At 38.5% G+C, this 43,114-nt stretch carries 41 protein-coding genes and 3 pseudogenes; 11 read left to right on the top strand and 33 right to left on the bottom strand.

From position 1 onward, the window contains the following. Positions 1-9: 9 nt before the first annotated feature. The 6 genes and pseudogenes from NE257_RS00900 to ahpC all read right to left on the bottom strand — a co-directional run bounded on the left by NE257_RS00900 (position 10) and on the right by ahpC (position 6,004). The gene (locus NE257_RS00900) at positions 10-969 is read right to left on the bottom strand and encodes an IS30 family transposase (RefSeq protein WP_251851986.1); all 960 of its coding nucleotides are present in this window, start codon (positions 967-969) and stop codon (positions 10-12) included. Between the two features lie 95 nt (positions 970-1,064). Continuing rightward, a pseudogene (locus NE257_RS00895) lies at positions 1,065-1,457 on the bottom strand (transposase); the annotation flags it as partial. A 198-nt stretch (positions 1,458-1,655) separates the two neighbouring features. After that, a complete protein-coding gene (locus tag NE257_RS00890) occupies positions 1,656-2,807 on the bottom strand; it encodes a glycerate kinase (RefSeq protein ID WP_251885577.1) in 1,152 nt (383 codons plus the stop codon). 55 nt (positions 2,808-2,862) lie between these two features. Next, on the bottom strand, positions 2,863-3,756 hold the full coding sequence (gene rarD / locus NE257_RS00885) for an EamA family transporter RarD (RefSeq protein ID WP_251851089.1): 894 nt from the start codon (positions 3,754-3,756) through the stop codon (positions 2,863-2,865). A gap of 136 nt (positions 3,757-3,892) precedes the next feature. After that, positions 3,893-5,428, bottom strand: a complete 1,536-nt coding sequence (gene ahpF, locus NE257_RS00880; RefSeq protein WP_251885576.1) for an alkyl hydroperoxide reductase subunit F — start codon at positions 5,426-5,428, stop codon at positions 3,893-3,895. A 12-nt stretch (positions 5,429-5,440) separates the two neighbouring features. After that, a complete protein-coding gene (gene ahpC / locus NE257_RS00875; protein WP_007209007.1) occupies positions 5,441-6,004 on the bottom strand; it encodes an alkyl hydroperoxide reductase subunit C in 564 nt (187 codons plus the stop codon). Positions 6,005-6,297: 293 nt separating this feature from the next. On the opposite strand from ahpC, the gene NE257_RS00870 reads away from it, so the two are divergent. Beyond that, a complete protein-coding gene (locus tag NE257_RS00870) occupies positions 6,298-7,452 on the top strand; it encodes a cobalamin-independent methionine synthase II family protein (protein ID WP_251851087.1) in 1,155 nt (384 codons plus the stop codon). Between the two features lie 122 nt (positions 7,453-7,574). Here NE257_RS00870 and NE257_RS00865 read toward each other — a convergent pair whose 3' ends face one another. Both NE257_RS00865 and truA read right to left on the bottom strand, forming a co-directional pair. Then, complete coding sequence (locus NE257_RS00865; protein WP_251885575.1) at positions 7,575-7,919, bottom strand: zinc ribbon domain-containing protein YjdM; 345 nt, start codon at positions 7,917-7,919, stop codon at positions 7,575-7,577. A 30-nt stretch (positions 7,920-7,949) separates the two neighbouring features. Then, positions 7,950-8,696 carry a tRNA pseudouridine(38-40) synthase TruA gene (truA, locus tag NE257_RS00860; protein ID WP_251885574.1) on the bottom strand — a complete coding sequence of 249 codons (747 nt, stop codon included), beginning with the start codon at positions 8,694-8,696 and terminating at the stop codon, positions 7,950-7,952. Between the two features lie 193 nt (positions 8,697-8,889). Between truA and NE257_RS00855 the strand changes: the two genes are divergently transcribed. Further along, entirely contained in the window at positions 8,890-9,210 is a 321-nt protein-coding gene (locus NE257_RS00855; RefSeq protein ID WP_251885573.1) for a hypothetical protein, read from the top strand. Positions 9,211-9,294: 84 nt separating this feature from the next. Continuing rightward, on the top strand, positions 9,295-9,882 hold the full coding sequence (locus NE257_RS00850) for an N-acetylmuramoyl-L-alanine amidase family protein (protein ID WP_251885572.1): 588 nt from the start codon (positions 9,295-9,297) through the stop codon (positions 9,880-9,882). Positions 9,883-9,961: 79 nt separating this feature from the next. Here the strand turns inward: NE257_RS00850 and NE257_RS00845 are convergent, their stop codons facing one another. Genes NE257_RS00845 through NE257_RS00835 form a run of 3 tightly spaced genes read right to left on the bottom strand, consistent with a single transcriptional unit; the run spans position 9,962 to position 12,311 of the window. Beyond that, the gene (locus NE257_RS00845; RefSeq protein ID WP_251854915.1) at positions 9,962-11,008 is read right to left on the bottom strand and encodes a P1 family peptidase; all 1,047 of its coding nucleotides are present in this window, start codon (positions 11,006-11,008) and stop codon (positions 9,962-9,964) included. Between the two features lie 22 nt (positions 11,009-11,030). Beyond that, positions 11,031-11,777, bottom strand: a complete 747-nt coding sequence (locus NE257_RS00840) for a tyrosine-protein phosphatase (protein WP_251885571.1) — start codon at positions 11,775-11,777, stop codon at positions 11,031-11,033. Between the two features lie 15 nt (positions 11,778-11,792). Further along, complete coding sequence (locus NE257_RS00835) at positions 11,793-12,311, bottom strand: pyrophosphohydrolase domain-containing protein (protein WP_007209014.1); 519 nt, start codon at positions 12,309-12,311, stop codon at positions 11,793-11,795. A 157-nt stretch (positions 12,312-12,468) separates the two neighbouring features. Between NE257_RS00835 and NE257_RS00830 the strand changes: the two genes are divergently transcribed. Then, positions 12,469-13,026: a DUF1836 domain-containing protein gene (locus NE257_RS00830; protein WP_251851083.1), complete on the top strand. Its 558-nt coding sequence runs from the start codon at positions 12,469-12,471 to the stop codon at positions 13,024-13,026. After that, positions 13,019-13,873 (top strand): DegV family protein, encoded by an 855-nt coding sequence (locus NE257_RS00825; RefSeq protein ID WP_007209016.1) that lies wholly within the window; start codon positions 13,019-13,021, stop codon positions 13,871-13,873. Before NE257_RS00830 ends, NE257_RS00825 begins: the two co-directional genes overlap by 8 nt. An 84-nt stretch (positions 13,874-13,957) precedes the next feature. Here the strand turns inward: NE257_RS00825 and NE257_RS00820 are convergent, their stop codons facing one another. The 20 genes from NE257_RS00820 to NE257_RS00725 form a co-directional block, all read right to left on the bottom strand. Further along, positions 13,958-14,344: a YbgA family protein gene (locus tag NE257_RS00820; protein ID WP_251854914.1), complete on the bottom strand. Its 387-nt coding sequence runs from the start codon at positions 14,342-14,344 to the stop codon at positions 13,958-13,960. Next, positions 14,337-15,593: a hypothetical protein gene (locus tag NE257_RS00815; RefSeq protein ID WP_251885570.1), complete on the bottom strand. Its 1,257-nt coding sequence runs from the start codon at positions 15,591-15,593 to the stop codon at positions 14,337-14,339. The genes NE257_RS00820 and NE257_RS00815 overlap by 8 nt, the downstream gene beginning before the upstream one ends. A gap of 341 nt (positions 15,594-15,934) precedes the next feature. Then, positions 15,935-16,300, bottom strand: a complete 366-nt coding sequence (locus NE257_RS00810) for a bacteriocin immunity protein (protein ID WP_007209021.1) — start codon at positions 16,298-16,300, stop codon at positions 15,935-15,937. Positions 16,301-16,689: 389 nt separating this feature from the next. Further along, the gene (locus NE257_RS00805; protein WP_251885569.1) at positions 16,690-18,537 is read right to left on the bottom strand and encodes an ABC transporter ATP-binding protein; all 1,848 of its coding nucleotides are present in this window, start codon (positions 18,535-18,537) and stop codon (positions 16,690-16,692) included. 12 nt (positions 18,538-18,549) lie between these two features. Next, positions 18,550-20,940 (bottom strand): ABC transporter ATP-binding protein, encoded by a 2,391-nt coding sequence (locus NE257_RS00800; RefSeq protein ID WP_251885568.1) that lies wholly within the window; start codon positions 20,938-20,940, stop codon positions 18,550-18,552. Between the two features lie 14 nt (positions 20,941-20,954). Further along, complete coding sequence (locus NE257_RS00795; protein ID WP_251854909.1) at positions 20,955-21,650, bottom strand: TetR/AcrR family transcriptional regulator; 696 nt, start codon at positions 21,648-21,650, stop codon at positions 20,955-20,957. A gap of 161 nt (positions 21,651-21,811) precedes the next feature. After that, the gene (locus tag NE257_RS00790; RefSeq protein WP_251885567.1) at positions 21,812-22,429 is read right to left on the bottom strand and encodes an NADPH-dependent F420 reductase; all 618 of its coding nucleotides are present in this window, start codon (positions 22,427-22,429) and stop codon (positions 21,812-21,814) included. Between the two features lie 293 nt (positions 22,430-22,722). Beyond that, positions 22,723-23,424, bottom strand: coding sequence for a TIGR00266 family protein (locus NE257_RS00785; protein WP_251885566.1), 702 nt, complete (start codon positions 23,422-23,424; stop codon positions 22,723-22,725). A 153-nt stretch (positions 23,425-23,577) separates the two neighbouring features. Beyond that, entirely contained in the window at positions 23,578-24,198 is a 621-nt protein-coding gene (locus NE257_RS00780; RefSeq protein ID WP_251885565.1) for a LysM peptidoglycan-binding domain-containing protein, read from the bottom strand. A 274-nt stretch (positions 24,199-24,472) separates the two neighbouring features. After that, complete coding sequence (locus tag NE257_RS00775; RefSeq protein WP_007209040.1) at positions 24,473-25,069, bottom strand: ribonuclease H1 domain-containing protein; 597 nt, start codon at positions 25,067-25,069, stop codon at positions 24,473-24,475. Positions 25,070-25,376: 307 nt separating this feature from the next. Further along, positions 25,377-26,993 (bottom strand): SulP family inorganic anion transporter, encoded by a 1,617-nt coding sequence (locus NE257_RS00770; RefSeq protein WP_251885564.1) that lies wholly within the window; start codon positions 26,991-26,993, stop codon positions 25,377-25,379. A 156-nt stretch (positions 26,994-27,149) separates the two neighbouring features. Beyond that, complete coding sequence (locus tag NE257_RS00765) at positions 27,150-27,617, bottom strand: NAD(+)--rifampin ADP-ribosyltransferase (RefSeq protein ID WP_251885563.1); 468 nt, start codon at positions 27,615-27,617, stop codon at positions 27,150-27,152. Beyond that, positions 27,614-27,889: a hypothetical protein gene (locus NE257_RS00760; RefSeq protein ID WP_251885562.1), complete on the bottom strand. Its 276-nt coding sequence runs from the start codon at positions 27,887-27,889 to the stop codon at positions 27,614-27,616. Before NE257_RS00760 ends, NE257_RS00765 begins: the two co-directional genes overlap by 4 nt. Positions 27,890-27,928: 39 nt before the next feature. Beyond that, the gene (locus tag NE257_RS00755; RefSeq protein ID WP_251885561.1) at positions 27,929-29,290 is read right to left on the bottom strand and encodes a PTS transporter subunit EIIC; all 1,362 of its coding nucleotides are present in this window, start codon (positions 29,288-29,290) and stop codon (positions 27,929-27,931) included. 1 nt (position 29,291) lies between these two features. Next, positions 29,292-30,692 (bottom strand): glycoside hydrolase family 1 protein, encoded by a 1,401-nt coding sequence (locus tag NE257_RS00750; RefSeq protein WP_251885560.1) that lies wholly within the window; start codon positions 30,690-30,692, stop codon positions 29,292-29,294. Positions 30,693-30,926: 234 nt separating this feature from the next. Beyond that, on the bottom strand, positions 30,927-31,724 hold the full coding sequence (locus NE257_RS00745) for a metallophosphoesterase family protein (protein WP_007209046.1): 798 nt from the start codon (positions 31,722-31,724) through the stop codon (positions 30,927-30,929). 1 nt (position 31,725) lies between these two features. Then, the gene (phnE, locus tag NE257_RS00740) at positions 31,726-32,508 is read right to left on the bottom strand and encodes a phosphonate ABC transporter, permease protein PhnE (RefSeq protein ID WP_007209047.1); all 783 of its coding nucleotides are present in this window, start codon (positions 32,506-32,508) and stop codon (positions 31,726-31,728) included. After that, on the bottom strand, positions 32,505-33,284 hold the full coding sequence (gene phnE, locus NE257_RS00735; RefSeq protein ID WP_007209048.1) for a phosphonate ABC transporter, permease protein PhnE: 780 nt from the start codon (positions 33,282-33,284) through the stop codon (positions 32,505-32,507). The genes phnE (NE257_RS00740) and phnE (NE257_RS00735) overlap by 4 nt, the downstream gene beginning before the upstream one ends. Further along, positions 33,281-34,036: a phosphonate ABC transporter ATP-binding protein gene (gene phnC, locus NE257_RS00730; RefSeq protein WP_007209049.1), complete on the bottom strand. Its 756-nt coding sequence runs from the start codon at positions 34,034-34,036 to the stop codon at positions 33,281-33,283. Before phnC ends, phnE (NE257_RS00735) begins: the two co-directional genes overlap by 4 nt. Before the next feature lie 32 nt (positions 34,037-34,068). Beyond that, positions 34,069-34,992 (bottom strand): phosphate/phosphite/phosphonate ABC transporter substrate-binding protein, encoded by a 924-nt coding sequence (locus NE257_RS00725; RefSeq protein ID WP_007209050.1) that lies wholly within the window; start codon positions 34,990-34,992, stop codon positions 34,069-34,071. Between the two features lie 194 nt (positions 34,993-35,186). Between NE257_RS00725 and NE257_RS00720 the strand changes: the two genes are divergently transcribed. Continuing rightward, a complete protein-coding gene (locus NE257_RS00720; RefSeq protein WP_040366970.1) occupies positions 35,187-35,852 on the top strand; it encodes a cyclic nucleotide-binding domain-containing protein in 666 nt (221 codons plus the stop codon). 320 nt (positions 35,853-36,172) lie between these two features. Continuing rightward, a pseudogene (locus NE257_RS00715) lies at positions 36,173-37,189 on the top strand (iron chelate uptake ABC transporter family permease subunit). A gap of 102 nt (positions 37,190-37,291) precedes the next feature. On the opposite strand, the gene NE257_RS00710 reads toward NE257_RS00715, so the two are convergent. Continuing rightward, complete coding sequence (locus NE257_RS00710) at positions 37,292-38,449, bottom strand: TraB/GumN family protein (RefSeq protein ID WP_251885559.1); 1,158 nt, start codon at positions 38,447-38,449, stop codon at positions 37,292-37,294. 248 nt (positions 38,450-38,697) lie between these two features. Here NE257_RS00710 and NE257_RS00705 point away from each other — a divergent pair. Both NE257_RS00705 and NE257_RS11585 read left to right on the top strand, forming a co-directional pair. Next, positions 38,698-39,210 (top strand): annotated as a pseudogene (locus NE257_RS00705) (RraA family protein). After that, on the top strand, positions 39,200-39,322 hold the full coding sequence (locus tag NE257_RS11585) for a hypothetical protein (RefSeq protein ID WP_276532290.1): 123 nt from the start codon (positions 39,200-39,202) through the stop codon (positions 39,320-39,322). The pseudogene NE257_RS00705 and the gene NE257_RS11585 overlap by 11 nt, the downstream one beginning before the upstream one ends. A gap of 504 nt (positions 39,323-39,826) precedes the next feature. Here the strand turns inward: NE257_RS11585 and NE257_RS00700 are convergent. Further along, a complete protein-coding gene (locus tag NE257_RS00700; RefSeq protein WP_251851069.1) occupies positions 39,827-40,294 on the bottom strand; it encodes a hypothetical protein in 468 nt (155 codons plus the stop codon). Positions 40,295-40,607: 313 nt separating this feature from the next. Here NE257_RS00700 and istA point away from each other — a divergent pair, with 313 nt between their 5' ends. After that, positions 40,608-42,158, top strand: coding sequence for an IS21 family transposase (istA, locus tag NE257_RS00695; protein ID WP_276532328.1), 1,551 nt, complete (start codon positions 40,608-40,610; stop codon positions 42,156-42,158). Continuing rightward, positions 42,155-42,922, top strand: coding sequence for an IS21-like element helper ATPase IstB (istB, locus tag NE257_RS00690; RefSeq protein ID WP_251885557.1), 768 nt, complete (start codon positions 42,155-42,157; stop codon positions 42,920-42,922). The genes istA and istB overlap by 4 nt, the downstream gene beginning before the upstream one ends. The last annotated feature ends 192 nt before the right edge of the window (positions 42,923-43,114 follow it).

Raw genomic sequence — 43,114 nt, 5'->3', positions numbered from 1 at the left:
TTTCATTTGTCAAATTAAGCTAGACAAATCATCTTTATCTACGTAACTCAAAAATAGTTCCAATGGTGTTCGATAGTCTAATGATTTTCTCGGAATATGATTTCGTTTTGATGCCACTGATTGGATAAAGGTTTCGGATACACCATTAAAATCCATAGCTTTATATAAGCCATCTTTACGTAATAATCCATTCGAATTTTCATTTAATCCTCGTTGAGAAGGTGTTCCTGGATCAGCGAAATAAATAGAAATATCATTGATGTTACTGATGTTTTTCCAATTAGAAAATTCTTTCCCACAATCAAACGTAATTGATTTAAATAAGTGCTTAGGAACAGAGTCGAACCACTGGTTCAATCTATTTTCAATATCTTTGGCTTGTCTACCAGTAGGTTTTAACGTAATGATCACTTTAGATAATCTTTCCACTAAAGTAATGACTGCACTTTTATGTTTTCCACCGACGATGGTGTCACCTTCCAGGTGACCAAATTCATGATTGAAGTGGGTATAATCATGAGTTCTATCATGAATTGAACGGCGAAACGCTTGTTTTCCTCGGGTTTCTTTGTGGCCGTTTGGTTTTCTTTTCCCCTTCATTGGTAAGTGTTTACTATCAAAGGTTTGGTCTTTAAACATCCGATACAGTGTACGTACCGAACAAGCAATAGGAAACTCTGCTCGACCAATAAGGACATCAGGAGCCCACCCTTGAACCACCTTTTTTTGAATGTATTCCTGTTGCTCATCTGGTAAAACAATCGGACGTCTTCCACAGTTACTTTTGTTTTTCTTATATTGTTTATAGTAACTCATTGCGTTTCCACCATTTTTAAGAAAACGATAGACATTATAAATGGTTTGTCGAGAACGTTGTAATCGTTTGGCTACTTTTGAAACAGAGTGCATTTGATTAAAATACGCTTCTATCATTACGAGTTCAGTTGGTGTAAGATGGGTATAGATCATTTGTGATCACTCCTTATAATTCTTTCGACGGAACTATATTGAGTGTAGCACAAATGACTTTTTTAATTGTCTAGCTTAATTTTACAATCAGCGTCGTTTGGTTTTCTTTTTCCCTTCATTGGTAAATCGTGAGTGTCAAAGGTTTTATCTTTAAACATTCGATACAGTGTACGTACCGAACAAGCAATAGGAAACTCTGCTCGACCAATAAGGACATCAGGAGCCCACCCTTGAACAACCTTTTTTTGAATGTATTCCTGTTGCTCATCAGGTAAAACAATCGGATGTCTTCCGCAGTTACGTTTGTTTTTCTTATATTGTTTATAGTAGCTCATTGCGCTTCCACTAGATTTAAGAAAACGATAGACCTTATAAATAGTTTGTCGAGAACGTTGTAACAGATTGGCTACTTTTGAAACAGGTTGTGATTGATCGAAATAAGCTTCTATCATTACGAGTTCAGTTGGTGTAAGATGGTTATAGGTCATTTGTACTCACTCCTTATAATTCTTTCGTCGGAACTATTTTGAGTGTAGCACAAATGACTTTTTTTAGTTGTCTAGCTTAATTTTACAATCGGCGTTTTAACTTTTAGTGGCGCTGTTTCGGCGCTTTTTTTTTTTGCACTTTGTTACAACCGCTTACAAAAATTATATCACCTCTTATTTTTTTAATATAGCTATTTTTCATCCCTTTTGCGAAATTTGTAACAAGCGTACGATGTTCTCAACTGTACGAGCCAAGTTCTCTGGTCCAGAGCTCAATGCTTGATCTAGCGAACCCGTTTGTCCGAGGATTCCGAAGATAGCATCAAACCCTTCAGCGTAAAGTGAATCGATGCCCAATCCAATTTTTCCACCAAATGCAATGGTTGGTTTATGATATTGACGAGCCACTTGAGCGACACCATACGGAGTTTTACCAAATTTGGTTTGGAAATCAATGCCCCCCTCACCAGTAAATACCCAATCAGCCTTTTGAATAGCCGCACTTAACTTTACTTTTTCTGCTACATACTGCACACCCGATACAAAGGTGGCGTTGCCTAGTGCCAGGAGTGGTAGTGCTAGTCCGCCAGCGGCCCCGGAGCCAGGAATGGTATGGAATTCTTTTTTCTCCTTCTTTTCCAATAATGCTACGAAACGTTTCATATTCTCTTCTAAGCGAGTGTAATCGGCTGCAACTGCACCCTTTTGTTTTGCAAATACCGCGGTTGCTCCTGTTTTACCTAAAAGAGGATTGTTGACATCGCTCACTAGCAAAATGGTTTTATTTGCCAGCAGCCATTTGACTTCAATCAAATCAAGGTGAACCAATTCTGAAAGTCCAGCATTTCCCCAAGAGATGGGTTGTCCATCTCGACGCATTAGTTTTCCTCCTAGTGCTTGCAACATTCCTGCACCCGCGTCGTTCGTGGCACTTCCACCTAATGTCAGTACGATTGTTTTTACTCCTTTGGCGAGAGCGTCCATGAATAACTCCCCTGTTCCATAAGACGACGTATCCAACGGCTGTCGCTTCTTTTTTGGAACGAGTCCCAGACCACTTGCTTGAGCCATTTCGATAATAGCCGTCTCGCCATTATTTATGATGCCATAAGAAGCCTGAACCATTTGATTTTCTAAAGGACCGTGAACCATCATTGACTGATAGCGTCCTTGTTGTGCCTCTACCAAAACAGCCATCGACCCTTCACCCCCATCTGCCATAGGAACCTGAAGAATCGTCGCATCTGGCTGCACACGCCGAATCCCGACTGCCATCGCCTGGCAAGCTTCTTGTGCCGTCATACTTTCTTTAAATGAATCTGGTGCCAAAACGTAGACTCGTTTTCCCATCAGCCTTCCCTCCTTTTTATTTCTACAATAGCATGCTCATAAAAAAAACGACAAACTATTTTTTATAAAAAATAGCTTGTCGGTAGCTGTGAATACTGCCAATGGTAAAAATTGCAATGCCTATCCAGATAAAAACAAAAACAATCAATTTATGAGGATCGAATGCTTCGCGGAAAAAAAACACTGCTATCAATAACTGAATTGTTGGATTAATGTATTGAATAAAACTCAAAGTCAAAAAATCCAATGATTTTGCGGCAACTGTAAATAACAGCAAAGGAACAGCTGTAATGACTCCACTCAATACGAGTAAGGAAATCGTTAACCCATCATAAGAGAAGAGAGAGGGTGTCTTTGAGAAAAAGAAATACCCCACCGCCAACGGAAAACAGACCATCGTTTCTAACGTTAGCGAAAAACTAGCTGGTAGTGCAATTTGTTTTTTTAGAACACCGTAAAAACAGAAGGCAAATGCCACAATCATCGTATTGAAAGGAATCGAACCTGTCTGAATCGTTAATAATAACACGCCAATTGTCGCAAACAAAACAGCCAGAACGCTTGTCTTTGTTAGTGGTTCCCGGAAAAAAAACACCGCCACGACCACGTTCAATAATGGCATAATATAATACCCTAAGCTTGCTTCAGTGGCTTGACCATGTCCAACCATATAAATATAGGTTCCCCAATTTAAGGCAATGAAAAGGGAACTTAAAATGACCCAAATAATTTTTCCTGATTGCCATAATGTTTTGACACTCACAAAAAAAGATGTCCACTGTTTCTGAAAAGACAAAATAACCGCCATAAAAACTAGAGAAAAAATAAAGCGATACCCCAAAATATCAAGAGCTGGTACTTCTTTTAGCAGTGACCAATATAACCCTAACACACCCCAGAGAATATAAGAGCTGACACCTGTTATGATTCCTTTTGTTCGATTTTGCATTGCATCTACTCCTTAGTAAATGAACTTTTTTCTATCATATCAGGTAATGAAAAAGACAACAATCATTTTCTGAAATATCTACTAACACCATCAAAAAAAGGAAGAGGCAAGTATGCACTCTTCCTTCCTACGTTCTTTAATGGCGAATCAAATAATCAAATGCACCTAATGCTGCGGTAGCTCCTGATCCCATCGAGATAATAATTTGTTTGTAGGCACTGTCGGTGCAATCTCCTGCTGCAAAAATCCCTGGGACACTTGTTTGACCACGCTTATCGACTTCAATTTCGCCCATTTTTGTTTTGGCAAACCGTTCATCCAAAAATTCGGTATTTGGTACTAGTCCGATTTGGACAAAAACCCCTGCCAAATCCACACCATGAATTTCTTCCGTTGCGCGATCTTTATAAGTTAAGCTCGTTACTTTTTTATCACCTAAAATTTCCATTGTTTGAGCATTTTTAATGACTGTCACATTCGTTAGTGTCGCCAATCGTTTTTGAAGCACTTCGTCAGCTTTTAATTCTGGTAAAAATTCAATGACAGTGACATGTTTCGTCAAACCTGCCAAGTCAATGGCCGCTTCGATTCCTGAATTTCCTCCACCGATAACTGCAACGTCTTTGCCTGCAAACAAAGGTCCATCGCAATGTGGACAATAGGCAACGCCTTTATTTTTGAATTCGGATTCACCAGGAACATTGACATTACGCCATCTTGCACCCGTAGCAATAATCAATGCCTTTGCTTTTAATGTCGCACCATTGTCTAACGTCACGACATGCATGTCACCTTCCACTGATAAAGAAGCAACTTTTCTTGCTTTGATGATATCAATTGGATATTCCTTGGCATGAATTTCTAACGCTTGGGCTAATTTTTCTCCTTCTGTATAAGGCGTACCAATCAAGTTTTCAATTCCTACTGTTTCCAAAACCTGACCACCAAATCGTTCGGCAATGATTCCCGTGCGGATTCCTTTACGCGCAGCATAAATCGCAGCACTCACGCCAGCTGGTCCAGCACCAACAACAAGTACATCATATGGATCTCGCGTTGACAAATCATCTTCAACTTCCGCTTCGATTGGTAATTTATCCAATATTTGTTCAATGGACATGCGGCCACTTGCGAATTCCTTACCATCTAAAAAGACTGTTGGTACGGCCATAACCCCTTTTTCTTCAACTATGTCCTTGAACATGCCACCTTCAATCATCGTATGCGAAATAGATGAGTTCAATACACTCATAATATTTAGTGCTTGGACAACATCTGGACAGTTGTGGCAAGTCAGACTAACAAATGTTTCAAAATGAAATTCTTGCTTGATATTTTTAATCCGTTCCGCAGTTGCCTCATCTATTTTCGGTGCACGTCCACCCACTTGTAACAAAGCCAAGACAAATGAAGTGAATTCATGTCCTAGTGGCACCCCAGCAAATACGATGCCAGAAGAGCCGTTTTTTGTGTCTATTCGAAAGCTCGGCGTATAGTGCAATTTTTCTGTTTGCAATGAAAGCTTGTCAGACATTGAAACAATCTCTTCCAAGAAGGCTTGAACTTCCTTTGAATGCTCACTCGTATCAAAGCTAGCCGTAAACACCACATTATTTTCTAACAATGCAAGGTATTGTTGCAATTGGCCTTTAATCTCTTGATCTAAACTCATGAGAGACCCTCCTTAAATTTTCCCTACTAAATCTAAGCTTGGTTTTAATGTTTCAGATCCTTCTTTCCATTTTGCCGGACAGACTTCTCCTGGATGTGTCCGAACGTATTCGGCAGCTTTTACCTTATCAATGTAGTGCGCTGCATTTCGACCGATACCATCAGCATTAATCTCAACTGTTTGAATCACGCCATCTGGATCAATTAAAAATGTCCCACGTTGAGCAGCACCAGCTTCTTCATCTAAAACATCAAAAATACGAGAAATATGGTGGTTTGGATCACCAATCATTGTATAGGTTATTTTTCCAATCGCATCTGAATGATCATGCCAAGCTTTATGCGTAAAATGCGTATCGGTTGAAACAGAATACACTTCCACGCCTAATCCTTTCAATGTTTCATATTGTTCTTGTAAATCTTCTAATTCTGTCGGACATACAAAGGTAAAATCAGCAGGATAAAAACAAAAAAGACTCCATTGACCTTTTAAATCTTCCGAACTTACTTCTACAAAATCTCCATTACGATAAGCATGTGCTTGAAATTCTTCCACTGGTTTTCCAACTAATGACATTGTTCATTCCTCCTAATTTTTTATTTCTAGGTACAATACTATTGCGCCTTTCAATAATAATTATTATCTTAAAACAATTTTAAGTCAAGAAAAACAAGAAAAATCTATGAATATTATTCTTCATCTACGGATTTTTTTCATTTATATTTTTTAATTGATAATAACAGCTTTACTAAAAGTTTTTATGTAATAGTTTAAAACTATTACATAACCAAATAAATAGCTATTATCGCAAAAATAAAATTCTTGTTACAATGAGTCTATCGTAGCACGAAATAATAGGAGGTACTCAAATGACAAAAACAGACCGTTTCCAATTAGTAGGATCGTTATTACGCTCAAATGATTTATTAACTTACAAAGAACAAATTGAACAACGCGAAGATATCCGCTATCCATTTTATGATTCTTTCCCTGGATACAAAGAAACTGAGGAAGCTGCAATTAAAAATGTGATTGAAGAGCAAAAAAATCAAGGAATCACGGTCTTAACTGATGGTGAATATTCAAAATCGATGTGGCATTTGGATTTCCTATGGGGATTTGCGGGCATTGAACGCTATATTGCAGATCAAGGTTATAGCTTTAAAGATCTAGATGGTGGGCATTTTGAAACCCGTAAAGATATTGGCATTCGAATCACGGCACCACTTTCGGGAAAAGACCATCACTTCTTAACCATTTTCAAAGAACTACAAGAACAAGCTGGGGATACCGAAGTGAAACTAACTGTTTGGGGAGCAGCGCATGCCTTCACTGAACTAGCAATCTTTGATGGACTATATGGCGAAAATCAAGTCTACAAGACAAAGGAAGCCTTAAAAGAAGGTCTGCTTCAGGCATACAAAGAATTTTTAGATGATTATAAAGCAGCCGGCGGAAAGATTATTCAATTTGATGACTGTTTATGGGAGCTTTTTGCTGAAGATAACGACTCCAGTTTTTTTACTGAGGGTAATGGTGGATTAGAAGACTTAGCTGACGAATTTGTAGCAATCAATAATGAAATTGCAGATTATGGTCATAAATTAGGCTTGCATGTTTGGACGCATAATTGTCGCGGAAACTACCAAAGCCGTCACGCTGCAGGTGGTTCCTATGCAGCAATTGCTGAAAAATTTTTACGTGATCAACATTACGACCGTTTCTTTTTAGAATGGGATGATGATCGAGCTGGCGACATTTCTGCATTGGAAGTCTTAAAAGATCGTCCAGATGTTTCAGTTGTTCTAGGTCTTCTTTCAAGCAAAACAAATACATTAGATGATGAAACACGCGTTGTTGCATTATTGGATAAAGCCAGCACCATTTTACCAAAAGAACGTCTGTATCTTTCTCATCAATGTGGGTTTGCCTCTTGTGATTGCGGGAATGAGTTGACCCAAGAACAACAATGGCAAAAAATTAATCAAGGACAAAAAATTGCCCAAGCTTACTGGGGAGAATAATCGATAAAAAACCTATTCATTCATACTATTGCGTTCTTTCAAATCGTTTCTTGACGAAGAACGATACGCACTGGTTATGAATGGATAGGTTTTTAGTTATCGGCTTTGCAAGCTAGTCAGCACTAGGCATCTGCCTTTTTAACAAATTCTGCTTTTAGTTTCATCGCACCGAAGCCATCTACTTTGCAATCAATTTGATGGTCTCCCTCAACGAGACGAATGGCTTTCACCTTTGTCCCCTGTTTGATGGAGCCACTTGCGCCCTTTACTTTTAAATCTTTGATCACGATAACATTGTCTCCATCAGCTAAACGGGCACCATTGCGATCAAGGACAACTACTCCCTCTTCAACCTTTTGTTCTTCACTAGCAACCCATTCATGAGCACACTCTGGACATATCAATAAGCCGCGATCTTCATACGCGTATTCATTGTTACACATTGGACAATTTGGTAGTTTTGACATAAAAGACTCCTTTCGTATTTATTTAAAAGTTCAGTTTTTTTCATAAAAGACGCCATCTAAAAACAACCCTTGAGCAGGTACAGTTTCCCCTGCTGCCTGGCGAATTTTGGCTTGAAAAATATCGTCAATCTGATTGACGGTCATTTCACCCTTCCCCACCGCTAAGATTGTTCCCATCATAATCCGCACCATTTTGTATAAAAAGCCATCGCCTCGGAACACAAAGCGAATCATCGCTTCTTCTTTTTCCATCTCGATGGACTCAATCGTTCGAACGGTTGATTTTTTAGACTTCTTTAAAGCGGAAAAACCAAGAAAATCATGCGTTCCAGTTAATCTTAGACAAGCTTCTGTCATAGCCTCCCAATCAAGCGGTTCTGCTACATAAAAATGATAGTTACGATTAAACGCAGAAGGAAGCTCTGCGTGTCGTACATAATAACTATATTGCTTACTCACCGCATTGTATCTTGCATGGAAACGTTCTGGTACCTCGTCAATACTTGTCACTACAATGTCTTTTGGCAAGTACTTCAAAAAGAAATGATGCATCTCTTCCAACGATTTATTGCAATTTGTTTTAAAATTGGCGACCTGACCGCGTGCGTGTGTTCCTGCATCGGTTCGACCAGATCCGATCAACTCAATGGTTTCTTCCGTTAGTTGACTGACAATCTTCTCTAATTTCCCTTGTATGGTTTTATCCGAGTCCCCTAATCGTTGCCACCCTTGGTATCTGGTTCCATCATATTCAATGATTAATTTTATATTTCTCATGTACCTACTCCTTATCGTATTTTGCACACTCTTTAATCTACCATATTTTTAACAATTGGATAAACAATGCTACGATTTTTTTTGTTTTCTTGCTATACTATTTAGATATCACTATGTTCAAAAAATGCTGAGGAAATCTTCAAATAAATTTCAAGCTTTCCTTATAGAATAAGAGAAAAAAAGAGGAAACTTTGTGAAGAAAAAACGACGTAGATTAAAAAAGAAATACCGCAGACGATTGCAACTCATCCTCATTCTAGGCATTGTTGGCTTTGTAGTAGTCCATCAACTAAATAATCGTTCTACCGATACGCAGCAAACAACGACGATGACTGTTGCCCAAAAAAAAATAATCAAAAGAACATTTACGAAAACGCCCTATGTTCAGGCAACAGTGGATACAAGCAATTTGGATGTAAACACAGCTACGGATGCTGACTACTCTGTGCCAATTTATGAAACGGCTTCAATTTCAAGTACAGTCATTGGTCAAACATACGATGGCGTATGGTAAGATTATCATGGAACAGAAGGGGCATTCTATAAAATAAAAACACCAGACAATCTAGTTGGATACATTGAAAAAGAGCATGGAAAAATGGCAATTTATAAAGTACAAACTACCATCAACTCGTTAGATGAATTGACCGTTGTTTTAGATCCAGGACATGGTGGCGATGATGTCGGATCATTGGACAACACGGAAACGATTTATGAAAAGACCCTAACACTTGCAACGGCGAAAACAGTTAAAAAAACACTGGAAGCGGCCGGTATCAATGTAATCATGACACGGACAAAAGATAGTGAGTACACGCGTCTGGCCAAAGTTGCTGAAATAACCAATAATGCCAATGCCAATTTATTCATTAGTTTTCATTACGATAATTATGATTATGCTAACCAAGCAGAGGGCTATACGACCTATTATTACTATGACCATTCCGAAGCGTTCGCCAATACTATTCATACTCAACTAGCTGCAAACAATTCATTGTCAGATCGAGGAGTTCAAGTCGCCAACTATATGGTCCTACGAAACACATTCGTCCCGGGTATTCTATTGGAATTGGGTTATTTAAACAACGACAATGACCTTGCAATTATGAATACAGCCAACTATCGACAAATGGTGGCAGACGCCATCCTTGCTGGCATCGAAAATTATTATAATCTTTCTAAGTAACTATCTCCACGAAAAAAGAGTCTCTCCTTTGTTTTCTGATGAAACCAACAAAGTGAGTTAGACTCTTTTTTTGTGATTCTTACAGACGTGCAAGTGCATCGCTCAGTGAATAGACTGTTTTACCATGGATATCACATGTCGATTGTGCATGCATTAAAGAACTCACCACGGCCTCTTCTACAACAGAAACCGTCATTCGAAAGCAATCGTCCATGAGGTTTTCAGCAAGAACGGTTCGCATTGACCATGCAGATTCGGCAAAATGTGCCACCCGATTTGCAGTAGAGAAGGCAAAACTAACTTCCCCACTTCCATTGCCAATAAACGAGCCAGTTCGAGTAATCCCGACGCTCGTCCGTTTGGCAAGTCGCTTTAATTGCCTTACATCTAAAGGCAAATCAGTTGCTAGAATAGTGATAATACTGCCTTTTTCTACTTTTTTTTCTGCCTGAATGACTTTTTTTAATTCTTTGCCAATAGCACGATGATTAATAACCAAATCTTCTAGCGAACCAAAATTTGAAAGCACCAATGCCCCCATCGTAAAGGTCTGACCATCGAAGGTAATTTGCCTAGATGCTGAACCAATCCCACCTTTTAAATCATAACAGCACATGCCAGTCCCAGCGCCAACAGCACCTTCCGCAAATGTTTCGGTACAAGCTGCAAATGCTTGCTGAATCGTTTCTTCCGTTACTGATAGTGTTCGAATGGCATTGATTTGCCCATCATTGCATTCCATAACAATTGGATTGACCGTTCCCGTAGAGATCCCGATTTCTGGATTTTCTGCTAACAGGCGCCGTACCAGCGCTTGATAAGCCGTTCCGACAGCCAACGTATTCGTCAATACAATCGGTGTCTCCAGTGTTCCGAGTTCTTCCACCTGCATAAAACCAGTACTTTTTCCAAAACCATTGATTACATGCATAGCTGCAGGTAATTTTTCACGAAACACATTGCCTGTTGCAGGTTGAATCACTGTCACACCAGTTTGAACCTTGCCAAGCCGTACCGTTTGATGTCCGACAGTAATCCCAGGAACATCGGTCAGAAGATTCAACGGACCCTTGTGCCAACGTGTATCAGGTTGATTATAGTCATCTTGAAAGTCTTGCCATCCCATCGTTTTTCTCCTTTTGATTTTACTAATCCAAATACAAAGCTTGCAAGTCTTTTTGATCTTGAGTACTTAGTAGCAACGCTTCCTTCGCATACTCTTGCATACTGCCATATTTCGTTTTAATCAATTGATACGCGTGATCCAAATAACTGGCCGATACTTCCATCGCAATTTTGACACCTGCAATTTGCTGATTGGTCGCTCCTTGTTTCGCCAACTCAGCAAACATGCTCTCATTTGGTTTTGCCCGCTGGATATTTGTTTGCAAATAATCTTGATAAATTGCGTCACGGGAAATTCCTAATAATTCTAACGCATAGACAGCCGCCATTCCTGTACGATCCTTACCAGCAAAGCAATGGAACAACACGCCTCCGGTTTCTGTTGCGAGCAATTGCTCAAAATATTGGCGATATCCTTTTTGAGCGCCTTCATTCATCACTAAATTGGTATAAATCTGCTTCATGTGACGATCGACAGCTTCTAATTCTCCTGCTTGCAACAATGCATCCATACTGGCATTTTCTTTGACATCTTTCATAATATCAATCCATTGGTAATCAATGGTGTGTAGCGCATCATCTGGCCGTTTTTCCAGTTCGTCTTCACTACGCAAATCAATCACTTTTGTCAGTTGATGTTGGGCTAAAACTTTTTTCCCTTCTTCGTCTAGTTGCACCAATTCTCCTGAGCGCAAAAGACGATTGGGTTTGATAACTTTTCCTTCTTTTGTTTTTACCCCACCTAAATCTCGAAAATTCACTAAATTCATGCGATACCTCCTGTATTATTCTTCCTCTTTTTGCATATGTTGGCGATTTAATTCCGCTTTTATTCGTGGTTCTGGGGCGTATTGCTCCTCCCAACCACTTGGTTTTAAAATTTTATGTGTCTTTTCATCATAATGAGGTTGACCATCAGGAAACATTTTCCCCATATTTGCATCATGAACAATTGCAAAGAGCGGTTCTGGGTTGACACCCATGAGGACAAACGATCCATAGGTAAAATACAGTAAATCAATTAAAGCATCCACCTGTCCAACCAGTACATCATCAACCGGTTGATGTTTGGTTTGAATCTTTTGAACCGCTTCATCGATTTTTTGATGAAGGCCATCAACCAATGATTCGAATACCTCAGGTTGATTATTCGCTGTTGCATAAAGCGATTCAACGATTTCCTCTACTTTAAATCCTGCGCGGTTCAACATCTGTTCGGCTTGAAAAGCCTGCGGTATTTGACTTCCTGGTGCATCAAATTTTTGATGAAATGCTTGAACTTTTTCAAATGGTGTCTGTGACATGCTCTATTTTGCCTCACTTTCTTTTGACTAGGTTGTTATCAATCTATCACATTTTTGGCAAAAAAGTAACATCTTTTCAAGCAACTTATTTCGTGCTATAATTTATCTAGTTTTAATAACTAGATGAAATTATTATTGAAATAAAGAGGATGCGTTTATGGAACAGATACATGAAAAACTATTAGCTTGGGCAGATGAATTACAGTCTTTTCATTTGCCTAAATGGGAAGAATTACCTGATTTAGAATTGTATATGGATCAAGTTTTAACCATAATAGACAAATACCTTTCACCGGTAATTCAATCAGAAAAGCATCCATTGCTAACTGCAGCAATGGTCAATAACTACGTCAAATTGCACATTATTCCCGCACCAATTAAAAAAAAGTACAACCGTAAACATTTGGCCTTTTTATTAGCCATTACTTCGCTCAAGCAAGTGCTCACAATCAATGAAATTCGAACAGGGATCCTTTTTCAAGGGAAGCAGGTCGGCATTCGTAAGGCCTATGATCTGTTTTGTTGCGAGCAAGAAGAAGCCATTCATTTTATCAAACAGCAAATTGATGGGCCTATCCGTTTGGAAAAACAAGCAACTCCTTTGGAATTAATTGCAGTAAAAGCAGCCACTCGCTCCTTTGCAGAGAAACTGCTCGCCGAAAAAATGATTGAACTGGAACAACAGTATTTAGAGAAGGTGGAAAAAAGTGAATAAAGAAAAAATAGCTATCTTAGTTGACTCAGGTACGGATTTGCCTACTGCATATAGTCAATTACCCAATGTATATACGATACCCTTACAAGTTATCTACAAAAATCAAGTATACCGTGACAAAATAGATATTACCCCAGAGGAAGTCTACAAACGATTACCAGAAGAAATTCCTTCAACTTCGCTGCCAGCGGGATCAGAAATTGCTAAAGTACTGACCAAAATTATGACAGATGGTTATGAAAAAATCATCGCCGTCGCTATTTCAAGTGGATTAAGTGGAACGTATAACGTTTTGCGATTGCTCGCCGAAGATACAGAACTGGAGATGTTTGTCTTAGATACAAAAAACATTGGCATCGCCGCTGGACTACAAGCCATCCATGCGATTGAGCTGATTGATGAAGGAAAATCTTGGCATGAAATCAGCCAGCAATTAGAAAAAGACGTCCCTAAAACAAAGATATATTTCAATGTAGCCACGCTGGAATATTTACAAAAAGGGGGCCGGATTGGCTTGGTTTCCTCCTTGATTGGCACGGCTTTGCGTCTGTTTCCAACTATCTCCTGTAATGAAAATGGAATTTATTATACCGTTGCTAAAACACGTGGAAGAAAAAAAAGCCTCGAACACTTACTTACGCTTCTAAAAAAAGATATTGGCACACATGTCAGATACCGCATCGCGATTGCCCACGGGGATGCGTTAGAAGAAGCGCTGTGGCTCAAAGGACTAATTGAACACACTTTTCCGACAGCTGAAAAAATTTTCTTTGATACAATCTCACCTGCCTTAGTTGTCCATACAGGTCCAGGGTTGATCGGACTGGGCGTGCAAGTACTCGATTAAGCGTCTATGAATTCTTAATAAAAGAACATGTTTCAGATGAATCCGGAAAGATTAACCGGAAAATCGAAAACATGTTCTTGTTGTTTATTCGTCAAACCATCGCATCTTTGCTAGATACGCATCTGGATAGGCTAACTGGAGTGATTTTAGAAAACGTGGCATCTCCTGGATGATTCGGTTTTCATCCTCTACTAATTGTTGAAACATTTGCTTTTCTTCGGGCGTTGCACGCTTTTTAAAGTATCCCCAGATATGTTCCGCAACAACACGGGTTGTCTTTGAGCTAGGGGACACTTCTTCTAAAGAGGCCAAAATCGTTGCATAGTGCACTTGCTTTTCATCAGACCACTGATTATTCTTGGCCAATTGTCGAATAGCATTGTATGCTTGTTGCGACCTTCCCATCACCCAATATTTATTTTGTGCCCAAGATTTTTGAAATTCTTGTAACCTTCGATTGTCATCATTCATATTCTTTCACTTCCACTTTGTTCGCACGCCAGATGGTCCAGCCAATCAATCCCAATGTAACCACCCCACCGATGACACTTGAAATTTGGCGAATAGTGGCTAAACTACTTGTGATTGCACGATTGCCTATAATCTGTTCTTGTACTTGAAATAATTGTTGCAATGAAAAACCTTGAAAATGACCGGCCAAAAGGAACCCCAACATGAGGACAAATTGATGCGTGATGGCTCCTTTGTTTTGAGTCACTTTTTTTACAACTAATTGTTGTTCTTTATGAAGTGTCGTTGTTGCCAAGTATTGGCGATTTAACCAAAGATTCAACAAGAACAGACCATAGTTTAAAAATAGAAATCCCCCAAAAATGCGTTTCTCAAAAAAGACGGTACAAAATCTCAAGAAAAGAATGCCAAATAGAGCCCCCTCAAAATAATTGCCCAAACGTCGCACCAAAAATGAGAAACTAACGGTTGCACCCAACATGCCTACAGCATAGGGTACATATAATAGCCAAGCAGTGGACGATTGACCATAACATTGACTAACATAGATTGCTCCAAAAAGAATCAAATAATTTCCCAAAACACCATTGAAAAAACAAAGGACATTTATGCTTTTAGCCACTTTCCATTTCGTTCGCTGATTTTTTGTCTGAATAAAAAACAAGAAAAATAAGATACAGAAACCGATAAGAGCCAATTCAATTTCTCGTTCAGAGTTGACCAATCGTCCAATCCAAAGAAGAAAAATCAACGCCCCCATTCCCAAAAACAACAAACTTTCCTTCTTAGAAACAAGCGTGTTCCATTCTTTAACGGATAGTCGTTGCACTTTCTCCCGCTGAATTGCTTCACGAATATACTGAAACCCAATAAGATAGAATAGGAAATAAAGAGCAAAAGACAACGTAAATCGCCAAGCACCGGCGATTGATAGACCGCCTAAAAGAAGCACAATCCCGATACTAAGCAAACTATAGTGAATTGTGACTTCTTTGTTAGGTTGATAGTGATTCACTGTCAGGTTGGCGATTTCTAGCCAGGATGAACTTAACCCAATCAATATTCCTGCAACAACATAGCATCCAAAGAAAAAGGTCCCCAACATTGCAAAAAATGTACCCACCAGACCAGATAGAAGCGCTAGCCGCTCGATGTCAACACTTGAAACAACTGATTTGGCTTCGTTGATAAAGAAAATCTCCACAAGCTGTACAGTATAAAAACAACCGAAAGGCAAAACTGAAAGCAACGAGTGACCATCACTCAAGCCTAAAAACAATATAAATGACACAATATTTAAGGTATTCGCTAATAAAAATACATTCGTTTTCCCATATTTGTAACAGAAAGAGTTGATTGTCTACACGTTTCCCTCCAAATAATTATTTTTTTCAAACTTATTTCCGTTTATCACTTTCCTCATCTTTTCATATCCAAGAAAAACAAGCAAGAATTTAATGATCCTTTTCCAACCATTCACCAACTACTTTCCCCTTTTATTCGTGGCTACTATTTTTTCCTTTTTACAACAAAAAAGTTGAAAACACTGTAAACGCAGTCTTTCCAACTTCATTTTTTATTATTCACGAATCAATGACGTGGGACGGATTCACCAAAGCGATAAAATTGTGATTTATCCGAAAAATTGGCCATATATTGACTATTCCAACCTGCTTGCTGGCCAATGACACCTAATGCCATCATTGATTTTTCTTCCTCCGCTGGAAAATGTAGCCGACCTTTGATTGCCATACTACGAATGTAATTCACCATGTGGTTGATTAATACCTCAGGATCTTTCGCTTTATCTAATGTTGCGTGGACTTGATGCAAAACATCGATAATATCTAGTAACTCCGGCGATGGTTGCTTTCTTTCTTGTAATTGTGTTACTAATTTTATAATCTCTTGTTTCGCTTGCTCACAAAGCAATTGCTTTTCCACATTTTTCTTCATTTTTGCACCTCTCTCACCCTCTCAACTAGATTATTCCTCTTTCTTAGTACTTTTGCAACTAAGTAAATTCCCAATAATCGAACTATGATGAAGAAACTATCTGCATTCGTACTTAATGTAAAAAAATTGAAATCTTTTTTTCAAAATGCTTCTTAGCCAATTATTCAATTCTTGCTCTACTAATCAAAAAAAAAGCAACCTATTCTCAAAAGAATAAAGTTGCAATTTATATAGTAAAAAATCCGTTGAAACCCATCGATCGTATGGTTAACGTCCAAATAGTCTACGTAATTGGATGTTAACTCTTTTCATTGACGAGATGTGATTTTAGTGAAAAATTGTGCAGAGTCTCCCCTATTTGATACACACTAAAGTTAAAAATGCTATTTTTAACCGGCTAATTCTTCAAATTGTGAATTGTAGAGAGCTGCATAATAGCCGTTTTGAGCCAATAATTCTTCGTGTGTACCTTGTTCTTTGATATCCCCATCTTGCATGTATAGAATCTTATCCGCATCTTTGATAGTAGATAATCGATGTGCAATAACGAAAGAAGTACGACCAGCCATTAAATTATTCATTGCTTGTTGAATCAAAACTTCTGTTCTGGTATCAACAGATGACGTAGCTTCATCGAGAATTAGAATTGGTTTATCTGCCAAGATTGCTCGTGCAATTGTTAATAATTGTTTTTGACCTTGCGAGATATTGGACGATTCTTCATTTAAAACCATATTGTATCCGCCAGGCAATGTTTCAATAAAGTGATGCACATGAGCTGCCTTTGCAGCTGCGTAAACTTGCTCATCTGTTGCTTCAAGATTCCCATAGCGCAGGTTTTCCATGATGGTTCCTTTAAACAACCAAGTATCTTGTAACACCATCCCAATATTGGATCGTAAATCCGCCCGATTGAAGTCTTTGATATTGTGCCCATCAATTTTAATTGCACCAGAATTCACGTCATAAAAACGCATTAATAGTTTGACCATTGTTGTCTTACCGGCCCCTGTTGGACCAACAATTGCGATTGTTTCACCAGGATTGATATGACTCGAAAAATCATTGATAATAATTCGATCTGGCGTATAACCAAAGTGAACATTTTCAAAGTCCACTTCACCGCGAACGCGGCCGATTTTCACCGGATTTTCCACCGTTTGTGCTTCTTCCTCTTCATTCAAAAATTCAAAAACACGTTCCGCCGCAGCAGCCATGGATTGCAGCATATTTGATACTTGCGCCATTTGTGCAATAGGTTGTGTTAAGTTACGGACGTATTGGATAAAGGCTTGGATGTCTCCGACTGTGATTTTACCATTGTACGCATAAATCCCACCGACAATTGCCACAGCCACATAGCCCAAGTTACCGACAAAGTTCATGATTGGTTGCATTAACCCTGATAGAAATTGCGACTTCCATGCAGATTTAAACAAAATATCATTTTGTTTCGTAAATTCATTTAATGCATTTTCTTCTTCATTAAACAAATGCACAATGTTGTAGCCGCCAATTGTTTCTTCGACTTGTCCATTGATTTTCCCTAAATACTTTTGTTGCGTTTTAAAATGCTTTTGCGACAATTTGACTACAAGTAAAATCAAGATCAATGAAATTGGCACGATTAAAATAGCAACTCCGGTCATCGGTACGGAAATTGAAAGCATCATCGCAATGACCCCGACGACTGTAAATATCGATGTAATCAACTGTGTGATTGATTGGTTTAATGATTGGCCCAGCGTGTCCACATCATTAGTAATTCGTGACAGTACTTCACCGGTCGTACGGCTTTCAAAATAATTCATCGGCATGCGATTAATTTTTTCCGAGATTTCTTTTCTCATACGATAGGTAATCTTTTGCGAAATCCCTGACATAATCCAGCCTTGAATAATCCCAAACACCGCGGCAATTGTGTATAAGCCGAGCATGAAAAGGAGAATTGAACCAATTTTGTCAAAATTGATACTTCCTGTTCCTTGGTATTTTTTAATCAAGCCATTAAATAATTCAGTAATCGCTTTGGATAAAATTTTTGGTCCCCAGATATTAAAGATTGTCGATGCAGCCGCAAAGATCATCACAAAGAAGATAGCTACCTTATAAGCTCCCATATACGACAATAATTTTTTGATGGTTCCTTTAAAATCTTTTGCTTTTTCTACGGCGCCCATACCAGCACCTGGTCCCATACCACCACGAGGGCGGCGAGGTTGTTCTTTTTCTGCCATTTGGTTCGCCTCCTATTCTGCTTCCAAGCCCAATTCGGCATTACTTAATTGTGACGAAGCAATCTCTTGGTAAACAGCTGAAGTTGCCATGAGTTCTTCATGTGTACCTTGGGCAACAATTCGGCCTTCATTTAAGACGATAATTGTGTCCGCATGTAAAATCGTCGAAATCTTTTGGGCAACGATTAATTGCGTCATTCCTTGCGCATGTTCTGCTAATGCTTTCCGCAACGCAACATCGGTCTTATTATCCAACGCTGAAAGTGAATCATCTAAAATAAGCACTTTTGGTTGTTTGGCAAGTGCACGTGCAATGGCCAAACGTTGTTTTTGTCCCCCAGATACATTGGTACCACCTTGAGAAATTTCCCTTTGGTAGCCAGCATCGTTGGACTGGATGAATTCTTCTGCTTGTGCAATCATCGCAGCTTTCTTCATTTGTTCGTCGGAAATACCATCGACATTCCCAAATTTAATATTGGATTCAATGTCACCTGAGAACAAAATGCCTTTTTGTGGAACAAAGCCAATCAGCTCACGCAATTTATGCAAACTCATTTCTCTGATATCTACGCCATCAATCGTGATTCGACCTTCTGTCACATCATACATTCGGGGAATCAAATTCACAATGGTTGATTTCCCAGATCCAGTCGATCCAATGATCGCTGTCGTTTTTCCTGGCTGAGCAGTAAAGTTAATATGATGAAGAACATCTTCATTCGCTTCTGGATAACGGAAGGATACACCTTCAAACTTCACGACACCTTGGAAGTCTTCTTTATCATTTGGTTGTTCAGGATCGATAATCGTTGGAGTTGTTTCCAACACTTCATCGACACGTCCAGCTGATACATTCGCACGTGGTAAAATAATTGATACCATTGATAACATCATAAAGGCCATGACAATCAACATCGTATATGTGATAAAGGCCATCATATCACCGACTTGTAACTCGCCCGCTTCCATATTGTGGCCGCCAACCCAGACAATCAAGACTGATACACCATTCATCAATAGCATCATAACTGGGAACATGATAGACATCGCACGGTTTACAAACATTTGTGTTTTCATCAAATCTTTGTTAGCACGGTCAAATCGATTTTCTTCATATTTTTCTCGTGAAAATGCACGAATGACTGGCAAGCCTGTCAAGATTTCTCTTGAGACCAAGTTTACTCGGTCAACTAGATTTTGTAAGCTCTTGAATTTTGGCATTGTCGTACCTAATAACGTCAAGACTAATAGCAAGACCGCACCGACCGCGACACCGATAATCCAGCCCATTCCTGTACCTGTTTTGTATACGTGGTAAATACCACCCAGGCCTAAGATTGGTGCATAAAGCACCAAACGGATAATCATAACTAATCCTAATTGAATTTGTTGGATATCATTTGTACTTCTAGTAATCAATGACGCCGCTGAAAATTTATCCATTTCAGCATTTGAAAATTGCAAGACTTTTTTAAATTGACGCTCACGCAAATGCTTCCCTACCGCAGATGATACGACTGCCGCAATCAAGCCGACTAAAATTGACGCCAAAGCCGAGATGAACGTCAGCAATACCATTTCTGTACCTTTTTTGACCATGTAGTCTGTTTGAATCGATTTGGTATTCACTTTTAATGCTTTGTATTCTGCTAATGTTACTTGAATCCCAACTGTCTTTAACGAATCTTCACCCAAGTCGCCTAGTTCAGATTTGGTTTCTTTTCTTGCTGCCAAGACTTTCGCCGGCATTGCGTCACTAGTTGTTTTGATTTCATTGGCTAATGTTTGCGCCTGTGCGCCCGCTTCTTTGGCCTGTTCACCTAGTGTTTGAGCCTTTTGTGCTTCACTTTGAGCCGTTGCTACATCTCCACTAGCCGCTGCCGTTTGCGCTTTTGCACCTGCTGTTTGCGCTTGGGCTGCAAGTGTTTTCGCTTGCTCCCCTAGCTCTTTTGCTTTTTGGCCATTTTCACTCATCGTTTGGTATTCAGTTAAAATGGATTTCGCAGACGATTCAGTTTTGGCACTACTAGATTGAGAGGATGCCAACATGAACATTGGAAGTTCAAAAATCTTCGACAAGTCTTCTTTGGTTGTTCCTTTTTGTAAATCTAATTTGTAGACAGTCACTTTTTTATCATTGATTGTCTCGGTCGTTTCTTTATAATTCTCGTTTATTGTTTTTTTCTCAGCATCGGTCATAAATAATTCAATCGCTGAGAGCGTGGATTCTCGAATTTTATCCGGGGCAACTTCTTCTAACCCACCTTGTTGGATACCCACATCAACAATGTCAGAGGTGATGCTTGGTAAAGACAAATCACTATTGGCCTGAACCACTAAAAGGAGTAAGGCAGCCAAAATGGCATACCAATATTTTCCTAGATACTTAAATAATTTCACTTCTGCAACCTTCTTTACTCATTATTTTCTTTTGTCATTGTTGATTCAGGGTTTGGCTGATAGGCACCTGATTTGATCCAACTGACTTTGCGTTGTAAGTCTCGCAAACTTTGATTTACATCGTATTCTTCATCCTCAGCTAAATGGCGATAAGCTTCAATAATAGTAGAAAAAACACTATGCATCAGCATATGGAGCAACATCCGTAACTCGTGAATGTTCGCTACTCTTAGTTTTGAATGATCAATAGATGTCCACATTTTTTCTTGTTCTTTTAAATGGTTCTCCCTTTGAACTTTTGCATCCATTTTTTGACCAGCGCTCATTTCAGGGGAAACTTTGTTAAAGGAGCGGTAATCCATGTTCATGAATAAATTCCGATAAAAGTTCGCATGTTTGTCTTTTAATACATTGGTAATCATCTTCTCTGAGAAATTTTCAAAGCCCGCAAATAAATCTCCGTCATATTCTTGAATGGTCTTTAACAAATCTCGAAAACTTGATTTACGCAAAATATTAAAGTAGTAATAATACAAATCTTCCTTGTCTTCAAAATACTGATAAAAACTTCCGCGCGGAATTTCTGCATCTTTCACGATATTGGCGATTGAGGCATCCTTTAATGGATTCTTTGAAAATTCTTTTTCAGCCGCCTTCATGATGCGACATTTCTTTTCCTCCGTTAAGTGGAAAAATGTTTCTTTTGGCACGTTTTCACCCCTTTACTCTAAAAAATGACACACTGTCATATGACATTGCGTCATTTATAATATGCTCAAATCATTTTTTTTGCAAGCGAAAAAGACTTAATAAAACAAAAAAAAGATTGCAACCGGTTTACACCATTGGCAACCAGGAAAGATCTTAATACTCATTCTTTTTCTTCGTATTTACTAGCCAAAAAATTAAAATTACAAAAACGGATATCGTCGCCGCAACTGATTTTTTCGACTGCAGCTAGTGAAATATGTAAGAAACCTAATGCTTCAAGTTCACGTGCTCGTTTTAGACTACCTGCGTCAATCACAGCTAAGCCGCTGCCATCTAATGCATCTGTCACTTGTTGTTTTGCTTCACTATCGTCAGAAGCAAGTAATACTGTCGTTTGATGTTCAGAAGCTACTTGTTTTGTTGCAAGTGTCGAAGCAAATGTCGTATTGAACCCTTTCACTACTTTATCAGTGCCTCCTTTGTTGCTAATCACTTCAGCAGCTGAACTATCAGCTGGCACAACCAAGTCATCAAATGTATCAAAATTTACTGGGTTGGTAATATCAATAATTGTTTTTCCATCTAATTCATCTGCATATGTTGCTAAAATTCCCTCTACAGTTGGATAAGGAACGGCTAAAACAACGATTTCCCCTATACTATTTACTTTGTCAGACTCTGATGATGCAACGAAATTTACTTCATTCCCAGCATCAACAAAATTACTTCCAATTGCTTCTCCCATGCTACCTTTACCAAAAATTGTTACAGTTGCCATACTCTCATTACTCCAAACACATAGTTAATTTATTTCAACGTCAGTTTGATAACTTACTTTTTGTAAGTAAAATAGTTTGTATCGAGAATTAAAAAAATATCTCTACGTACTTAGTGATGATTTTTTTATCAGATTCTTTTTTAACAGTGTGTTTTTTTAGCATCACTTTATACCTATTTCAAAAGAGCACACAAAAAAGACATCTTATCTTTGAGATAGATGCCTGAATGACGGTCGATTCATTCACCAAAATGATGAACCTTTCTATAAGCAGTTTGAAAAAATGATTTTGACTAATTTCCGCTTCCAGTACTCAAAAATGGCGTTAATGCTTCGCCAAGATTACGTAGATTGCGTGTTTGAATGATGACTTTGCCAGATCCTTGAAAAACATTTACTAATCCTTCGCCAGTCTTAAAGCCAAATGTACCTGAAGCCACTTGAATGTCATACGTAAGATTGGTGTCCCATGCAACAACGTGTTCGTTATCAATTGTCAGAGCCTGATTTGGTGAAACCGTCAATTCTAAGAGATCGCCAAATGCAGAGACAAAGATAGTTCCATCCCCCGTGGTTTCCATGACAAATAATCCGCCCGTTCCACCAAAAAATGCTCCACTTATATTTTGTCTGACCATCTTATATGTCACTTGCGAGTCACATGCAAGAAATGCACCGGTATTTAAGCAGTATTGCTTGGCATTCGATACTTGAAGTGGATGGATTTTCCCGGGTTTCCCGGGTGCGATACCAATAAAACTATCTTCAGTTAGTCCTGTGGCACTACTGATAAACAGGCTCTCACCACTTGTCATTGATCGACCAATCGCATGCATCAGTCCGCCCAAACCAGATTTACTTGCATTTAACTTTCCAGTCAACTCTACACCCGAATGGTAAGCCATGGCTCCTCGTTCAAGTTGAATCGATTCACCCGTTTTTAACTGAATCTGTAATATTGGAGAATCGGTATCTCCTAGTAACTTATAGTTCATTTTTTCTCCTTTGAGACATTTTCTTTTAGTATAGCCGACCGCAAACAATATAGCTAGCAACTCTCGAATAAAAAACGCTGAACAACCAATGATGGACTTGCAATCACTTGTAGTTGTTCAGCGTTTTATTGTTTACTGCGTGTCCATTAAGGCTTAGTACCAGTTATTTGCTTGCCAGAAATCCATCGCATTTACAGGAGTACCATAGCGGCTTGCAATATAAGCCATACCATTTGCAGCTTGGACTGCTGGATCAGAACTTGTTTCAACTAACATTTGGAATAAGCCATATGCTGTTGATGTTGGGTTTTGAGCGTTTGGATTCCAAGAAGATTCATGTTGGATAATGAAATGAATTGCTTCCCAGTTTGCTCCTGAATCCCAACCATATGCACTTGCAGCTGCACGAACGATTGATTCAACCGAACCATCTGTCGCTTGTGTAGTTGTTGTAGTAGTTGATTCTGTTGTTTCTGTAGCTGGTGTTGTTGCTTCTATCGCTGCTTCTTCAGCAGTTGCATCAACAATTTCACCAGTTGTTGTATCAATTTTTAATGTATCGCCAACAAAAATTAAATCAGCGTTTTTGATATTATTTGAATTTGCGATTTCTATGTAACGAGTGTAATCGCCAAAATATTTTGCAGAAATCCCACTTAATGTTTCGCCAGATTTTACAGTGTGTGTTACTTCATCGGCACTCACTTTCATGCCCATTCCTAAAAATGCAGCCCCTGTGATACCTACCATTAATGCTAGTTGTTTGATCTTCATAAAACGAATTGTATCTCCTTTATCTTTCAAATCTTTCGTGACATCTCTACATAGCTGACTCTCTCAGCAACAGGCCCTATTAAAACATATAGATATTACAGAGATATAGCGCTAAGATAACAATTTGATGTTAAGTATTACAAAATATTACAGAACAAACTTTCTTTTAATACAGGTATTTATGGAGAGAAAACAAAAAAGAGACGAAATTCGTCTCTTTTCACTCATTCTATTCGTTATTTATCAGTATAAAAGATACTGATTTACAGCTTAGTTATGCCATCGCTTGATTGGCACCTTGTTTTGCTAACTGGTCTGCCAGTTCATTATACGTATCGCCAGTATGTGCTTTAACTTTTTTAAAGTGAACAGCAATCTTAGTCTGTAGCAATTGAAATTGTGCAGCGTAATATTTCGAAATAGGCTTGTTTGCGCGCCAATCACCTTCTGCCCAAGCTTGAATTCCTTGGTAGTCGTAGTAAATGGTTAATTGAGACTCACCTTGTGCGATGGCCCATTCCATCGCTTTTAGACACCCTATCACTTCGCCCGCAATTTGAAAGCTTTCTGTATAGTTTGCATCCTTTCCAGGAATCGCTAACTTCTCAATCACTTGACCCTCTTTCAAAAAGACGATGCCTGATCCGTATTGACCAAGCGTTCGATTAAATGAGCCATCGACATAGGCGACTAGTCCTTCGTCGGGTATGTCGCTTTGTATGCCGCCTTCTATAAAACGCTCGGCCTCTTCCTTCGTCGGGAATGATTTGAATTTCGCATTAGGAAATCCTTTGACTTGTTTTTGTGCTTCAGGCCATGTCTGATATATCCCTGGCTGTTTTCCAATTCTCACTGCATAATATTTTGCCATAGACTCTCCTCCAGTTGTAAGATCATTCTTTTATGTTAGCACGTTCGAACGAAAAAAAGCGACTGAAAAAAATAAAAAGGTAAAATACACGATGCTTCATAATCCCTACTTACCAACAAATAATTTTAGCGATACGGTTGCAATAACTTTGTCAATTCTTCTTGAGCTGCTTGGTCTTCGGATACTAGAAATGCTTGATCCGGTGCAAAATAAATCGTTGCCCCTTCATCCCACTAATTACCCATTTTTTCTCCATTGATTCTCTTCCTCTAACTAGTTTCCTTTTATTATAGCACTAGTATGTGATCTAGCTTGCTGGATACAATGTCGCGAGGCCGTGAGCGACAGTCGGGTAGACTTCGCTTTCTGTTTCTTGCCAAAGGTGTTGCATGTATTGAGCAACGTCTGGTTGTAACGACGTATACATAATTTTTTGTCCGCGAAGATTGGCCTGTTCTTGGAACTCTTCAAAAACGGCCAACGCCGTAATATCGATGTGTGGAACGCCACGTAGCGAAAAGATGACGCCTTCGTGTTCATCTAGTTGTTGCAAGGCTTGCTTCAACTTTTCAGCTGACATAAAGAAAAGTGGTCCACTAATATAGACAACCGTCCATCTAGATAAGTGAGTCGCAGCTGGTAAGTTCATTCGTAGCCAATCAACAGGTTCCAGTGCGATCTTGATAGCTGAGCTCCGTACTAGGAAAATAATCATGCCACTGATGACACCGATAACGATGGCAATACTCAAATCGAAAATAACCGTAGAAGCCATCGTAACAAAAAACATCGCCAATGATACCCAATATTTTTTGGTAACAAAGGTCTGTATCATGTGCCATTCATTCATTCGCCATGCGGTAATGATCAAGACACCCGCCAGTGCTGGCATTGGTATCATAGACATGATTGGCGCCAGTACCATCATCGAAAGAAATAAGACAAGAGCGTGTATAATCCCAGTTAGACGCGTTTGTCCACCTGCTTTAATAGCCACACTTGTTCTAGCAATCGCCGCTGTCGCTGGAATACCGCCAAAGAAAGGCAATATCATATTTCCAATGCCTTGCGCAATAAGCTCTTGATTGCTATCTAATGAACGATTCGTCATGCGGCCAGCCGATGCTCCACACAAAAGACTTTCAACCATACCCAGCAAGGCGATGCTAATTGCCGGTACCAGTACATTTTCAAGTGAGCCAATCGAAAGTGCCTCTATGCTCAACCGATTGGTGCTAATGATTGATGTTGGAATGGTTCCGACTGTCGCAATCGGCAAGTGAAAGAGAACCATCACCAGAGTCGTCACAATAATCGCAAAAAGTGAGCTTGGTAACAAGGTTGCGAGTTTCTTGGGATAGACAACCATTACAATCATAACCAAAATACCCATCACTAACGAAGCTATCGCTGGCTTGAATCCTAAAATTTGATAGCTAGCGAGTTTTTCGAGTACATTGGCTCCTTTAGACTGAGTACCAAATAAATTATCTACTTGACCAAGTGCGATAATAATCGCAATCCCCGATGTAAAGCCTGTAATGACTGGCGCCGGAATAAACGAGGTCAACACTCCTAATTTAAATACGCCTGCAAGTAATAACATGATACCGGCCAAAAATGTCGCCAATAATACCCCTTGGATACCTTCACTAGCGGCGATAGACATCAAAATAGCCGCCATCGCTCCTGTTGGGCCTGAAATTTGATAAAAACCACCTGATAAACTACCAATCACCACTCCCGCAACGATTGCCGTAATCAGACCTGCCGCCGCATCCACACCACTCGACACACCGAATGCAATCGCCAAAGGTAAGGCTACTGCTGCCACCGTTAAACCTGCGAGAACATCCATCCGAAATTTTTGAAGTGAATAACCAGTAAATTCGCTTTTCAATAATTGCACATAATTTTTAAACACTACTATACTCCTTTTCTACTATTTGTAGCCGCGCGCTACATATGAACTCTGTTAGTTTACTAGACATTTCACAAGAAGGAAATAGCTTATTACTGAAAATTTTCATTAGAAGACCGACAAAAAAGCTGACTCCCTTAGAATCAGCTGTTTTTTGCTTTAGTTGATAATTTCACCTTTGTTTTTCGTTAACTTCGTGCGCCATTGCGTCAATTCATCGTCATAGTCTTTGTTTCGTTCACCTATGATTCGTAATGGTGCAGTCGAACGATAAGAGCTAGTCAAATTACCCGGAAATTTCTTATCCGTCACATTGGGGTCATCTTCAAAATCGCCCATTGGTTCTACCTCATAGACTCGTTCTATCCCATCTCCTTTAGCAAGTGACGCTGCAAGCTGCGCTCCTTTCAAATTCGAAGTGAAGTAAATATGATTCATCATTAAGTTATCTTCATAGTTCGACTGATGCCCTGCAACAAGTAAGTCACCTGTTGACAACTCCGCTCGTGTCCCATGATAAAAAGGTCCTTGATCAAATATTTTTCCAGTCCACTCGCAAGACAATTTGCGCATCTGTTCTGCTTTGTCTCGTTCGTCAACTTCATCGTACTTCTCTGCTAATTTCAAATAAATGGTCGCAAATGCAGACTGTCACTTATTTCGTTGGACTGCTTAGCATAGGCTAAAGCATTCTCAAGCCCTGCCACGTATTCATTGCTATCTTGTTCCAGCAACGCACACTCATAAGTTGCAAGAAATCGCTCAAAGTCCGACGAAGCCGCAGCGAACGCTTGTCTAAATAGTACTCGTGCTCCTGATGTGTCGCCGTTTGCTACCAATGCCATTCCTTGCAGACATTGTTGCACAATTTTATTTCCCGGATGAAATGCATCGCTCATGTTTTGTTGCTCCTTTTGGTTGTCCTGTTTTCAAATCTACTATCCATTCGTCGATCCCATCTCACTCTTACTCGCCATCTGTTCTTTATAAAGTTTGCCATCGTACATCTTAAAGAATGGGTAGTAGCAAACAATCGAGACTGCTAAATTAAGAAAAGCGATTAAGATAGCACGGAAGTCACCACCAGTCCCTAAAAATGCCCCAATTCCAATTGGAGAAATCCAAGGAATCCCTGTAATTACTTTGTTCACCAATCCAAAGTCCGTCGCAAAATAGGCGACCGTAACATTCACTATCGGGGTCACAATAAATGGAATAATCAAGTACGGATTGTACACGATCGGTGCCCCGAAAATAACTGGCTCATTGATATTAAATAACCCAGGTAAAATAGCCGTTTTACCAAGAATCTTCAATTGATCTGATTTTGCGACAAAGATCATTAATAAGACCAATCCTAGCGTACTCCCCGCACCGCCAATGAAGATGTACATATTAATAAAGTCGCCAGCAAAGATATTAGACGAGCCATTAATATTTTCTGTCAGTGCTACTAACAAGATGGGATTGACGAAACTATTTTTGATAATTGCGGTCCCGTGAACACCCACAGCCCATAATAAATGAATCAATAACATAATAACGACAATTCCTAACCATGAGCCCGTCAGATCTTTAACAAATTCAAATGGTTTCGATAACAATCCATGCAAATCCGTATGCAAAAGGGCCAGTCCAGTATTGATTCCTATCATGACAACTGAAATCAAAATAGCCGGAATCAACGAAGCAAATGCACGACTGACACCAATCGGCACTCCTTCTGGCATGCGAATGGTAAAATTCTTTTTGACACAAAAGCGATAAATTTGCGTAGACAAAATCGCAGTAATAATCCCTATGAAGATTCCTACACCACCAAAACGTGTTACCCACCCACCTAATGCAACTCCATTATAAATAATGGCCGTATCAGACGCTTTTTGGATTAATTGTGCGCCTTCACTGCCGATATCTACTTGGACGATGGTCATCAAAAAAGCAAAGAGACCCAATACTGCCCCTACAAAGCTACTTAATTCCTTCGTCTCCTCTTTGCGGTAGATATTCGTCAAAAAATAAGCTGTTCCCAGACTGTAAAACAATGCCAGCGAACCGATAGACATCGTTGTTGCTACAGAATAAATCGGCGCAAATTTTAAAATAGTCGACTCAAAAAACGAAGCCAATGGCGGAATAATTTGTGGGAGATTATTAATAATCAAAAAAATAGAACCCACAATGGTGAATGGTACTGTAATAATCCCAGCTTGCATGATGGCACGAATAAAGCGCAGATTTGCGACCTTATTAAGCGGTGGCAATAATTTTGTTTCCAAAAATGAAAAGAAAGCATTCATCCTATTTCCCCACTTTCGGCAGCTGATTCGTCTGAATGACGTCTTGATACCAGTAAAAACTATCTTTTTTGTAACGTTTCATTTCTTTGGTATCCTTTTCTGTACGGTCGACATAAATAAACCCATACCGCTTGCTAATTCCTTCATGCACGCTGACCAAATCAATCGCCGACCAAGGGCTATACCCGATTAAATCCACACCAGCTTCGATTGCGGCACCACATTGCTCGATATGTTGCTTCAGATAATCAATTCGATACTGATCATGAACGGCTCCATCGTCTGTCAGTTCATCCTTAGCTCCCAAGCCATTTTCAGTAATGATGATTGGTAAATTGTAGCGATCATAGAGTGTTTGCAAGGTCGTCTTTAAACCTAGTGGATCAATCGTCCAATTGAATTCATTTTTTTCTAAATAAGGGTTGGTGAAGCCTTTATAAAATCCCCACTCCATTATGTCTTCACTCTGTTGATCGCTAATTCCATTCGCCATTTCTTTTTTCGCCAGTGGTTTTTCAACGGTAACAGTCGTATAAAAATTCATCGCAATGTAATCTGGAAAAGCCGTTTTCATCAGCGCTTCATCTTCTGGTGCAAACGTAATTTGCACGTCGTTTTGCTTCAAGTAATCTTTAAATACTGTATTGTAACGTCCAAAGCATGAAAAATCTAAGTACGCCCAATTTCGAACGCTGTTAAAATAAAGAGCTGCTTGATTATCTATTGGCTTACTTGTTGCTGGATAGACGAGGGAAATATTTGGTACAGGACCAATTTTTCCATCTGTAATTAATTCATGGCATCGTTTAAAAGCATACTTTTCCGCAATCATGAGATGATGAAATTGTTGATACTTTTCTTGGATAGGAATTTCTTTCCCCAGAATTTTCTTATCTACTAAAAGCATAATATTGGGTTCATTAATCGTTAGCCAATTTTTCACACGATCTCCATAGGCTTGAAATACCGTTTCTGCATAATGTACAAAGGCATCGACCGTACTGCGAACACCCCATCCCCCCTCATCTTCTAGTGCTTGAGGCAAATCAAAATGATTCAATGTAATGAATGGTTGTATTTGGTACTTTAGTAGCTCATCGATGACATCGCTATAGTGCTGTAGCCCTGGCTCATTTACAGCTCCTCTTCCATCTGGGAAAATTCTCGTCCAAGCAATCGAGAATCTAAACACGTTAATTCCCATCTCTGACAATAATTTAATATCCTCTTTGTAATGATGATAATGATCGCTAGCCACCTTAAAGTCAGCTATCGCATGATTGTCTCTTTGACGCGTGTCTTGCACGCTTAGGCCTTTGCCATCTTCTTGATAAGCACCTTCTGTTTGATGGGCAGATATCGATGCCCCCCATAAAAAATTATCTGGAAATGTATGAGTCATAGTCTTTCTCCTAACTGTTTTTTTAGGCGTATCAACTAATTATAATATACAGTCTGCTCATCAGTGTTCATTGATGCTTGGGTGACTATATTGATTTTATAAAAAAAAAAGCCTAAATCTATACCTGAAAGAATTAACCTTCATATTCTAGATTTAGGCCATCCAAAATGCTTAACTAATTCATTTCACAGGAATTAGTTAAGCATTTGCATTGAAATATGCGACACATTATTTTTACATTTTAATCATTTTCAAAAGTTTTCCAGGTTTGACATTTCGTGAACTCTGCTCAGTTATTTTTTCATCTGAAAATCGGTATAGGTTATATCCATACGCTTCCTCAAAACGAACAAGCCCGTCTCCTTCATCCTCACCAATAAAAGACATTCCTGATACTGTGTAATACGGAATTCCTTGAATATCACTGATGAATGGATGGTGAGTATGACCATTCAATATACACTTAATATTATGAGACTGCAATAACTGAATTAATTGTTTTGAACCTGGCCATTCTGGCATAGTAATCTGGGTTGGAAGCAAATGGTGATGGGTCACAAAAATAATCGGACGTCCTTTCGCATTTATCAGCTGATTCTTTAGCCACTCAAATTGCTTAGAATCGACAATTCCATTTGGATAGCCAAAATACGAATTATCAAACGCAATAATCGAAACATCTGGGAAATGCATCACATCGTTATAAAAATCTTCTGAAGGAAGTTCAGCAAACCAGCCTTCACGAAAATTTGACTTTATATCATGATTTCCTAATGTCACGATAATAGGTATGCTACCTACAATATTTAATAACCATTGCTTTAAAAAATAGTAATCTTCAACTTCTCCATCCTCAGTTAAATCACCACTAATTATTAATACATCAATCCTATGATTAGCTAATACTTCCGTTAAGCATTCTTCTAAATGAGTCAAAGGCGATTGCATTTTAGCTAACATTTCTAAATAATCAGTATTTTTAAGTAAATATGTTTTTCTAAAATGAATGTCTGATATATGTAGTATATTCATCCTATTTCAGTCTCTTTCTAATGATTCCAGTGATTAAATCTAAAATAAATACCGTAATAACCACCCCAATTAAGATAATACTTACTTTGCTCCAATTGCGAGTCTGAATTGCAAAAATTAACGGTGCACCAATACCACCTGCACCAACTAACCCAAGAGTTGCTGCACTTCTGACAGCAATTTCAAAATGATTTAAGGCTAAGGAACTCCATATAGGTGCTAAAGATGAAAAACGAACAAAAAATAAAACTTGCCAAAAATTAGCACCGATTGCATGCATTTCTTGAACAATATTTTCATCCATGTTTTCCATTTCTTCAGTAAATAATTTACCTAGCATCCCTATTTGATGCGCGCCAATCGCCAGCACCCCAGCAAAAGGACCCGGACCAACTACTTTAACAAAAATAATAGCCAAAACCAATTCAGGAAAAGAACGCAATATATTACACACTAGCTTTCCAATTTTGGTAATATAACTATGATTTGGAAATAGATTAACTGCACTAACAAGGGCTAAAGGAATCGCAAAAAATGTTGCTAAAAAAGAGCCCAAAAAAGCAATACCTATCGTCAAAACGAGTAAATTAACCAAATCTTCTCCACTGCCATCATACATGAAGCTCCAATCTGGATGACTTAACCCTCTAATTACTTCCAAACCCATAGATAGAGAAAATGTGGATAAGCCCGAATAATCAATATTTACTGCAGAAATCAAAACTAAAAATAGAAATAAGCTGATGTAAAAATATGTTTTTTTACTGATATCACGAATTATCATACCAATGATCTCCTCACACGCTCACTCACCTTATCTACAATAATTACTGTAACTAGTATCGTTAAAATAATTATTGACACTCTTTCGTAATTTAATAATGCGAGTGAGGAATTCAAAATAACCCCAATTCCACCAGCACCAACAAAACCTAAAATTGTCGATGCTCGTACGTTTACTTCAAATGCGTAAAATGTGTAGCTTAAAAATTGATTAATTACTTGTGGCAATACCGCCCAAACAGTAATTTGAAACTTATTGCTCCCTACCGCAGCAGTCATTTCTATGGGACCATAGTCAATCGTCTCCACAGCTTGAAACATCAATTGCGACACCATACCTAAAGTAAAAATTGCAATTGTGATAACTCCTGTCGATTCACCAATCCCAAATATAGCAACAAATAAAGCAGCCAAAAGCAATGTTGGAATCGTTCGAACTAAACCAAGTACAAATCGAATACTAATTGATAGCGTCTTATTTTCCGTTAGTATGGTTGTTGCGTAAAAGCTAATTGGAAATGCTAAAAGAACACCTACAAATGTTCCTAGTAAAGACATTTCTAGTGTTTTTATCATCGGTAACACAAGTCTAGGAAGGAAACTAAAATCGGGTTTTGCCAAACGTGACAAAAATATGACTATCTGATTAGAATTTGAAATTACTTTATAAAAATCAGCATTTGTTAATCGGACACTTCCCAAAAAGCAAATAATTATTATCGTGCCGATCAATAATTTCTTATGCAAATTAAAATGAACCGTGTCTTTTAACTTCATAGACTGCCTCGATCCTGTGAACTACCGTAAATAGTATCTAAGCGAGTAGGGGTTAGTTCCTCCGGAGGTCCATCAAAAATAATTTCTCCATATTTCAAGGCAATAATTCTCGTTGAAAATTCTTTAGCCAATGGAACAGAGTGCAAATTAACAATCACTGTTTTGTTCATCTTCAGATTTATTTTTTTTAAATCTTGCATTACATTTTGTGTCGTCACTGGATCTAAAGAAGCAACGGGTTCATCGGCTAGTATAATTGGAGCGCGCTGAACAAGGGCTCTTGCTATAGATACTCTTTGTTGTTGCCCTCCACTCAACTCGTCGCTTCTAGCATGTAATTTATCGCTAAGTCCTACCATCCTCAAAGCCTCTTCAGTCTGAGAATAATCCTCTTTTGTAAATAAACCAAAAGTACTTTTAAATGTCGAATAGTATCCCAAGCGCCCAGACAACACATTTTTTTGAACAGTACTTCGTTTTACCAAGTTAAAATTTTGAGAAATCCATCCGATTTGGCGGCGTAACATACGTAATTCTTTCTTCTTCGCATTTGTAATTGAGGTATCATTAATAATGATATCGCCTTCCGTAATGCGTTCTAAGCGATTAATTGAACGAAGCAAGGTACTCTTCCCTGCTCCACTCAATCCAATAATAGATATAAACTCACCATCTTGGATAGTTAAATTTATATTGCTTAACCCTTTAACACCATTAGGATATATTTTTGATACATTATTGAAGGTAATCATACAAACTCCTTTTTGAAATTAATTGTTTTTCTTTATTCAGATGCTTTTTTTGTGTATGAACGAATAGTATCGTACGCTGAATCTGCAGCTTCCTGGTATCCTTTATGTCCCCATATAGCCATAGCTTCAGCTCCTTCATCATCATCAGTCATATTTAAAAAAACTTGTTTTACTTCTTCTTTCAATGTTTCATCCATAGAAGGTTGGACTGCAATCGCATCATTTGGAATATCACCCTCTGTTAAATACAAAACTCGCAAATCTTCGAATAAATCATTGTCTGGAAAACTTGATGCAAAAACATTACGAGCTCCTTGGAAAACAAATGCTGCATCCATTTGTCCATTTAATACGGATGTAATTTCACTAGGGATATCATTTACAGTCGTAATAGTTGATTGAGTCGTTGGATCTATTCCCGCATCTTTTAACTCTGCTACAGGATAAATATATCCACTGGCTGAATTTGGACTCAATGCAGCTATTTTTTTCCCTTTTAAATCAGATAATGTTTTGATTGAACTGTCACTTTTAACTAATATTTCTCCTTTAAATGTACTAGTCAATTCTCCTTCCAATGGCAACCCAGTCTTCTCATCATATTTTCCTAATTCAGAAGTTAAAATAGCTTCTGCAGCTCCCATATCTTTGGCTTGTACATAGGCAGCAGGCGGCATAATACCAATATCAACTTGCCCTGAAGCCATGGCTTCAACAATTGTTGAGTAGTCTGTAGCTAGCGTCACTTCGACATCGCGATCAAGCTTTTTCGATAGGTATTCTGCGAAAGGCTTCGTTTTTGCTTCCATCGATCCATCATTATTTGTAGGTACAAATTGAACTACTAACTTCTCTTTATTCGAAGAGTCACTATTCTCACTATTTGATCCACATCCTACCAATGTACCTGCAAGTATAAGACCCATACCCATCAATGCTAACTTTTTCAAACGCATGCTTTTTCCTCCTGATTGAACATGATTTTTTGTACATTTAGATAGTATCAAAAAAACATTCTTTTCGATGTGACACAAGTCATACCTATCTATATTTTACATATATTTTACAAAAAATTAACTTTAATTATTCGTATTGAGAAGATATTTTATTTAAGTTATACTTAATAAAAACCAATAAGGAGTGTATTTTAGTGAAAAGAATAAATGATTCCGAACGTTTATCGTCCTATATCATGAATCATGAATTGAACCATTATATGCATTCAAATTTACAGGAAATATCAACCTTACAATCATTCGAGAAAAATGAACATCTTATTCAAAGTGGAGAAATTTCTGATTTTCTCTATTTTTTGGTTGAAGGAACTGTAATTGTATACTCGTATGCATCAGATACTCAAAATATTTGTATCAATTATGCCTCAGCAATGATGCCTTTAGGTGAAGCGTCATCATTATGGGGAATAGAGCCAAAAAGTAGTGTAAAAGCAGCGACAAAATGTATTTGTATTTGTATATCATTGGCAACCTATCGGAATACATTACAGCAAGATGTTCTTTTTTTACAAAATACCTGTCGGCTTTTAAGTACTAGACTCAATACAAGTATTACGGTGGCTAACTCATTAGCTGAATCATTTGATATGCGTTTAGCGAAGTTTATCCTAGAAAATCAAAAAAATGATATTTTTACTTTCCAACTTACTACTTGTGCAGCTATATTGAACGTAAGTTATCGCCATCTTTTAAGAATTATCATGCAATTCCGCGAAAAAGATATTTTAGAAAAATTTGGAAATTCGTATATTATTCGTGATCTTAACGCTCTAAAAAACTTAGCCAACTATGATTACTAATAATTTTTATTCACTAGTGAATCCAATAGCTGTTACCGAAAAAATAATCTTACTGCCCAAATATATCCGTATTCTTAAAATTAATGATTAATCCACTTCTTCTCTCGTAGTTATACCACGTTTATTTTTGGTTTTTCTCTTCTCATCCAACATACTTTTCTATCAATTCCACTGATTTATTCCATAAAAGATGAATTTTTTTTTAGTTATTTTATCTATCTGTGAAAAAATACTTAAAAAATTGTTGAAATTTTCAGTCAAAATTAATATGCTATAAAAGAGAATGAGAATCATTTTCAATTAAGAAGTGAGGCTGATATATGAAAAAGTGGTTAGTGGTGCTGATATTTTTAATTTTAGCGACTACTTCAATTTTTGTCGGTGTAAACGAAGTGACAGTCAGTGGATTGATGGAAGGCAATCGCATGCAATGGTTACTTCTAGCCAAAACCCGCATACCACGAACGATCAGTTTGATTTTAGCAGGGGGAATGTTAAGTATTTCTGGTCGTATTATGCAGCATTTTATGCAAAATAAATTTGTCTCGGCAAATACTATTGGCATGATGGATAGTGCTCGTTTGGACATTTTGGTCGTGATGCTTTTTTACCCAACAGGTTCATCATTGATGAAAGCATTCGTAGCATTTCTTTTTTCCTATGCAGGGGTCTTGTTATTTTTATCACTTAGTCGTCTACTACCAAAAGGCGATTCAGTAATTTTGCCACTCGCTGGAGTCATGTTTGGTAATGTCATCAGTGCGATAGCTATTTTTTTCGCTTATCACTATCAATTGATCCAAAACATGTCCGCTTGGCTACAGGGGCATTTCGCCACAGTCATGGCAGGTAGTTACGAATTGATTTATTTAACCGTCCCCGTGGTGATCGTGCTGTAAGTTCTAGGGTATCAGATTACTGTCGCTGGACTGGGAGAAGAATTATCGACTAGCCTTGGTATGAATTATCAGCGATTGCAGTTTGTGACGTTTGCCTTCGTAGCATATGGTGAAGGTTCTCGCTTTGCAATAGTTCACGATACATTTGGCTTTGCACAAGCAGATGATACAATTGAGGCTTCTACTCATGGACAAAGCGTTTCTTATGAATACATTTTAGAAAAAAATCCCGATATTCTTTTTGTAGTGGATCGCACACAATCAATCGGGGGCGATACATCCAACAATGATATGGCTGATAATGAAATAGTGAAACAAACAAACGCAGGTAAAAATAACAAAGTCATTCAACTAGATCCACAAGTGTGGTACCTTGTAGGTTCTGGCTTGGAATCATTAAAAATCATGATTGACGATGTGAATCAAGCATTTGAATAAAAAAAGATTGTTTCAGCAAGTAAAACCGCTGAAACAATCTTTTTTATTGCTGTTACAAAAGACGTGTGATAAAACACTATCCCACCTTACCTAAATGCCATTTTAAAAGAAGAAATTTTTAATTAATTGACTACCACCGATGATATTTCCGATTGCACCACCCATGGACGATAAGAAAAATAAAGCAATAATGTGCAAGAATCTGTTCTTGAAAATTGTTTTGATATGGCTGATGTCGTTAAAAATGTCAGACATATCTTTAACAGTTGGTTTTTTTCTCCATGCTTCAACGAGTGCAACAAACATACCCACATTTAGGATAGGATGGATGGTGCCAATGGGCGCAGTCACAAAGGCTGTAATGACGGACAATAGACTTCCTCTCCCTAATAAGGTGAAGAGTGCCGCAAGCGAAGAGTTCCATAAAAGCCATGTTTTGAGTTGTTCCATCCCGACTGTGTAATTTCCAAAGAAAAAAGATGCTAAGATTAAGCCAATAATTAAGGCTGGAAATAGATATTCTAGTATTTTTGACCCCATGGTTTTCTTTGGAATCGTATCTAATTCTTGGTTTCTATGACTATTTTTATTTTGTTTGATCAGTTCTGCCATACCATTAAGGTGGCCTTTGCCAATCACAACGACAATTTTTTCATCAGTATGTATATCGAAAATATTGTTAACCATGTATTCATTTCTTTCTAAAATTAATGTATCGTGAATCACGGGTAATTCTTCTCTTAGTGATGAAAAAGTCGTTTCAATTATATCCTCATTCATGATTTCTTGTAGTTTGTTCTCGTCGAGGTTCGCTTGTTCGCCATTTCCAAAAAGAAAAGCGACGATTAATTTAGCTTTTTGCCAAAAGGTTAAACTTCGCCAGATTCTGGTCAAGGTTATATTGATATTGCGATCCAATAATCTTAGCTCTGCTTTGTATTCATGGGCTTTTTCTATAGCCATTTTAAATTCTGCCCCTGGTGCTGATTCAGTATTTGCAGCAAATCTTTTTTGAAAAGCAGCTAAAATAATTTGCATAAGTAACGGTGCTACTTTTTTCTCTTTGATGACTTTGACAATATCGGTATTTTCCCATTTATTGTTGTTTTGCATTGTTTCAAAACGTTCTTTATCAAGTTCAATTCCTATGTATTTCGGTTGAATCGCATCAATTGTTGCTTGCACTTCTTTCACACTCTCTTTTGATACATGAGCGGTTCCAATCAGAGTGATATTATTAATTGTAACTATATTTGTCATCAGCTAATTCCTTTCCTTCTGTCTATTTCTTTTTCAGCTAGTAAGATTTTCGTTTAATACGTTCATTTTAGGATAAAATAGAATAGAAAGATAGCTTGAAAAAATGAATTACGTTAGATAGTTGGTTCCGAAAAATCAATACACTCATGCAGAAAGGACTACATCGATATGACTTAGACTTATTTTGATTTACCAGAAAAAATTAATGAGCAATTACTCACACGCGCAAAAAAAAAATAAGCCCTGCCTTGCTTTGTGATGGGATGCAAAAATTAGGAATCGCAAAAAATGGGGCCATGGACGCTTCTCTTATGCCTATCGATGAGCAGAAATTTATGGTCGGTACGGCTTGTACAGTTGATACAGAGGATGGCGATAATTTCCCAATTCACGTCGCCATATACCAAGGAAAGCCAGACTATGTATTGATTGTAGCTGGGAAAAACTCTATGGAGAGAGCCTACTTAGGCGATTTGTTGGCTAGAGCAGCGGATGCCGTTGGACTAAGTAGTATCGTCGTTGATGGCTGTGTTCGTGACAAATTAGGCTTAAAAGAATTAGCTATCCCTGTCTACTCTAAAGGGATTATGTAACGTAGCCCAGCAAAAAAAGGACCAGGGAAAATAAATGTTCCCGTATTTTGCGCAGGTGTCTCTGTAAATCCTGGTGACTTAGTGGTCGGTGACGCTGATGGTGTCACCGTAGTTCCTAGAAATGTAGTGGAAAGAGTAATTGAGTTAGCAGAAAAAATTGTCCTATGAATTTCAACGAGCAATGCTAGTAAATGACTATAAACAAGCACGAGAAAATGGAACTGAGCTACCTGAATTAGCACCTTCATGGGTCATCGATATGTTGGATAAACAATCGTAATCTACTGAAAGCTAAAAGATCGTTTCCAGCTCAGAAAGCAACAAAAAGGCAAAACATCCGAAAGTTGATTCTCGTACTTTGGATGTTTTGCCTTTTTTTGCTTACCTGCTGTCTTAGGTAGCGTTATTTGCGAATAAGCTTAAATTTACACCATGGTTCAATATAATCTAATAACACCAACTCTTCTCACTACACTGGTTATGATGGCTATTAAACCACAATACGCCTTCACAAGAAAATTTAGTGAAAGAATTGCAAAACAAACAAATATTTATGACTGATAACCGTTCGAGTTTTTATCATCCCGCACATTTTGACAATTCCTTGCGCGTATCCTTAGCAAAAATTTCGACTCAACAAATTCACGAAGTCTACCCAATACTCTATCAACCAATACTCAGCCTGTTTGAGAAATATACGGATGCTCATTAACTTTAAAAATTCTATTGCCATCACTACTCAAAAGAGTAACGACAGCAATATAGTTTAGGCTTAATGTTCTCATTAGACTAGACTTCTAAAGAGTTTTTTTACATTCGTTAAGTGGAAACGAACTTGCGGACGTACGAAATAAAAGAATAATGGTAATGCCACAATAATTGTACGAGTCCAGTAAAATATGTAGGAAGAATAAAAATGCCCAGCTGGATAATTATGTGTTAAATACGTAGATAATCCTAAGCAAATCATTGAATTAATCGTGATAACCCACAATGGGAACGTAATGTGCTTTTTCTCTTTGTTCTTTATTAATTTGCTTCTATGTATATATTTTGTCATCGGAAATGAGACAATATTTTTCACTAAAAAAACCAACGTGAAACTAAACGGATAAATAAGCAGCACTTTTTTGATTGGATAATGAGCAAACCCATAATTCCAGATCATATTATAGTTCATCAAAAGAAACACCATGACCGCCATCGTGAGAATCCCTTCAAGAGTGTTATTTTTCAAAAAATTTTTAACCACGTAAAACCTTCTTTCAAATTAATCATTGGGAATAGACTTTTATTGTACTCCTAATGAAAAAAATTTTGAAGTAAATTGTATTAATTTATGGAAGAATTAGAACTATTATATGAGATATTATCCTATTACACGTTTACAATTAAGTGAACGGCTTATGAATTTCAAACAATCCTTATCATTTTTAAATTCATATCAAGCGTGGACAATGTTCCTAAACTATACATTGAACACTTTCGCCAAAGAATATCTCCAATCCTGTATACTTTTAAAGGTATCTTAGGTTATTGGAGGACGAAAGGTGAAGAAGAAGTTAATGTTATATTTGGAAATTCAACAGATGAAGGAGCGGGACTTTTCCATCCAACAAATCGCAAAGCAGTTGAAGGTATCCCGCACAACGGTTTATAACTACATTGAGAAGACACCAGAAGAAGCTTTCGAATGGGTCAATTCATTAGGTTCGAGGAAGAAGAAATTGGACCCATACAAGGATTGGATTGTTGCTTGGCTTCAAGAGTATCCGCATCTGAATGCGTCTCAAATACAGGATTGGCTGCTTGAGAAATTCCCCGACTTCACCGTTGGTGAAAGTACGATGCGGTTATATGTGAATCAAATACGCGAAGAATATCAGATAGCTAAAACTAAAGTTGTGAGGCAATACGAGGCGGTCGAAGAACAACCGATGGGAAAACAGGTACAAGTCGATTGGGGCGAAACGCGTCAAAAGACGCAGGATCAAAGAGAAATCAAATTATACTGCATTTGTTTCTTACTTTCCCATTCACGCTACAGCTATGTGGAATGGCAAAACTGCCCCTTTACGACTCGTGATGCCATTCGAAGCCATGAGAATGCCTTCGAATTCTTTGGTGGCATGCCGGAAGAAATCGTTTATGATCAGGACCACCTAATCACTGTGAGTGAGCACGCTGGAGACATGATCCTGACCGCTGAATTTCAAGCGTACAAACAGCAACGGAAGTTCAGAGTCCATTTATGCCGCAAAGCCGACCCCGAATCCAAAGGAAAAGTGGAGAGTACGGTAAAGTATGTGAAACGAAATTTCGCCGATAGCCGGATTTATACGACAATCAAGAACTGGAATGAGCGCTGTTTAGCCTGGTTGGAAAGAACGGGCAACCGAAGGGTTCATGGAATAACAAAAAAGAGACCGGTAGAAGTGTTTCTCCTCGAAAAGCAACACTTAAAACCAGTCTCTAAACTACTCTCAACCGAGAGTATCACCGGTTCAAGTATAACAAGAACGGTAAACAAGGACAATACGGTTTTTTATAAATCAAACCGTTATTCCGTACCACTAGGCACTTACAGACCGAAAGGCCTGAATACAGTGGCTATTGAAATCAAGGAAGATACGAACGATCAAAAACGGCTTATTATCAGAAAACAGCCCGATGGGGAAAATCTGGCGAACCATCCTCTGGAAACTTCAACAGGCAAACTGATCAAAAATAAAAACCATGGGCGCGATCGTTCGAAAGGCATTCAAAGCTATAAGGAAACCGTTGCGCAGCAGTTCAAAGATTTGGAGCTTGCCTCACGATACATTGATATCTTGATGGAGAAGTATCCGCGCTATAAAAGAGACCAACTGGCCGTTCTACAGAAAGCGGCCCTCGAATACCCCACTGTCATTGATGAGGCCCTACAGAAGTGTATGTCTGAACATCTGATGAGTGCGAATGACTTTACGGATGTGGCTAAATACTTGGCTGCCCCTCGGAAAGAGACGCCGCCTGTTCCACCCGTACAAGCAGTCCGATCGGATTGCGCTGATATCAACGTGGAGACGCATCCGATGAGTACCTATACGGAAATTCTGGGAGGTGCCGCCTCATGAATGATAGCATGGACGCGCTGCAAAGCCAGTTCAGACAGCTGCGCTTGGTGGAAACTGCGAGCGAGTTGCCTGAGCTTTTCCGTAAAGCCGAACAGGCCTCCTGGACCTACCAGGAACTGGTGCAGGAGATTGTGTGCTTCGAATTAAGGAAGCGCGAGGAAAAAAGTATTCAGAAACGATTGAAATTGGCTAAGTTCCCGTACCACAAAACACTGACGGAATTCGACTTATCAGATCAGACTTCTCTAAGCAAACGGCAGCTTACCCAGCTCCAAGAGCTTACTTGGCTTGAGCAGCAGTATAATCTCATCTTTTTGGGTCCGAGCGGTGTGGGGAAAACGCACTTATCCATTGCCTTAGGCATGGAGGCCATCCAGAAGGGGTTTCAGGTGACGTTCGTGACAATGGGAGAACTACTCTCCCTTCTGAAAACTGAAGAATTCACGCGAAAAGCGCAGGTCCAGCTCAATCGGATCCGAGCGTCTGATTTAGTGATCATTGATGATTTGATGTATATGGCAATGGATCAAAGGGAAGCTACCCTGTTTTTTCATTTGATCAATCATCTATATGAACGGAGTTCAATCATCTTGACCTCCAATAAGAGCCCCGACCAATGGGGAGAATTATTGGGCGATGAGGGCGTCGCAATGGCTATCCTAGACCGTATTCTGCATCGAGCGGAGGTCGTTCACATGAATGAAGCCAGCTACCGTATGAAGCATCGCCAGAGCATGTTTGTGAGCGAAAGTGTTCAAAATTAATTGGCGTTAACTGTTCAATTCTACTTGACGCTGACAGGGGATTGGTAAAGGTCTGCCGAGCTCCTTTTTTGGCTGCTTTTTTGGCTTCTTCGATGGCTAATTTCATAAATGTCGTTTGCATCTTTCTCCTCCTTTCCATAAAAAAATGCCTCGTGAAAAAGGCTCTATAATATTTGGTGTTGTTACTCAAAC

The organism is Enterococcus italicus (genome assembly GCF_023743875.1).
Lineage (GTDB): Bacteria > Bacillota > Bacilli > Lactobacillales > Enterococcaceae > Enterococcus_G > Enterococcus_G italicus.
Note: the sequence above shows the minus strand (reverse complement) of the source record. Positions and strands in the feature narration are given on the sequence as shown.

Coding starts and splice junctions, on each gene's coding strand:
- NE257_RS00900 (WP_251851986.1), bottom strand. CDS start 969: ATGATCTATACCCATCTTACACCAACTGAACTCGTAATGATAGAAGCG.
- NE257_RS00890 (WP_251885577.1), bottom strand. CDS start 2,807: ATGGGAAAACGAGTCTACGTTTTGGCACCAGATTCATTTAAAGAAAGT.
- rarD (WP_251851089.1), bottom strand. CDS start 3,756: ATGCAAAATCGAACAAAAGGAATCATAACAGGTGTCAGCTCTTATATT.
- ahpF (WP_251885576.1), bottom strand. CDS start 5,428: ATGAGTTTAGATCAAGAGATTAAAGGCCAATTGCAACAATACCTTGCA.
- ahpC (WP_007209007.1), bottom strand. CDS start 6,004: ATGTCATTAGTTGGAAAACCAGTGGAAGAATTTCAAGCACATGCTTAT.
- NE257_RS00870 (WP_251851087.1), top strand. CDS start 6,298: ATGACAAAAACAGACCGTTTCCAATTAGTAGGATCGTTATTACGCTCA.
- NE257_RS00865 (WP_251885575.1), bottom strand. CDS start 7,919: ATGTCAAAACTACCAAATTGTCCAATGTGTAACAATGAATACGCGTAT.
- truA (WP_251885574.1), bottom strand. CDS start 8,696: ATGAGAAATATAAAATTAATCATTGAATATGATGGAACCAGATACCAA.
- NE257_RS00850 (WP_251885572.1), top strand. CDS start 9,295: ATGGCAATTTATAAAGTACAAACTACCATCAACTCGTTAGATGAATTG.
- NE257_RS00845 (WP_251854915.1), bottom strand. CDS start 11,008: ATGGGATGGCAAGACTTTCAAGATGACTATAATCAACCTGATACACGT.
- NE257_RS00840 (WP_251885571.1), bottom strand. CDS start 11,777: ATGAATTTAGTGAATTTTCGAGATTTAGGTGGGGTAAAAACAAAAGAA.
- NE257_RS00835 (WP_007209014.1), bottom strand. CDS start 12,311: ATGTCACAGACACCATTTGAAAAAGTTCAAGCATTTCATCAAAAATTT.
- NE257_RS00830 (WP_251851083.1), top strand. CDS start 12,469: ATGGAACAGATACATGAAAAACTATTAGCTTGGGCAGATGAATTACAG.
- NE257_RS00820 (WP_251854914.1), bottom strand. CDS start 14,344: ATGAATGATGACAATCGAAGGTTACAAGAATTTCAAAAATCTTGGGCA.
- NE257_RS00810 (WP_007209021.1), bottom strand. CDS start 16,300: ATGAAGAAAAATGTGGAAAAGCAATTGCTTTGTGAGCAAGCGAAACAA.
- NE257_RS00805 (WP_251885569.1), bottom strand. CDS start 18,537: ATGGCAGAAAAAGAACAACCTCGCCGCCCTCGTGGTGGTATGGGACCA.
- NE257_RS00790 (WP_251885567.1), bottom strand. CDS start 22,429: ATGGCAACTGTAACAATTTTTGGTAAAGGTAGCATGGGAGAAGCAATT.
- NE257_RS00785 (WP_251885566.1), bottom strand. CDS start 23,424: ATGAACTATAAGTTACTAGGAGATACCGATTCTCCAATATTACAGATT.
- NE257_RS00780 (WP_251885565.1), bottom strand. CDS start 24,198: ATGAAGATCAAACAACTAGCATTAATGGTAGGTATCACAGGGGCTGCA.
- NE257_RS00775 (WP_007209040.1), bottom strand. CDS start 25,069: ATGGCAAAATATTATGCAGTGAGAATTGGAAAACAGCCAGGGATATAT.
- NE257_RS00760 (WP_251885562.1), bottom strand. CDS start 27,889: ATGAGCGATGCATTTCATCCGGGAAATAAAATTGTGCAACAATGTCTG.
- NE257_RS00755 (WP_251885561.1), bottom strand. CDS start 29,290: ATGAATGCTTTCTTTTCATTTTTGGAAACAAAATTATTGCCACCGCTT.
- NE257_RS00750 (WP_251885560.1), bottom strand. CDS start 30,692: ATGACTCATACATTTCCAGATAATTTTTTATGGGGGGCATCGATATCT.
- NE257_RS00745 (WP_007209046.1), bottom strand. CDS start 31,724: ATGAATATACTACATATATCAGACATTCATTTTAGAAAAACATATTTA.
- phnE (WP_007209047.1), bottom strand. CDS start 32,508: ATGATAATTCGTGATATCAGTAAAAAAACATATTTTTACATCAGCTTA.
- phnE (WP_007209048.1), bottom strand. CDS start 33,284: ATGAAGTTAAAAGACACGGTTCATTTTAATTTGCATAAGAAATTATTG.
- phnC (WP_007209049.1), bottom strand. CDS start 34,036: ATGATTACCTTCAATAATGTATCAAAAATATATCCTAATGGTGTTAAA.
- NE257_RS00725 (WP_007209050.1), bottom strand. CDS start 34,992: ATGCGTTTGAAAAAGTTAGCATTGATGGGTATGGGTCTTATACTTGCA.
- NE257_RS00710 (WP_251885559.1), bottom strand. CDS start 38,449: ATGACAAATATAGTTACAATTAATAATATCACTCTGATTGGAACCGCT.
- istA (WP_276532328.1), top strand. CDS start 40,608: ATGTTATATTTGGAAATTCAACAGATGAAGGAGCGGGACTTTTCCATC.
- istB (WP_251885557.1), top strand. CDS start 42,155: ATGAATGATAGCATGGACGCGCTGCAAAGCCAGTTCAGACAGCTGCGC.